The organism is Streptomyces sp. NPDC049970, from assembly GCF_040660235.1.
Classification (GTDB): domain Bacteria; phylum Actinomycetota; class Actinomycetes; order Streptomycetales; family Streptomycetaceae; genus Streptomyces.
The window spans coordinates 287,367-345,037 of record NZ_JBFALP010000001.1; the positions used below are offsets into that span (position 1 = coordinate 287,367).

48 protein-coding genes, 2 pseudogenes and 1 CRISPR repeat array (2 of these 51 cut by a window edge) are annotated in these 57,671 nt (G+C 70.4%); of the genes and pseudogenes, 29 read left to right on the forward strand and 21 right to left on the reverse strand.

Annotated elements, in window-relative coordinates; all coding sequences use genetic code 11:
• The 11 genes from ggt to hydA all read left to right on the forward strand — a co-directional run.
• Window positions 1–931, forward strand: partial view of a gamma-glutamyltransferase gene (ggt, locus tag AB0I83_RS01210; protein ID WP_363303133.1) — the 3' portion only. The gene continues 875 nt to the left of window position 1, outside the view; only the last 931 of its 1,806 coding nucleotides appear in the window; its start codon lies beyond the left edge, outside the window; its stop codon occupies window positions 929–931.
• A gap of 153 nt (window positions 932–1,084) precedes the next feature.
• On the forward strand, window positions 1,085–1,783 hold the full coding sequence (locus AB0I83_RS01215; RefSeq protein ID WP_363303134.1) for a glycoside hydrolase family 75 protein: 699 nt from the start codon (window positions 1,085–1,087) through the stop codon (window positions 1,781–1,783).
• A gap of 57 nt (window positions 1,784–1,840) precedes the next feature.
• Complete coding sequence (locus AB0I83_RS01220) at window positions 1,841–2,221, forward strand: PPOX class F420-dependent oxidoreductase (RefSeq protein ID WP_363303135.1); 381 nt, start codon at window positions 1,841–1,843, stop codon at window positions 2,219–2,221.
• Window positions 2,222–2,354: 133 nt separating this feature from the next.
• Entirely contained in the window at window positions 2,355–3,731 is a 1,377-nt protein-coding gene (locus tag AB0I83_RS01225) for a hypothetical protein (RefSeq protein ID WP_363303136.1), read from the forward strand.
• Between the two features lie 510 nt (window positions 3,732–4,241).
• Complete coding sequence (locus tag AB0I83_RS01230) at window positions 4,242–4,424, forward strand: hypothetical protein (RefSeq protein WP_363303137.1); 183 nt, start codon at window positions 4,242–4,244, stop codon at window positions 4,422–4,424.
• Window positions 4,421–5,149: a hypothetical protein gene (locus AB0I83_RS01235; protein WP_363303138.1), complete on the forward strand. Its 729-nt coding sequence runs from the start codon at window positions 4,421–4,423 to the stop codon at window positions 5,147–5,149. The genes AB0I83_RS01230 and AB0I83_RS01235 overlap by 4 nt, the downstream gene beginning before the upstream one ends.
• Complete coding sequence (locus tag AB0I83_RS01240) at window positions 5,146–6,066, forward strand: hypothetical protein (protein ID WP_356531744.1); 921 nt, start codon at window positions 5,146–5,148, stop codon at window positions 6,064–6,066. Before AB0I83_RS01235 ends, AB0I83_RS01240 begins: the two co-directional genes overlap by 4 nt.
• Window positions 6,063–7,097: a serine hydrolase domain-containing protein gene (locus tag AB0I83_RS01245; RefSeq protein ID WP_363303139.1), complete on the forward strand. Its 1,035-nt coding sequence runs from the start codon at window positions 6,063–6,065 to the stop codon at window positions 7,095–7,097. The genes AB0I83_RS01240 and AB0I83_RS01245 overlap by 4 nt, the downstream gene beginning before the upstream one ends.
• A 132-nt stretch (window positions 7,098–7,229) precedes the next feature.
• Window positions 7,230–8,072, forward strand: a complete 843-nt coding sequence (locus tag AB0I83_RS01250; protein WP_356531746.1) for a nitrilase-related carbon-nitrogen hydrolase — start codon at window positions 7,230–7,232, stop codon at window positions 8,070–8,072.
• Window positions 8,069–9,352: an aspartate aminotransferase family protein gene (locus AB0I83_RS01255; protein ID WP_356531748.1), complete on the forward strand. Its 1,284-nt coding sequence runs from the start codon at window positions 8,069–8,071 to the stop codon at window positions 9,350–9,352. The genes AB0I83_RS01250 and AB0I83_RS01255 overlap by 4 nt, the downstream gene beginning before the upstream one ends.
• Window positions 9,353–9,472: 120 nt before the next feature.
• Complete coding sequence (gene hydA, locus AB0I83_RS01260) at window positions 9,473–10,870, forward strand: dihydropyrimidinase (RefSeq protein ID WP_356531749.1); 1,398 nt, start codon at window positions 9,473–9,475, stop codon at window positions 10,868–10,870.
• Window positions 10,871–10,965: 95 nt separating this feature from the next.
• On the opposite strand, the gene AB0I83_RS01265 is transcribed toward hydA, so the two are convergent.
• Complete coding sequence (locus AB0I83_RS01265) at window positions 10,966–11,796, reverse strand: alpha/beta hydrolase (RefSeq protein WP_356531750.1); 831 nt, start codon at window positions 11,794–11,796, stop codon at window positions 10,966–10,968.
• Between the two features lie 248 nt (window positions 11,797–12,044).
• On the opposite strand from AB0I83_RS01265, the gene AB0I83_RS01270 reads away from it, so the two are divergent.
• The gene (locus tag AB0I83_RS01270; protein ID WP_356531751.1) at window positions 12,045–13,046 is read left to right on the forward strand and encodes a TIGR03842 family LLM class F420-dependent oxidoreductase; all 1,002 of its coding nucleotides are present in this window, start codon (window positions 12,045–12,047) and stop codon (window positions 13,044–13,046) included.
• A gap of 89 nt (window positions 13,047–13,135) precedes the next feature.
• Entirely contained in the window at window positions 13,136–14,689 is a 1,554-nt protein-coding gene (locus tag AB0I83_RS01275) for an NCS1 family nucleobase:cation symporter-1 (RefSeq protein ID WP_363303140.1), read from the forward strand.
• On the opposite strand, the gene AB0I83_RS01280 is transcribed toward AB0I83_RS01275, so the two are convergent.
• Window positions 14,652–15,422 carry a hypothetical protein gene (locus AB0I83_RS01280; protein ID WP_363303141.1) on the reverse strand — a complete coding sequence of 257 codons (771 nt, stop codon included), beginning with the start codon at window positions 15,420–15,422 and terminating at the stop codon, window positions 14,652–14,654. The genes AB0I83_RS01275 and AB0I83_RS01280 overlap by 38 nt on opposite strands.
• Before the next feature lie 246 nt (window positions 15,423–15,668).
• Here AB0I83_RS01280 and AB0I83_RS01285 point away from each other — a divergent pair, with 246 nt between their 5' ends.
• The 3 genes from AB0I83_RS01285 to AB0I83_RS01295 all read left to right on the forward strand — a co-directional run bounded on the left by AB0I83_RS01285 (window position 15,669) and on the right by AB0I83_RS01295 (window position 20,102).
• The gene (locus tag AB0I83_RS01285) at window positions 15,669–16,022 is read left to right on the forward strand and encodes a hypothetical protein (RefSeq protein WP_356531755.1); all 354 of its coding nucleotides are present in this window, start codon (window positions 15,669–15,671) and stop codon (window positions 16,020–16,022) included.
• Window positions 16,023–16,199: 177 nt separating this feature from the next.
• Complete coding sequence (locus AB0I83_RS01290) at window positions 16,200–17,699, forward strand: amidase (protein ID WP_356531756.1); 1,500 nt, start codon at window positions 16,200–16,202, stop codon at window positions 17,697–17,699.
• Window positions 17,700–17,879: 180 nt separating this feature from the next.
• On the forward strand, window positions 17,880–20,102 hold the full coding sequence (locus tag AB0I83_RS01295) for an NADP-dependent isocitrate dehydrogenase (protein WP_363303142.1): 2,223 nt from the start codon (window positions 17,880–17,882) through the stop codon (window positions 20,100–20,102).
• Window positions 20,103–20,267: 165 nt separating this feature from the next.
• Here the strand turns inward: AB0I83_RS01295 and AB0I83_RS01300 are convergent, their stop codons facing one another.
• Window positions 20,268–21,452 (reverse strand): spore photoproduct lyase family protein, encoded by a 1,185-nt coding sequence (locus tag AB0I83_RS01300; protein ID WP_363303143.1) that lies wholly within the window; start codon window positions 21,450–21,452, stop codon window positions 20,268–20,270.
• 150 nt (window positions 21,453–21,602) lie between these two features.
• The gene (locus tag AB0I83_RS01305; RefSeq protein ID WP_356531761.1) at window positions 21,603–22,148 is read right to left on the reverse strand and encodes a tellurite resistance TerB family protein; all 546 of its coding nucleotides are present in this window, start codon (window positions 22,146–22,148) and stop codon (window positions 21,603–21,605) included.
• Between the two features lie 161 nt (window positions 22,149–22,309).
• Here AB0I83_RS01305 and AB0I83_RS01310 point away from each other — a divergent pair, with 161 nt between their 5' ends.
• A complete protein-coding gene (locus AB0I83_RS01310) occupies window positions 22,310–23,953 on the forward strand; it encodes a helix-turn-helix domain-containing protein (RefSeq protein WP_363303144.1) in 1,644 nt (547 codons plus the stop codon).
• 39 nt (window positions 23,954–23,992) lie between these two features.
• Here the strand turns inward: AB0I83_RS01310 and AB0I83_RS01315 are convergent, their stop codons facing one another.
• Window positions 23,993–24,988 carry a LysR family transcriptional regulator gene (locus AB0I83_RS01315; protein WP_363303434.1) on the reverse strand — a complete coding sequence of 332 codons (996 nt, stop codon included), beginning with the start codon at window positions 24,986–24,988 and terminating at the stop codon, window positions 23,993–23,995.
• A 93-nt stretch (window positions 24,989–25,081) separates the two neighbouring features.
• Here AB0I83_RS01315 and AB0I83_RS01320 point away from each other — a divergent pair, with 93 nt between their 5' ends.
• The 3 genes from AB0I83_RS01320 to AB0I83_RS01330 all read left to right on the forward strand — a co-directional run bounded on the left by AB0I83_RS01320 (window position 25,082) and on the right by AB0I83_RS01330 (window position 29,231).
• A complete protein-coding gene (locus AB0I83_RS01320; protein ID WP_363303145.1) occupies window positions 25,082–25,927 on the forward strand; it encodes an alpha/beta hydrolase in 846 nt (281 codons plus the stop codon).
• Window positions 25,924–27,321 (forward strand): MFS transporter, encoded by a 1,398-nt coding sequence (locus tag AB0I83_RS01325; RefSeq protein WP_363303146.1) that lies wholly within the window; start codon window positions 25,924–25,926, stop codon window positions 27,319–27,321. Before AB0I83_RS01320 ends, AB0I83_RS01325 begins: the two co-directional genes overlap by 4 nt.
• Window positions 27,322–27,842: 521 nt before the next feature.
• Window positions 27,843–29,231 carry a diaminopimelate decarboxylase gene (locus tag AB0I83_RS01330; RefSeq protein ID WP_363303147.1) on the forward strand — a complete coding sequence of 463 codons (1,389 nt, stop codon included), beginning with the start codon at window positions 27,843–27,845 and terminating at the stop codon, window positions 29,229–29,231.
• Window positions 29,232–30,462: 1,231 nt separating this feature from the next.
• Here the strand turns inward: AB0I83_RS01330 and AB0I83_RS01335 are convergent.
• Window positions 30,463–30,771 carry a hypothetical protein gene (locus AB0I83_RS01335; RefSeq protein WP_356531766.1) on the reverse strand — a complete coding sequence of 103 codons (309 nt, stop codon included), beginning with the start codon at window positions 30,769–30,771 and terminating at the stop codon, window positions 30,463–30,465.
• Window positions 30,772–31,343: 572 nt separating this feature from the next.
• On the opposite strand from AB0I83_RS01335, the gene AB0I83_RS01340 reads away from it, so the two are divergent.
• Together AB0I83_RS01340 and AB0I83_RS01345 are read left to right on the forward strand one after the other, a co-directional pair.
• Window positions 31,344–31,826, forward strand: coding sequence for an SMI1/KNR4 family protein (locus AB0I83_RS01340; RefSeq protein WP_356531767.1), 483 nt, complete (start codon window positions 31,344–31,346; stop codon window positions 31,824–31,826).
• A 121-nt stretch (window positions 31,827–31,947) separates the two neighbouring features.
• Window positions 31,948–32,118, forward strand: a pseudogene (locus tag AB0I83_RS01345) (IS30 family transposase); the annotation flags it as partial.
• Window positions 32,119–32,188: 70 nt separating this feature from the next.
• Here AB0I83_RS01345 and AB0I83_RS01350 read toward each other — a convergent pair.
• The 5 genes from AB0I83_RS01350 to AB0I83_RS01370 form a co-directional block, all read right to left on the reverse strand.
• On the reverse strand, window positions 32,189–36,670 hold the full coding sequence (locus AB0I83_RS01350; protein WP_363303148.1) for a hypothetical protein: 4,482 nt from the start codon (window positions 36,668–36,670) through the stop codon (window positions 32,189–32,191).
• A 44-nt stretch (window positions 36,671–36,714) separates the two neighbouring features.
• Window positions 36,715–37,695 (reverse strand): hypothetical protein, encoded by a 981-nt coding sequence (locus AB0I83_RS01355; protein WP_363303149.1) that lies wholly within the window; start codon window positions 37,693–37,695, stop codon window positions 36,715–36,717.
• Between the two features lie 150 nt (window positions 37,696–37,845).
• Window positions 37,846–38,340 carry a hypothetical protein gene (locus tag AB0I83_RS01360; RefSeq protein ID WP_363303150.1) on the reverse strand — a complete coding sequence of 165 codons (495 nt, stop codon included), beginning with the start codon at window positions 38,338–38,340 and terminating at the stop codon, window positions 37,846–37,848.
• A complete protein-coding gene (locus tag AB0I83_RS01365) occupies window positions 38,337–39,350 on the reverse strand; it encodes a hypothetical protein (RefSeq protein WP_363303151.1) in 1,014 nt (337 codons plus the stop codon). Before AB0I83_RS01365 ends, AB0I83_RS01360 begins: the two co-directional genes overlap by 4 nt.
• 12 nt (window positions 39,351–39,362) lie before the next feature.
• Window positions 39,363–39,878 carry a hypothetical protein gene (locus AB0I83_RS01370; RefSeq protein WP_356531774.1) on the reverse strand — a complete coding sequence of 172 codons (516 nt, stop codon included), beginning with the start codon at window positions 39,876–39,878 and terminating at the stop codon, window positions 39,363–39,365.
• A gap of 509 nt (window positions 39,879–40,387) precedes the next feature.
• Between AB0I83_RS01370 and AB0I83_RS01375 the strand changes: the two are divergent.
• From AB0I83_RS01375 to AB0I83_RS01385, 3 genes and pseudogenes are all read left to right on the forward strand, one after another.
• Window positions 40,388–40,576, forward strand: a pseudogene (locus AB0I83_RS01375) (IS5/IS1182 family transposase); the annotation flags it as partial.
• 303 nt (window positions 40,577–40,879) lie between these two features.
• A CRISPR array of direct repeats spans window positions 40,880–41,091; the repeat unit is 29 nt; unit sequence GTCCTCCCCGCCGACGCGGGGGTGTTCCG.
• A gap of 90 nt (window positions 41,092–41,181) precedes the next feature.
• Entirely contained in the window at window positions 41,182–41,658 is a 477-nt protein-coding gene (locus AB0I83_RS01380; RefSeq protein WP_363303152.1) for a hypothetical protein, read from the forward strand.
• Between the two features lie 43 nt (window positions 41,659–41,701).
• Window positions 41,702–42,469, forward strand: coding sequence for a transposase (locus AB0I83_RS01385; RefSeq protein ID WP_363303153.1), 768 nt, complete (start codon window positions 41,702–41,704; stop codon window positions 42,467–42,469).
• A gap of 14 nt (window positions 42,470–42,483) precedes the next feature.
• Here AB0I83_RS01385 and AB0I83_RS01390 read toward each other — a convergent pair whose 3' ends face one another.
• Window positions 42,484–43,143, reverse strand: coding sequence for a hypothetical protein (locus tag AB0I83_RS01390; protein ID WP_363303154.1), 660 nt, complete (start codon window positions 43,141–43,143; stop codon window positions 42,484–42,486).
• A gap of 79 nt (window positions 43,144–43,222) precedes the next feature.
• Between AB0I83_RS01390 and AB0I83_RS01395 the strand changes: the two genes are divergently transcribed.
• Genes AB0I83_RS01395 through AB0I83_RS01405 form a run of 3 tightly spaced genes read left to right on the forward strand, consistent with a single transcriptional unit; the run spans window position 43,223 to window position 47,265 of the window.
• Window positions 43,223–44,497, forward strand: a complete 1,275-nt coding sequence (locus tag AB0I83_RS01395; protein ID WP_363303155.1) for a site-specific integrase — start codon at window positions 43,223–43,225, stop codon at window positions 44,495–44,497.
• A 47-nt stretch (window positions 44,498–44,544) separates the two neighbouring features.
• Entirely contained in the window at window positions 44,545–46,350 is a 1,806-nt protein-coding gene (locus AB0I83_RS01400; RefSeq protein ID WP_363303156.1) for a gamma-glutamyltransferase, read from the forward strand.
• A gap of 45 nt (window positions 46,351–46,395) precedes the next feature.
• On the forward strand, window positions 46,396–47,265 hold the full coding sequence (locus AB0I83_RS01405; RefSeq protein WP_356531793.1) for an inositol monophosphatase family protein: 870 nt from the start codon (window positions 46,396–46,398) through the stop codon (window positions 47,263–47,265).
• Here AB0I83_RS01405 and AB0I83_RS01410 read toward each other — a convergent pair.
• A complete protein-coding gene (locus AB0I83_RS01410) occupies window positions 47,245–48,138 on the reverse strand; it encodes a nucleotidyltransferase domain-containing protein (protein WP_363303157.1) in 894 nt (297 codons plus the stop codon). The genes AB0I83_RS01405 and AB0I83_RS01410 overlap by 21 nt on opposite strands.
• Before the next feature lie 86 nt (window positions 48,139–48,224).
• Between AB0I83_RS01410 and AB0I83_RS01415 the strand changes: the two genes are divergently transcribed.
• Window positions 48,225–49,640 carry an NAD(P)/FAD-dependent oxidoreductase gene (locus AB0I83_RS01415; protein WP_363303158.1) on the forward strand — a complete coding sequence of 472 codons (1,416 nt, stop codon included), beginning with the start codon at window positions 48,225–48,227 and terminating at the stop codon, window positions 49,638–49,640.
• 33 nt (window positions 49,641–49,673) lie between these two features.
• Here the strand turns inward: AB0I83_RS01415 and ssuE are convergent, their stop codons facing one another.
• From ssuE to AB0I83_RS01455, 8 genes are all read right to left on the reverse strand, one after another.
• On the reverse strand, window positions 49,674–50,231 hold the full coding sequence (gene ssuE / locus AB0I83_RS01420) for an NADPH-dependent FMN reductase (RefSeq protein WP_363303159.1): 558 nt from the start codon (window positions 50,229–50,231) through the stop codon (window positions 49,674–49,676).
• A 68-nt stretch (window positions 50,232–50,299) separates the two neighbouring features.
• Window positions 50,300–51,070, reverse strand: coding sequence for an alpha/beta hydrolase (locus AB0I83_RS01425; RefSeq protein WP_363303160.1), 771 nt, complete (start codon window positions 51,068–51,070; stop codon window positions 50,300–50,302).
• Between the two features lie 61 nt (window positions 51,071–51,131).
• Window positions 51,132–52,472 (reverse strand): NtaA/DmoA family FMN-dependent monooxygenase, encoded by a 1,341-nt coding sequence (locus tag AB0I83_RS01430; protein WP_363303161.1) that lies wholly within the window; start codon window positions 52,470–52,472, stop codon window positions 51,132–51,134.
• A 53-nt stretch (window positions 52,473–52,525) separates the two neighbouring features.
• Window positions 52,526–53,398: an ABC transporter ATP-binding protein gene (locus tag AB0I83_RS01435; RefSeq protein ID WP_363303162.1), complete on the reverse strand. Its 873-nt coding sequence runs from the start codon at window positions 53,396–53,398 to the stop codon at window positions 52,526–52,528.
• Complete coding sequence (locus AB0I83_RS01440; RefSeq protein ID WP_356531804.1) at window positions 53,395–54,279, reverse strand: ABC transporter ATP-binding protein; 885 nt, start codon at window positions 54,277–54,279, stop codon at window positions 53,395–53,397. Before AB0I83_RS01440 ends, AB0I83_RS01435 begins: the two co-directional genes overlap by 4 nt.
• Entirely contained in the window at window positions 54,276–55,157 is an 882-nt protein-coding gene (locus AB0I83_RS01445; RefSeq protein ID WP_363303163.1) for an ABC transporter permease, read from the reverse strand. Before AB0I83_RS01445 ends, AB0I83_RS01440 begins: the two co-directional genes overlap by 4 nt.
• Window positions 55,158–55,159: 2 nt before the next feature.
• Complete coding sequence (locus AB0I83_RS01450; RefSeq protein WP_356531807.1) at window positions 55,160–56,188, reverse strand: ABC transporter permease; 1,029 nt, start codon at window positions 56,186–56,188, stop codon at window positions 55,160–55,162.
• Window positions 56,189–56,220: 32 nt separating this feature from the next.
• Window positions 56,221–57,671, reverse strand: partial view of an ABC transporter substrate-binding protein gene (locus AB0I83_RS01455; RefSeq protein ID WP_363303164.1) — the 3' portion only. It continues 121 nt past the right edge of the window; 1,451 of the gene's 1,572 nt are visible here — the last part of the coding sequence; its start codon lies off the right edge, out of view; it ends in the stop codon at window positions 56,221–56,223.

The window sequence follows — 57,671 nt, forward strand, 5'->3', positions numbered from 1 at the left end:
GCTCGACGTGTACGGCATCGCGCCCTCGTCGTCCGGTGGGACGAGCGTGGGCGAGGCGCTCAACATCCTCGAGTCCACCGACCTTTCGAAGGCGAGCGAGACGCAGTACCTCCACCGGCTCATCGAGGCGAGTCGGATCGCCTTCGCCGACCGGGGGCGCTGGGTCGGCGACCCGGCGTTCGAGGACGTGCCCACCCGCGGCCTGCTCAGTCAGCGCTTCGCCGATTCACGCGAGTGCCTCATCAAGGACGACGCGGTCCTCACCAGCCCGCTCGCCCCGGGCGATCCGCGCGACCCCGCACGCTGCGCGACCGGAGGAAAGGCCGCCCCGACGACGTACGAGGGTGAGAACACGACGCACCTCACGACCGCCGACAAGTGGGGCAACGTCGTCGCGTACACCCTGACGATCGAGTCGACGGGCGGCAGTGGGATCACCGTGCCGGGTAGGGGCTTCCTGCTCAACAACGAACTGACCGACTTCTCCTTCGCCCCGGCCGACCCGGCGGTCCACGACCCGAATCTGCCGGGCCCGGCCAAGCGTCCGCGCTCGTCGATCTCGCCGACGATCGTGCTGGAGCACGGGAAGCCGGTACTCGCCCTCGGCTCGCCCGGCGGCGCCACGATCATCACGACCGTCCTGCAGTCGCTGACCGGGCACCTGGACCGCGGGCTCCCGCTCGTCGACGCGATCGCCGCGCCGCGCGCCAGCCAGCGCAACTCGGCGACGACCGAGATCGAGCCCGGCCTGTGGGACAGCCCGGTCCGCGCGAAGCTGGAGGCGCTCGGGCACGTCTTCAAGGCGAACCCTGAGATCGGCGCCGCCACCGGTATCCAGCGACTGCCCGGAGGCCGCTGGCTGGCGGCTGCCGAAAAGGTGCGACGGGGCGGCGGCTCGGCCATGGTGGTGCATCCGAGCGGCCGTTCCTGACGGCTCGCAGCGCCTCGTCCTCGGGGCCGGTACGGCGCGGACCCGCGCCGTACCGGCCCCGAGGACGTGCGGCGGGGCCCGTCCTCGCGGTGCCGCTTCGGCAGGGAGGCCCCGCCAGGGTCCTCCGCGTCCAGCGAAAGGAAACCTCCCACGGTGCGTACGCCAATGCTCGCCCTCGTCGCAGCCTCGGGCGCGGCCGTCCTGGCCGCCTCCGCGCTTCCCGCCTCCGCTCGTTCCGAGCCGACCACCGGGAACGGGAGCGAGGGAACGGTCGGTGCGGCCGAGCTGCTGTCCCGGGTGAAGACCTGCGACCGGATCTCCCACGGGCTGTACCGGAAGGACCAGGGGAGCCCGGCGAAGATCCCGGTGTGCGGGACGGAGCGGGCCGTGTTCTGGAAGGCCGACATGGACATCGACTGCGACGGCCGCACCACGGCCGTCTGCAACAGCAGGACCGATCCCTCCTTCCAGCCCAGGACGGCGTTCCAGACGTCGGCCGGCAAACCCCTCGACTCCAGTCGGCTGCCCTACATCGTGGTGCCCGGCCCCGGCCCGCTCTGGAAGTACGCCGACCACGGGATCAAGGGCGGCGGAGTGGCCGCCGTCATCCACGGCGACAAGGTCCGGTACGCCGTCGTCGGGGACACCGGGCCCACCGGGATCATCGGGGAGGCCTCGTACGCCACGGCCGAGGGACTCGGGATCGATCCCGACCCGAAGAGCGGCGGTACGGCTTCCGGAGTCACGTACATCCTGTTCCGCGATTCCGTCGTGTCGCCCGTCGAGGACCATGCCGCGGCCGTCGAGAAGGGCGAGGCGCTCGCCCGCGAGTTCGTGACCGCCGGCGGCTGACGGCCGGACAGGGGGGAGCTGCCGCCCACGCGGCGCGGGCCGAGTAGGGTCGCGCCCGTGACTCTCCAGGACTTCGCACGCAGTGAGTACGTCAGCCTGACCACGTACCGGAAGAACGGCACCCCCGTCGCCACGCCCGTGTGGGCCGCGGCCGACGGCGGCGTGCTGTACGTCTGGACCCGGTCCGACTCCTGGAAGGTGAAGCGGCTCCGCAACGACAGCCGGGTCCTCGTCACGGTCTGCGACGTACGCGGCCGGATCTCCGAGGGTGCGCCGAGCGCGGAGGGGACGGCCCGGCTGCTCGACGGCGACGGGACAGCCGCGGTGCGCAAGGTGCTCGCCCGCAAGTACACCTGGAAGTTCTGGATCGTGGACTGGCCGGCCATGGTCGTACGCCTCGGCAAGCGCCCGCACACGGGCATCGCCGTCACCCTCTGACGGGGGCGCGCCGGGCGGTGTCGCGCTCCGGACGCACCACGCCGGAAAAGCCCGCGTAGTCCTCCCGTAACACGCCTGCGGTCGAATGCCAGCGGACTGGAGTGCTCCAGTCCTGCGGTCGGCGAGGGCGACGGTGACAGTGCATCAACTTGCGTTGGAAGTAAGGGCGTTCGCACAGTACCTACGAGACCTGGTGGCGCTGCTCGATCCGGGGCGCGGCTGGTACGGGGTCTTCGTCACACGCGATCCCGAAGGGATGCGCGCCTGTTTCGACGGCGTCGAGGTGCCGCCCTGGGACGTGGTCGAGTCGTTGCTCCAGGATCTCGCCGCGGTGCGCGGAACCGCGTTCGCCGAGCGGGAGTCCGTCCACGCCGCCGCCCTGTGCGCCGCGTCGGCCGCCGCGCACGACAGGCGCCCCGGCGGACGGCAGGCCCTCGGTGAGCGGCTCGGCTTGATGCTCCGGGAACAGGCTTACGCCGCGCAGCGGTTGCGGGAGGCCGGTGCCATGGACGGGCCCGGTGCGCTGGACGGCGATACGGACGCGGTCGCCTGGGCGCGGGACGACCACGCACGCGCCTCGGCCCGCTGCACGGAACTGCGGAACCGGCTGACCGCGGTGGACCGGGCCGCTCCGGACCGTCCGTTCGGTGAACACCGTGCGCAGGAGTGGATCACGGGGCCCGCGGCCGGTGGTGGGCCCCTGGTTCCCGGCCCGCGCCGACCCTCCGGCCCTCCGGCGGACGACGCGGGCCCCGGTCCGGTGGCGAAGCCCGAGCCCAGGCGGAAGAAGCCGCGCGGAGCGCGTTTCGCCGGCCTGGAGATCGAGGACGCTGCGGAGGCGGACCCGCTCCCACCGGTCGGGTCCGGGCTGCCGGCGGCCTCTCCCGCCGCCGCCCTCCCGCGGGGCGCGCGCTTCAGCGGTGCTCCGGCCGCAGAGGGTGCGGGGCGGCCCGGCCCCAGGTCCACGGAGCCCGATCCCGCCGAGCGGCGCGCCGCCGAGGACGCCGTCGCGCTGCTCGTACGGCTGCGCGCGGAGGGCCGCAGCGGCGAGGCGCACGTCGTGCTCTGCGAGGCCGCAGGCCGGCCCGCCACGCACCTGCCCGTGCTCGCCGATGCCCTGTACGGTGCCGGCCTGGCCGCCGACTGGGCGACCCTGCTCTGGGAGGTGTCCTCCCTGCCGCCCGCCGAACTGGCAGCCGCAGCAGGTGCGTTGGCTGCCGCAGGCCGGGCCGAGGACTGTCGGCAGCTGCTGCGGCAGGGCGTGTCACGGCCGGCGGGCGAGATCGCCGACGCGGTGGTGGCCCTCGGGCGGGCGGGTCTTGAGCCCGAGGCGCGGGCACTGCTGGGCGCGTTCGTCCGGGCGCGGACACCGCAGGACGCGGCCCGGGTCGCGGAGGGCGGCCCGCGCCACCTGGTCCCCCAACTGCTCGCCGCCGCGAGGGAGGTGTCCGCCGCGCGGGAGTGGGACCTGGTGCACGCGCTGCGCGTCGCGGGGATCGCCGTACCGTAGTGCCGGTTTCGTCGGCGTCGCCTGTGGTCCCGGACGCGGCCCGGGCGACCGGCCGCACCGCGTACCCGCACCGGAGGGCGAGCGCGCATCGGTCGAGACGCTCCCCCCGGCACAGCGGCCCAGGCGGCGCGGCGGCCCGTGCGGCGCGGGGACCCTCGGCCGGGCGTCCCGTCACGCACCGGACGCGGTCGCCGCCGTACTCGGCCGACTGCCCGCCGTACCTCCTGGGCGCGTCCGCGACCTCGACACCACTTCCCGCCTCTGCCGACGCGCGTCCCCGCCCCTGGCGACGTACGGTGCTGCTCCCGACGACGCGCGGCCCCGTTTCGTGACACGAGTGGGTGCGGGCGCGGCTCCCGGAGCGGGTGGCCGCAGCCGTCCGACCGCTGTGGCCCATGCACGTCCCCAGTGCGCACAGCCTTGCCGAGAGAAATCTCATTCCACCCTTTAGGGTCGGTCAAGGCATAACCACATAAGTGGTACATGTCACCCCAGTGATGTGGAGGCACCATGCTTACCCAGGAGATGACCCTCACAGCGACCCCTGACCAGACCACCACGCTGAGCGCACTCATGGTGGAGCCCGAGGCGGTCGTCAGCGACGCCCCGCTCTACACCCCGGAGGCCGCGGGCTTCCTGCTCGCGCTCCTGCTCCTGTCCCCCAAGGAGCCGAAGGAGTCCCGGGGCAAGTGAGTTCCCACTCCGCATTCGCCGAGGCGGCCGACGCCCTGGCAAGCAGCGTCCTCGGTGCCCTCGGCGGCACCGGGGACGCTGTGCAGCCGGCGCGGTACGTCGACGACGCCCCCGACACCCTCGCGGCGCTCGCCGCCGTCCGGGTCCTGGGCGCCGACATCTTCAGCCCCCACCTCCTCGCGGGCCGGCCGTTCGAGGCCCAGGACACGGCCGTCGTGGTCAAGGCCTTCGAGGCCTTCCCCGCCTCCGACGCCACGGAGGAGGCGACGGTCGCCCGGCGCGACCACGCGACCGCGACCCTGCTCGCCCGCCTCTCCGGTGACGACACCCTGCGCGCTCTCGCCCCCGAGCCGGCGGACGGCGAGGCCCTCGCCGGAGCCGCCGACTGGAGCGGCTGGTCCGTCCGGATGGCCCAACTCGCCCCACTGGCCACGCTCGGCCTCGACGGCCCGGTGCACCAGGCCGCCCGCGGCGGAGCCCTTCCGCTGAGCCGGGGAGTCAGCCGCTCGATCCTGCGCAGGGACTTCCCCACCGCGGTACGCCTGGTGCGCTGGCTGGCCTGGCTGCGGCACGAAGGCGTCGACCTGCCCCTGGACCCGGACATCGCCGCCGAGCACGTCCAACTGGTGGGCGGGGCAGGCCCGCGCGCCGCCCTGGACCTGGCGATCGCCCGTCACCTCCTCGAACCGCGGCCCGGCACTGCCCGTAAGGCGGCACGCACATGACGACGATCCCCGAGCCGGTCACCACGGCGGCCCGCAGCATGGCGGACCGGGCCCTGTCGTGGCTGCACGCCAACCGTGACCTCGGCGGCCTCCCGCCCGGCACCACCGAGACCATGGCCGACCCCGACAGCGTCTACAAGCCGCTGGGGGAGACCACCCTCGCGGCCTCCCTCATCCTGCGCGACGGGGTCGCCGGACCCGGGCACCTGGCCGCCGCCCAGAGCCTGATGGACTTCACCTGGGAGCAGTTCAGGCACGGCGACATGATCTACGAACGCCAGCTGCGCCATACCCTGATGACGGACCCGCTCGAGATGTACGCCCCCTTCGTACGCTCGGGGTACCGCCACGCCGAGCTCGACCGGCTCCTCGCGCACCGGTCGCGCATGCGGTCGGTGCACAGCGTCGAAGTGCTGCCGAACCGGCGGCTCGCCGTCGCCAACGCCGCCCGCGTGGTCGGCCTGGACCACGCCGAGGACATGAACGCGCTGGCCGCGGCCACCTGGCTCGGGGCGCGGCCGGAACCGTGGGCCGTCAACTGGATCACGGCCTACGCCGTCACGCACACGGTCTTCCACCTCACCGACTGGGGCGGGAACCCCGGCGGGCTGCCGCCCGAACTCGCCGACTACGTACGGACCTGGCTCCCCGTGTGGATCGACGTGTGGCGGGAGGTGGGGCAGTGGGACCTGGTCACGGAGCTGCTCGTCGTCGGCGCCTCGATCGAGGACCCGTACTGCCGGCCGGAGGACTGGGAAGCCGTCGCGGCGCACCAGCACGAGGACGGACTCGTGCCGCGTGACAGCGATCCCGTGGACGACGACCCGAAGCAGCGGTTCACGGACCATCAGCACACGGTCGTCGTCGCCGCCGTCGCCGGGTCCGTCGCGCTCGCCCGGGCGGCTGGGCCGGGGTGACCGCCACATCGTTGACCGGCCGGCTCCGGCCGCTCCTGGCCGCCGCCGGAGGTCCGACGGCGGCCGTCGCCGCGGTGCGGGGTGCCGAGCGCGTGGTGCTCTGCCGCGGTCCGGCCGGCGAGGACAGCAGGTTCGAGACGGGCTCCCTGACGAAGACGTTCACCGCCCTGCTGCTCGCCGAGCTGGCCGCACGGGGCGAGGTCCGGTACGGCGACCGCGCGGACCGCTACCTGCCGTTCAGGCTCCCCGGGCCCCCGCTCACCCTTCTCCACCTGGCGACCCACACCTCCGGCCTGCCGAGGCTGCCCCCGGGACTGCTGGCCCGGGCGGCCCGGAGCGGCTGGCTCAGCAACCCCTACGCCGGCTTCTACGAGGACGACCTGCTCGCCTCGCTGCGCCGCACACGGCTGCGTCACCGCCCCGGCACCCGGGTGCTGTACTCCAACTTCGGCGGTGGCCTGCTGGGCCATGTCCTCGCCAGGGCGGCGGGCGGCACCGGGGGCGACTACGCCGCCCTGCTGGCCGACCGCGTCACCGGTCCGCTCGGGCTGTCCCGGACCGACTGCGATTCCAACACCCCCCAGGTCACCGGGTACTGGCACGGCCGCCCCCGGCCCGCACTGCGGATGCCGGGGCTGGTCGCGGCGGGCGCCGTACGCTCCAGCGCCCGCGACCTGACGCGTCTGCTCGGTGCCCTGCTCGACCCCGGCTCCGTGCCGGACCCCGCGCTGCGCACCGCGCTGGTGGAGGTCCAGCGGCCCAGGCTGAGCGTGCCGAGGACCGGTTCGCGGCTCTGCCTCATCTGGAACCTCCGCCCGCGCCCGGACGGGGCCCTGCTCCACCACTCCGGGGGCACCCGCGGATTCACCGCGTTCGCGGGGTTCCTCCCGGCCTCCGGTACGGCTCTCGTGGCCCTGACGAACACCGCGCCCACCCCGCTCGCGCCCTTCGTCCAGGCCGCGTACGGGACGTTGCGCACAATGGACGCCCGGCCCGTGGACGGAGATGGACCGCTCGGGTGTGAAACATGATCGACTCCGTCGGTTCACGGCGATGGTCTTGCCCCGATGTGTGACGGGGCTTACGTTCTCCTCCTATGCATCGTGTCTACGGGCGTAGAAAACACGTAGAGGCTCTCTGACGCCGCGTCGAAGGAGCAGCTCATGTCCCACGTCGTACGCGCCGCACTCGTCCAGGCGACCTGGACCGGCGACACCGAATCCATGATCGCCAAGCATGAGGAACACGCTCGCGAGGCAGCCCGGCAGGGCGCGAAGATCATCGGGTTCCAGGAGGTTTTCAACGCCCCCTACTTCTGCCAGGTGCAGGAACCCGAGCACTACCGCTGGGCCGAACCCGTGCCGGACGGGCCGACGGTCCGCCGTATGCGGGACCTGGCCCGCGAGACCGGCATGGTGATCGTGGTACCGGTCTTCGAGCTCGAACAGTCCGGCTTCTACTACAACACCGCCGCGGTGATCGACGCCGACGGCTCGTACCTCGGCAAGTACCGCAAGCACCACATCCCCCAGGTCAAGGGCTTCTGGGAGAAGTACTACTTCAAGCCCGGCAACGCCGGCTGGCCGGTCTTCGACACCGCTGTCGGCAAGGTCGGCGTATACATCTGCTACGACCGGCACTTCCCGGAGGGTTGGCGTCAACTGGGACTCAACGGAGCCCAGTTGGTGTACAACCCGTCGGCGACCTCGCGGGGGCTCTCCGGGCACCTGTGGCAGCTGGAGCAACCCGCCTCCGCCGTGGCCAACGAGTACTTCATCGCCGCGATCAACCGCGTCGGCCAGGAGGAGTACGGCGACAACGACTTCTACGGAACCAGCTACTTCGTCGACCCGCGAGGACAGTTCGTGGGAGAGGTCGCGAGCGACAAGGAGGAGGAACTCCTCGTCCGCGACCTCGACTTCGGGCTGATCGAGGAGGTCCGGCAGCAGTGGGCCTTCTACCGGGACCGCAGGCCCGACGCGTACGACGGGCTGGTGGAGCCGTGACCGGACTGCACGAGCGGCACCTGGCCGTCAGCCCCGAGTGGATGGCGCTCTACTACCGGCAGCCGCTGGAACTCACCCACGGGGAGGGCCGCCACGTCTGGGACGCGGACGGCAACCGCTATCTCGACTTCTTCGGCGGCATCCTCACGACCATGACCGCGCACGCCCTGCCCGAGGTGACCAAGGCCGTCTCCGAGCAGGCCGGCCGGCTGATCCACTCCTCGACCCTCTACCTGAACCGCCCGATGGTCGAACTCGCCGAGCGGGTCGCCACGCTATCCGGCATCCCGGACGCCCGGGTCTTCTTCACCACCTCGGGCACCGAGGCCAACGACGCCGCCCTGCTGCTCGCCACCGCACACCGGGGGTCGAACCAGATCCTGGCGATGCGCAACAGCTACCACGGCAGGTCCTTCTCGGCCGTGTCCATCACCGGCAACAGGGCCTGGTCGCCCACCACTCTGTCACCACTGCAGACGCTGTACGTCCACGGCGGCGTCCGCAGCCGCGGACCGTACGCGGAGCTCAGCGACGAGCGGTTCATCAAGGCGTGCGTGGCCGACCTGGAGGACCTGCTCGGCCACACCAGGCGGCCCGCCGCGCTCATCGCCGAGCCGATCCAGGGGGTCGGCGGCTTCACCGCACCGCCGGACGGGCTGTACGCCGCGTTCCGTGAGGTCCTCGACCGGCACGGCATCCTGTGGATCTCCGACGAGGTGCAGACCGGCTGGGGCCGGACAGGCGACCACTTCTGGGGCTGGCAGGCGCACGCCGAGAACGGGCCGCCCGACATCCTCACCTTCGCCAAGGGCATCGGCAACGGCATGTCCATCGGCGGGGTCGTCGCCCGTGCCGACGTCATGAACTGCCTGGACGCCAACTCCATCTCGACGTTCGGCGGCTCCCCGGTCACCATGGCCGCGGGGCTCGCCAACCTCTCGTACCTGCTGGAGCACGACCTCCAGGGCAACGCCCGACGGGTCGGCGGGCTGCTCATCGAGCGGCTGCGTGCGGTCGGCGCGGGCTCGGAGGCCGTCAAGGAGGTACGCGGCAGGGGCCTGATGATCGGCATCGAGCTGGTGAGACCCGGCACCGACGAAGCCGACCCGGACGCCGCCGCGGCCGTGCTGGAAGCCGCCCGCGCCGGCGGGCTGCTCATCGGCAAGGGCGGCGGTCACAACACCAGCGTCCTCAGGATCGCGCCCCCGCTGTCGCTCACCGTCGCCGAGGCGGAAGAGGGCGCGGCGATCATGGCCGAGGCCCTGCGGGCTGCGGTCTGACAACACGCCCCGCGGCGGCGCCCGTCCCTTCCGCGGGGCACTCCACGTACACACGCGTCCTACGCCGAAAGCACCCGGTCCACGTGCGTAGGCCCGTTCCGCCACCGCGAGGAGGGGTACATGAGCCGCACCGTCATCCACGGCGGCCTCGTCGTCACCGCGTCCGACGAGATCCACGCCGACGTCCTGATCGAGGGCGGGCGCATCGCCGCCCTCGCAGCCCACGGCACCGACGCCGCTGCGGGCTGGAGCGCCGACCGCAGGATCGACGCCACCGGGAAGTACGTGATCCCTGGCGGCGTCGACGCGCACACGCACATGGAGATGCCGTTCGGCGGGACCTACGCCGCCGACACCTTCGAGACCGGCACCCGTGCCGCCGCCTGGGGCGGGACCACGACGATCGTCGACTTCGCGATCCAGACCATGGGCCGCTCGCTCCAGGAGGGGCTCGACGCCTGGCACGCCAAGGCCGACGGCAACTGCGCCGTCGACTACGCCTTCCACATGATCATGTCGGACGTCAACGAGTCCTCGCTCAAGGAGATGGACCGCCTGGTGGCGGAGGGCGTCACCTCGTTCAAGCTCTTCATGGCCTACCCGGGCGTCTTCTACAGCGACGACGGCCAGATCCTCCGCGCCATGCAGCGGGCCTCCGGCAACGGCGGCCTGATCATGATGCACGCGGAGAACGGCATCGCCATCGACGTCCTGGTCGAACAGGCGCTCGCCGAGGGCCGTACCGACCCCCGCTACCACGGCGACGTGCGCAAGGTGGCCCTGGAGGCCGAGGCCACACACCGCGCCGTACAGCTCGCCAGGGTCGCGGGATCACCGCTGTACGTCGTGCACGTCTCCGCCGACGAGGCCCTCGCGGAGATCGCCGCGGCCCGTCACAAAGGCCTTCCGGTGTTCGGCGAGACCTGCCCGCAGTACCTCTTCCTCTCGACGGACAACCTGGCGGAGCCCGACTTCCAGGGCGCCAAGTACGTCTGCTCGACCCCGCTGCGTCCCCGGGAGCACCAGGAGGCGCTCTGGCGCGGCCTGCGGAACAACGAGCTCCAGGTCGTCTCCACCGACCACTGCCCCTTCTGCTTCTCGGGCCAGAAGGAGATGGGCCGGGGGGACTTCTCGAAGATCCCCAACGGCATGCCGGGCGTGGAGAACCGGCTGGACCTGCTCCACCAGGCCGTCGTGGACGGCCACATCTCCCGCAGGCGCTGGATCGAGATCGCCTGTGCCTCCCCGGCCAGGATGTTCGGGCTCTACCCGAAGAAGGGCACCATCGCACCGGGGGCCGACGCCGACGTCGTCGTCTACGACCCGGTCGCCGAGCAGACCATCTCCGCCGAGACCCACCACATGAACGTCGACTACTCGGCCTACGAGGGCAAGCGGGTGACCGGGCGGGTCGAGACGGTGCTGTCGCGCGGGGTCCCGGTGATCGAGGACCGCGCCTACGTGGGGCACGCGGGCCACGGCACGTACCTGCCGAGGGGGACATGCCAGTACCTGTGACGCCCCTCCGGCCGGTCGCACCCGCGCGTGCCCCCTTCGCGGGGAGGCCGGACACAAGTGGTGCGGCCGGCCGGGGGCCGCACCCGTCGGGGGTCCTACTCCTTCACGAACGCCAGGAGGTCCGGGTTGATGACGTCCGGATGCGTCGAGAGCATCCCGTGGGGGTAACCCTCGTAGCTCTTCAGCCTGCCGTTCGGCAGGAGCTCCGCCGACAGGGGCCCGGCGTCCTCGTAGGGGACGATCTGGTCGTCGGTGCCGTGTGCGACCAGGACCGGCACCTCGATCTTCTTGAGGTCCTCGGTGAAGTCGGTCTCGGAGAAGGCCTTGATGCACTCGTAGTGGGCGTTGGCCGCACCCTGCATGCCCTGCCGCCACCAGTTGTCGATCAGCCCCTGCGATACCTCGGCGCCGGGGCGGTTGAACCCGTAGAACGGACCCGACGGCACCTCGATGTAGAACTGGGCGCGATTCGCGGCGAGGGAGGCGCGGAAGCCGTCGAACACCTCGATCGGCAGGCCGCCCGGATTGGACGCGGACCTCACCATCACCGGTGGCACCGAGCTGACGAGTACGGCCTTCGCGACCCGTCCCGGCTCGGCCCTGGCGACGTACCTGGCGACCTCGCCGCCGCCGGTGGAGTGCCCGATGTGCACGGCGTCCCGCAGGTCGAGCGCCTCGACCACCGCCGTCACGTCGGCGGCGTAGGTGTCCATGTCGTGTCCGGTGGCGCTCTGGCCGGAGCGCCCGTGGCCCCGCCTGTCGTGGGCGATGACGCGGTAGCCGTGGGCGAGGAAGAACAGCATCTGGCTGTCCCAGTCGTCCCCGCTGAGCGGCCAGCCGTGGTGGAACATGACCGGCTGGGCGTCGCGGGGGCCCCAGTCCTTGTAGTAGATGCTCGTGCCGTCGATCGAGTTGACCGTGCCCATCGTCGATCCTTCCGCTTGAACCGCTGGTGCGAGAGACGTGCGGGAGTGCGTCGGCCGCGCGAGGAGCGGGAGTGGCCACCGCCGGATGTGCCGCGACCGCGACCGAACGAGATAAACGATACCTTCAACCGGCAAAAGCCTCATTTCGCCCAGGTTGCGCCTCGCGTCCAAGCCCCGACCTCGCGCGTCCACGTCCGAACCGCCGGACACCTCGCGCATGGAGTCCCCTTCCCGAAGGAGCATCTGCCATGGATTTCGGACTCGTCCTCCAGACCGACCCGCCGGCCTCGGCCGTCGTCGGACTCATGCGCCGCGCCGAACGGAACGGGTTCCGCTACGGCTGGACCTTCGACTCCGCCGTGCTGTGGCAGGAGCCCTTCGTCATCTACAGCCGGATTCTGGAACACACCGAGCGGATGGTCGTGGGGCCGATGGTGACAAACCCGGGCACCCGGACCTGGGAGGTCACCGCCTCCACCTTCGCCACCCTCAACGACATGTACGGCAACCGCACCGTCTGCGGCATCGGACGAGGCGACTCCGCGATGCGGGTGGCCGGCCGCAAGCCCAACACCCTGGCCCGGCTGGGAGAGGCCATCGAGGTCATCCGCGACCTCGCCGAGGGGCGCGAGGCCACCGTCGACGGACAGCCCGTGCAGATCCCCTGGGTGAAGAACGGCAGCCTGCCCGTCTGGATGGCGGCGTACGGGCCCAAGGCTCTCGCACTGGCCGGGCAGAAGGCGGACGGCTTCATCCTCCAGCTGGCCGATCCCTACCTCACCGAGTGGATGATCAAGGCCGTACGGGAGGCCGCCGCCGACGCCGGACGGGACCCGGACGCCGTCACCATCTGCGTGGCCGCGCCCGCGTACGTCGGCGAGGACCTGGAGCACGCGCGCGAGCAGTGCCGCTGGTTCGGCGGCATGGTCGGCAACCACGTGGCCGACCTCGTCTCCCGGTACGGCGAGCACTCGGACCTGGTGCCCGAGGCCCTCACGGAGTACATCGCCGGCCGCTCCGGCTACGACTACAGCCATCACGGCCGCACCGGGAACCCGGACACCGCCTTCGTCCCCGACGAGATCGTGGACCGGTTCTGCCTGCTCGGCCCGCCCGAGGCGCACATCGAGAAGCTCCGGGTCCTGCGCGACCTGGGGGTCGACCAGTTCGCCGTCTACAACATGCACGACGCGCGCGAAGCGACCATCGACGCCTACGGCTCCACGGTCATCCCCGCACTGTCCGCCTGACGCCCCTCCACCTCACCGCAGTCGCCGTCCAGCCGCCACACGCCCGCGCCCCGCACGGCACCTCCTCCCGAGCGAAGGGTCACGCCACCATGACCGCGACCGTCCCACCCGTCCCACCACCCCCGTCCGGCGAGCGGATAGCCGACCCGGCGGGCCGGGTCGAGCTCGCCCCCGGAGCCGTCCCCAACGACTCGCGCTTCGTCAACGACGATCTGCTGCCCGTGCCCCTGGAGCGGCGCCGCTGGACGACGTACAACTTCGCGGCCCTGTGGATCGGGATGGCCCACAACATCCCGTCCTGGCTCCTGGCCTCCGGGCTCGTCGCGCTCGGGATGGACTGGAAGCAGGCCGTGCTCACGATCGCGCTGGCCAACCTGATCGTGCTGGCGCCGATGCTGCTCACCGGTCACGCCGGGCCCAAGTACGGCATTCCGTTCCCCGTCCTGGCGCGGGCGTCCTTCGGGCTGCGTGGTGCCAACCTGCCGGCGCTGATCCGGGCGGGTGTCGCCTGCGCCTGGTTCGGCATCCAGACGTGGATCGGCGGCGTCGGTATCTTCACGCTGCTGGGCAAGATCTTCGGCGGCTGGGCGCGGGCCGGTGAGGTCGGCGGGCAGCCCTGGACGCTCTGGCTCTGCTTCGTCCTCTTCTGGGCGCTCGAACTGGCCATCATCTACCGGGGCATGGACACCCTGCGCCGCTTCGAGAACTGGGCCGCGCCCTTCGTGATCGTCGGCGCGCTGGTCCTGCTGGTCTGGATCGCGGTCAAGGCGGGCGGCTTCGGCCCCCTCCTGGACCAGCCGTCCGCCCTCGGCTGGGGTGCGGACTTCTGGCCGGTCTTCTTCCCGTCGCTGATGGGCATGATCGCGTTCTGGTCGACGCTCTCCCTGAACATCCCCGACTTCACCCGCTTCGGCGCGGGGCAACGCGCCCAGATCCGGGGGCAGTCGCTCGGGCTGCCGACGACCATGACGTTCTTCGCCCTGCTCTCCGTCTTCGTCACCTCCGGTTCGCAGGCCGTGTACGGGGAGGCGATCTGGGACCCGGTGCAGCTGGTGGCCAGGACGGACAACGTCTTCGGACTGCTCTTCGGCCTGATCACCGTGCTGGTCGCGACGATCTCCGTGAACCTCGCGGCGAACGTCGTCTCACCGGCGTACGACCTCGCCAACCTCGCGCCGAAGGTCGTCAACTTCCGTACCGGCGCGCTGATCACCGGTGTGGTCGGCGTCCTGATCATGCCGTGGAAGCTGACCGAGACGCCCGAGCTGTACATCTTCACCTGGCTGGGACTGGTCGGAGGCCTGCTCGGTACGGTCGCCGGCATCCTCATCGCCGACTACTGGATCATCCGGCGTACGGTCCTCGACCTGCCGGACCTCTACCGGCCCGGCGGCCGCTACTGGTACACCGGCGGCTGGAACTGGCGTGCCGTCGTCGCGTTCGCGGCCGGTGGCGTGCTGGCGGTGGGCGGTTCCCATTCGGCCCCCGGCAAGGGCCCGTTCCCGGCCGACGGGCTGGTCCCGTTCCTGCGGCCGCTCGCGGACTACGGCTGGGCTGTCGGCCTGGCCTCCTCGCTGGTGCTCTACACACTGCTGAGCGGGAGCGTCAGGAGGGAGCAGGGGTCCGGCCGAGCAGGGCGCTGACGTCCACCGTCTCGTCCGGGGACGGAGTGGCCGTGGGTACCGGTTCGTCGAAGCCGGAGAGGTCCACGGCCGCGTCCGTCCCGTGGCCCCGCACGGTGATCCGCACCGGGTGGTGCTCGCCGCCGGTGTCCACGTACGCGGTGGTCCGCGGCCCGTGGCCGGACGTGGTGACCGGGACGGTCCGTACGCCGTCGACCTTCGTCACGTCGCCCTTGGTGAAGGTCCTGCCGCCGTGGTGGGAGCCGCCGGTGTTGTCCGACACCAGCTCACGGAGGGTGTCCAGGTCGCACGCCTCCACCACGGGGCGCAGCCTGGAGTCCGATGCCGAGCCCTTCATGTAGCGCCCGTCGAGGATGTGCTCGAAGGTCTGCCCGCCTACCGGCACCTGGTTCTCCCAGAAGTCCGCGTCCGGCTTCAGCCACACGTCGTCGCCCCGCTTGACGATCTCGACCGAACCCTTGCCCTTGCCCAGGTCGACGCCGCCCGCGCAGTTGCCGCTCCGGTCCAGGCTGAGATCGACCGTCATCGGGGCCCGGTGCCGGCCGAGGTCGCCCCGTGCGCGCATATGCAGGGAACCGGCGTCGAGCAGGGCGTCCCGGGAGCGGTCGGCGATCTGGCGGGCCGGGAGCGATTCGAAGCCGTCGTCCGCTTGTGCCGCCGGGCCACCGGTGGCGACGAGTGCGACGGCCGCGACGCAGGCGGCGGCTCCTGCGGCGATGCGCTGACGTGTCACGGCGCCTCCTCGGATGCATCCCGTGCCGGGGCCCTCCGGAGCGCCCGGTCCAAGGCCCCCTGACCGCGCACCCCTTATGGCGAGCGTACGCCCGCGACCTGTTGCGTGCGCGATGAGCCGGGTGTACGGAGGGTGAGGTTCGGCGCTGTTTTCGGTTACGGAACGTGGGGGAGGGGTGGCCTGAAGATCACCGGAACCCGACGGAACTCACCGTAGGTGCCGGAACTCACCGGAAACAGGGGAGAGATGAACAAGCTTCTCAAGGGGAACGCCGTCCTCGCGCTGGCGCGCGCCGCCGCCGTCACCGGACTGACCGTCGCGTTCGTCGCACCGGTCGCCGCCGTCGCCGCCGCGCCTTCCGCAACTCCGCCCGGACTGTCCTGCGACACCGGCAAGCACGCGATCGACGACTACACCGGATACGCGCTCTGCAGGAACAACGGCTCGGCCACGCAGACCTTCTGGGTCCACCTGGTCTGCGGATGGTCGCCCGACGTGGACGGGGAGCACGTCACGCTGGGCCCCGGCCAGTCCGGGCAGTCGACGGCCCACTGCGCCGGCCTCGGGACGGGCATCGGCGAGATCCACGTACGGCCGTAGGACGCGCCGGAAGCCGCACGCGTCCGTCTGCCGCAACGCACGGGCGGGCGGGCCGTGTGCCGGGTGCGGCGTGCTTGAGCGGGCCACCGTGCCTCGTTACTCTCCAGTAGATCCGTTCGGGCGGACACGGGGCGGCCCCGGGTCCGGCGCCCGGCGGGACGCGAGGAGGCGGAAGCGATGTCCTCAGCAGACCCCACTGAGCGGACCGGACCGACGAGGCCCGGAGAGTCCTCCACCGCTGAGCCCGGGCTCGCGGACAGCGCACGTGGGCTGGCCGACGGCCGGACGACCTCGTCCGCCCTGGTGGCAGCGGCCTTCGCGCGCATCGGGGCGAGCCGCCACACCCTCAACGCCTTCCGCCAGCTGCGGACGGACGCCGCACTCGCCGAGGCGGCCGAGGCCGACCGGCGGCTCGACGCGGGGGAGCGGCTTCCCCTGCTGGGTGTGCCCGTCGCGGTGAAGGACGACACGGACGTCGCCGGCATGCCCACCTACTTCGGCTGTGACGGGGCGCTGCCGCCGGCCGCCGCCGACAGCGAGGCCGTCCGAAGGCTGCGCGCCGCCGGGGCAGTCATCGTCGGCAAGACCAACTCCTGCGAGCTGGGCCAGTGGGCCTTCACCGAGGGGCCGGCCTTCGGCAGCACCCGCAACCCCTGGAACACCGCGCACACCCCCGGCGGTTCCTCCGGCGGTTCCGCGGCGGCCGTCGCCGCCGGGCTCGTACCCGCAGCGCTGGGCTCCGACGGCGCGGGCTCCATCCGCATCCCCGCGGCCTGGACCCACCTGGTCGGCATCAAGCCGCAACGCGGCCGGATCTCCGTCCACCCGAACAGCGACGCCTTCCAGGGCCTCACGGTCAACGGCCCGCTCGCCCGCACCGTCGCGGACGCCGCCCTCCTCCTGGACGCGGCGGCCGGGTCCCACCCCGGCGATCCGCACCGCCCGCCCGCCGTCGACGCGTCCGCGGCGGCCCGGCGGGACCCTGGCCGGCTGCGTATCGGTCTCGCCCTGCGGCCACCGCTCACCCTCACCCGCAACGCACCCCACCCCGAGGTCCTGCGCGCCGTCACCGCCCTCGCCGAGGTGCTCGCCCGGCTCGGCCACCACGTCGAGGAGGCCCGCCCCCGCTACGGCCTGATCGGCCTCTCCTTCGTGCCCCGTGCCACCGCCGGCATCGCCGAGCTCGCCGCGCTGCACCCCGAGCCCGGCCTCCTCGACCCCCGCACCCGCAGCGCCCTGCGCACCGGGACCCGCCTCGGTGGCCGGATCGTACGGGCCGCCCGCGCACGGGAGGTGCGCCAGCACGCGCGGATCGGCGCCTTCTTCGACACGGCGCGCGGCGGACACGGATACGACGTGCTGCTCACCCCGACCACGGCCGCCCCGCCCCCACGGGTCGGCGAGTTCGACCGGCTGAGCGCCTGGCGCACCGACCTCGCGATGACCTCCGCGTGTCCCTACGCCTGGCCCTGGAACGTCCTCGGCTGGCCAGCGGTCAACGTCCCCGCGGGATTCACCCACGACGGCCTGCCCATCGGCGCCCAGCTCCTCGGCCCGTCACGTGGAGAATCCGGGCTCATCTCGCTCGCCGCCCAGCTGGAGGCGGACCGGCGCTGGTACGAGCACCGGCCGCCGGCCCCCGGCACGCCGCCGTTCAGCCCCGCCGAGGGGCGGTGACCGGCTCGGGGTCCAGGCCGCCCCACTCGGCGGTCAGGGTTCCGACGAGAGCGTCCTTCCCGCCCCGCCGGGCGGGAAGGACCGGTTCCGCCCCCACGGGTGCGGGCCACTGTGGAGAGGGGGGCGGCCAGGAGATATCTTGATGTCAAGCAATGTTGCAGACGTGGAGCGGAGCACCCGGTGACTGACTCGACCATCATCTATACGCACACCGACGAGGCCCCTGCCCTGGCGACGTACTCGTTCCTGCCGGTCATCGAGGCCTACGCCTCGACCGCGGGGGTCACGGTGGAGCGCCGCGACATCTCGCTGGCGGGGCGGATCATCGCCGGCTTCCCGGAGCGCCTCAAGGCCGATCAGCGTATCGATGACGCGCTCGCCGAGCTCGGTGAGCTGGCCAGGACTCCCGGCGCGAACATCATCAAGCTGCCCAACATCTCGGCCTCGATCCCGCAGCTCAAGGCCGCGATCGCAGAGCTCCAGGAGCAGGGCTACGCGCTTCCCGACTACCCGGACGACCCCCGCACCGACGAGGACAAGGACGTCCGCGCCCGGTACGACAAGGTCAAGGGCAGCGCGGTGAACCCCGTCCTGCGTGAGGGCAACTCCGACCGCCGAGCCCCCGCGTCGGTCAAGAACTACGCCAAGGCGCACCCGCACCGCATGGGTGCCTGGAGCGCCGACTCGAAGACGAACGTCGCCACCATGGGCGTCGACGACTTCCGCTCGACGGAGAAGTCCGTCGTCATCGGCGAGGCCGGTTCGCTGCGCATCGAGCTCACGGGCGACGACGGCACCACCACCGTGCTGCGCGAGTCCGTCCCCGTCCTGGCGGGCGAGGTCGTGGACGCGGCCGTCATGCGCGTCGCCGCGCTGCGCGAGTTCTTCACCGCCCAGGTCGCGCGTGCCAAGGCCGAGGACGTCCTGTTCTCCGTGCACCTGAAGGCCACGATGATGAAGGTCTCCGACCCGATCATCTTCGGCCACGTAGTCCGCGCCTTCTTCCCGAACACCTTCGCCAAGTACGGCGACGTGCTGGCCTCGGCCGGTCTGACCCCGAACGACGGCCTCGGCGGCATCCTCAAGGGCCTCGACTCCCTGCCGGGCACGGGCGCCGAGATCAAGGCGTCCTTCGAGGCCGAGCTCGCCGAGGGCCCCGCCCTGGCGATGGTCGACTCCGACAAGGGCATCACCAACCTGCACGTGCCGAGCGACGTCATCGTCGACGCGTCCATGCCGGCCATGATCCGTACCTCCGGCCACATGTGGGGCCCGGACGGCAACGAGGCCGACACCATCGCGGTCCTGCCCGACAGCAGCTACGCGGGTGTCTACCAGGTCGTACTCGACGACTGCCGCGCCAACGGCGCCTTCGACCCGTCGACCATGGGCTCGGTGCCGAACGTCGGCCTGATGGCGCAGAAGGCCGAGGAGTACGGCAGCCACGACAAGACCTTCGAGGTCCCCGCCACCGGCACCGTGCGGGTCGTCGACGGCAAGGGCGAGGTCCTGCTGGAGCAGGCCGTCGGCGCCGGTGACATCTTCCGCATGTGCCAGACCAAGGACCTGCCGATCCAGGACTGGGTCAAGCTCGCCGTCACCCGCGCCCGCGCGACCGGCAACCCGGCCGTGTTCTGGCTCGACGAGGGCCGCGCACACGACGCCAACCTCATCGCGAAGGTCAACACCTACCTGGCCGAGCACGACACCGACGGCCTGGACATCTCCGTCCGGACGCCGGAGGAGGCCACCGCGTTCTCCCTGGAGCGCATCCGGCGGGGCGAGGACACCATCTCGGTCACCGGCAACGTGCTGCGTGACTACCTCACCGACCTGTTCCCCATCCTGGAGCTCGGCACCAGCGCGAAGATGCTGTCCGTCGTCCCGCTCATGAACGGCGGCGGGCTGTTCGAGACCGGCGCCGGCGGCTCCGCGCCCAAGCACGTCCAGCAGCTGGTCAAGGAGGACTACCTGCGCTGGGACAGCCTGGGTGAGTTCCTCGCGCTCGCGGTCAGCTTCGAGCACCTGGCCACGACCACGGACAACGCGCGTGCCCGGGTCCTCGGCGACACCCTCGACCGCGCGACGGGCACCTTCCTCAACGAGGACAAGTCCCCGAGCCGCAAGCTCGGCGGCATCGACAACCGCGGCAGCCACTTCTACCTGGCGCTTTACTGGGCCCAGGAGCTGGCCCAGCAGACCGACGACGCCGCGCTCGCCGAGGCGTTCGGCCCGCTGGCCAAGACGCTGTCGGAGCAGGAGCGGACCATCGTCGACGAGCTGATCGCCGTCCAGGGCAAGCCGGTCGACATCGGCGGCTACTACCAGCCCGACCCGGCGAAGGCGGAGGCCGTCATGCGTCCGTCGGCCACCTTCAACAAGGCCATCGCGACCCTGGGCTGATCCCGGCCGCCGTGTCCACCGACGCGGCACCGCGACCACGGCCGCCCCGGCAGGTATCCGCCTGCCGGGGCGGCTGTGGTCGTGCGTTCCCCGGAGGCTGTCCCCAACCGAGCGACAGGCCTCCGGCGACAGCCGCGACCGAGACCGCAGCCGCGACCGGCGTCCTCAGAACGCGTAGCGGATCGGCAGCCAGGGTGTGTGCGCGTGCACCAGGCGGCGTACGGTCTCGACCGCCTCCGCCTTGACGGTGTTGCGGTACCGGACGTTCCAACTGCCGTTCTCCGAGCGCTTGGCCTGTTGGAGGCCCGGGCGCCAGATCGCGTCCTCGGCACGCGGATGCCAGGCCATGTTGACCTCGTGGAGGTCCCGGTTGTGCGTCAGCATGATGACCTCCGCCGCCGCCTGCTCCTTGACCGAAGCCGGCAGGACGTCGTCCAACTGCTGGAGCAGCTCCGCCCACGCCTGTTCCCACCCGGGCCTGATGACGACGGGGGAGAGGTTGAAATGCACTTCGTACCCCGCCTCGACGAAGTCGGCCGCGGCCTCGATGCGCCGGGCGACCGGGCTGGTCCTGATGTCCAGGAGGCGTGAGTCGTCCTGGGGCATCAGGGAGAACCGCAGGCGGGTGCGCCCTCGCGGGTCGAGCCCCAGGAGGTCGGGGTTCACGAACTTGGTCGCGAACGACGCCTTCGCGGTGGGCCAGCGGGTGAACGCGTGTACCAGATCAGCGGTGTTGTCGCTGATCAGGGCGTCGACCGCGCAGTCGTTGTTCTCCCCGATGTCGTACACCCAGGCGACCGGGTCGCACTGGTTCGGCTCCCTCTTGGGCCCCTGCGCGGTCACATGGCGCCTCAGCCGGGCGATCAGCGCGTCGATGTTCGTGAAGACGGTGATCGGGTTGGCATAGCCCTTGCGCCGTGGGACGTAGCAGTAGGCGCACGCCATGGCGCATCCGTTCGCGGCGCCCGGGGCGATCCAGTCCGCCGAGCGCCCGTTGACCCGCACGGTCAGGGTCTTCTTCTCGCCGAGGACCAGGACCGTGCTCTTGATCCGTACCCAGCGATCCGCGTTCCCCTTGTTTCCGTGGAGCTCCGGGATGCGCCAGTGCGAGTCGGTGGGGACGACCTCCGCCTCCGGGTACCGCGCGAGGATCTCCCTGCCCCGTGGCGAGGCGGCAGCGGCCTCCTCGGCGTGGATCTCACGGACCGTGAGCATCCTGCGGGCCTCGTCCGAGTCGCGGAAGAGCGGTCCGGACGGCCGGCGGATCTCGGGTCCGCCCCGAATGTCGTCGAGGTCGAACAGCCCTTCCTGGCGCCGGTCAGGCTCGCCGGACGAGGGGGCGGTACGCATGGCTGCTCCAGGCTCGGTGGTGTCAGGGCCAACCGTACGAGAGCACGCGGCACCGCGCCGCGTGCTCCGCCGCGGTCCGGCCGATCACCTTCCGGCCTCCCCGCCGCCGCCCCTCACCGGTCTCCCTCCGGCAGCCCGGCTCGCGCGGTGTCAGAGCTGGAACTCCGCGGGCGACAGTCCCAGCGCCGCGCACGCCTCCTGGAGGACCATGTGCTCGGCCTGCGAGAAGTCGCCGTCCGCCCCGGCGACGACGATGCCGGTCTGGACGACCGCCCTGGCCTCGGTCGGCTTCTTGGCCGCCTTCGCGATCTCCTGCATCGCCTCGGCCTTGCCCTGGTGGAAGTCCCGGGTCAGCTGGTCCACGTGCTTGTTGAAGCGCTGGCGCAACTGTTCCGCCGGGAAGTTCTGCAGGACGTCGTTGCCGAGGATCAGCGACTCGACGTTCTGCCGCTCCACCGGGTCCACATGTCCGTCCGCGGCCGCGACCAGGGCGCACATGGCCATGCTCGCGTCCCGGTAGGCGCCGCTCTTCAGCTCCGTCTTGAGCGAGGTCAGCTGGTTCTTCAGCGTGCCGACCAGCTGGGCACGCGAGCCGCCGCCGGACCGCGATCCCCCGCGCCCTCCGGCCTGGCCGCGCCCCTGCTGGGACTGCTGCAGAGTCCTGGCCTGATCCTTGAGCCGGTCCCACACTGCCATCTGACGTCACCTCGGTCATCGTCTGAACTGCCGGTCGCGAAGCTTCGCGTGTACCGGCCCAACGACCCGAGCAGGGTAAAGGTTCCGCAAAGTCCACCGGATCGTGGGGGCCGTCCGAGCCGCCGGCCGCCCCCGCTCCCACCCGCTCGTATCCTCGGCTCATGACGCCAGGCACCCCCGGGAGCGGCCCGGACCACGTCACGCTCCGGCAGATCCTCGCCTACGACGAGGACGGCGTCCTGCGCCTGCTGCTCGCCCCCGCGGGGCGGGACGCGGCGGTCCTCGGCGTGATCGTCGGCGACGAGGGCGCTGCCCGCCCGCACGAGGGACGGATCGTGCTGGCCGCCGGACTGCCGCCGGACCCGCCGTCCGCGGCCGCCGCCGTACGGGAAGCGGCTCGGCGCGGCGCGGCGGCGGTGGTGCTCCGGGAGTCGGAGGGCACCCCCGTGCCCGCGGAAGCCCTGACGGCGGCGGCGGAGTGCGGCATCGCGCTCCTCGCCCGTGCCGAATGGGCGGACTGGGGAGACACCGCCGCCCTGCTGCGGTCCGCGACCGCATTCGCCGCAGCAGGCCGGGGCGGCCTCGTCACCGACTCCGCCGCCGGGGGACTCGCCGAGCTCGCCTCCGCCACCGCCCGGCAGTGCCACGGCTCGATCACCGTCGAGGACACCCGGTTCAGGGTGCTCGCGCACTCCGCGACCGGTCCGGAGGCGGACGGGCTGCGCCGGTCCACGATCCTGGGCGGGCGGGTCCCCGAACGGCGGGTCGCCGAACTCCGACGCAGCGGACTGCTGCGCGCGCTGTGGACCTCGCAGGACGTCATCCACCGGGCCGCCGACGGTGACACCCCCGAGCGTCTCGTCGTGGCCGTCCGCAGCGGCGGTGAGATGCTGGGATCGCTCTGGGCCGCCGCCGACGGGCGGCGGCTCTCGCCCGACGCGCCCCAGGTGCTGCGCCGGGCCGCCGCGCTCGCCGTGCCCCATCTGCTGCGGCACCGGATGCGGGAGAGCGGCACCGTACGGCGGGAGGCGCTCGCGCTGCGCGGCCTGTTCCACGGAGACGGCGACCGGCGCGCGCACCTGTGGTCGCTGGGTCTGCCCCCCGACGCCGCGTACGCCGTCGTCGTCGCCGTACACACCCCGGCGCACGGTCCGGGATCCGACCGTGCCCTGGACGTCCTGGAGGTCCTGGCCACCCGGGCCGCGGTGTTCCGGTCCACCGCCCGGGTCCTGCGCGAGGAGGACCGGATCGCCGTGCTGCTGCCCGTCGGGGGGACCGACGACCCGCGCGGGGCCCTCGACCTCGCCAGGGATCTCGACGGACTCGCGGCCGGGATGCCCGGTGCCGGGCCCGTCCGGACCGGCGCCGGACAGACGGTGCGCTCGGGGCTCGACGCGTCACTGTCCTACGACACGGCCCTGCTGGTCGTCCGTGCCCTGCGGGACCGTGAGGCCCGCGGCAGGGACACGCCCGCCGTACGGCACGCGGGACCCGACGGCGTGGGGTCGACCATCGACGCCCTGCGCATGCTCGACGCGGTGCGGCCCGTGTGGGAGTCGGGCGCCGGGCCCGTGCACGAGCTGATCCGCGCGGACCTCGCCGCAGGCGGCGACCTGGTGCGCTCCCTCGCGGCCTACCTGGAGACATCGGGGGACGTGCCGCTGGCCGCCAGGCGTCTGACGCTGCATCCGAACACGCTCAGATACCGGCTGCGGCGGGCCCGGGAGCGCTTCGGGATCGACCTCGACGACCCCGACACCCGTCTCGTCCTCACTCTGGCGGTCCGCCTGGCCGGGGTGTTCTGAGGGTGTAGGTTCCGCGAATCCGTGAGCATTTCCCCGTGATCATGAGCAGCGGTAACGTTCAGTAGCGGTCGGTGGGGTCGAGTCTCGGTCGCCTTCTTCTTTTGGTCCGAGTGGGCCGAGCCGGTGGTCGAGCGCGGCGCCGACCTCGGGGCAGTTCTTGCGGATGACGTCGAGGAAGGCGTTCAGTGCCGGGGAACGGTTCCGGGCACGGAAGGACAGGACCAGATCGGGCAGAGGCGTGCGCGGGGTCACCTCGCAGAACCACGTGCCCCGTCGTGGGGCCGTCAGCATGCGAGAGGGTCCAAGACCGACGCCCACCCCGCAGGCGGCGAGGCCGATGATGGTGTGGATGTCCCTCGCGATGGTCGCGCCGGCGAGCGCAGGGGAGTCCTTGCCCAGGAGGGTCCGCAGCCCGGTGACGACGGCGGGCTCGTCCTCCCCCGGTGCAACGATCAGCGGCTGTTGCCGCAGCTGGTCCACGTCCACCGACGACTGCCCCGCGTACGGGTGCGTGCTGCTCACGACCGCGACCAGGTGGTCGTGTCCGATCGGGACCGATACCAGCTGCTCGGCTCCGATGCCCCCTGGCGGGCCGAGGCCGATCGCCACGTCCAGTTCGCCGGCGATGAGCGCGGCCGTGCTGCGCCTGGTCGCCATCTCGTGCAGTTCCAGCCGCACGTCGGGCCGTTCGCGGCCGAACCGGCCGAGGACGTCCGGCAGGGGTTCGAGCAGCGCCGAAGCGATGAACCCCAGGCGCAGTCGGCCGGTCTCGCCGCGTGCTGCCCTGGCCGCGTCGACCGAGGCCGCCGCGATCTCGTCGAGCGCCCTGCGCGCCCGGGAGAGGAAGGCCGCGCCCGCAGCCGTCGGAAACACCCCCCGGCGGGTGCGATCGAACAAGCGGGCGCCCACTTCCCGTTCGAGGTCGGCGATCTGCTTGGACAGCGGAGGCTGCGCGATACCCAGCGCACCGGCCGCCCGGCCGAAGTGTGCGTGCTCCGCGAGGGTCAGTGCATACCGCAGGTGCCGCGCCTCCACGTAAAGCCTCCCAGCCATATCTCACATGTATCGTCGGGCAGCCTGTCAGATCTTTCACTCGATAGTCGGGGCCGGGTCGCGTGGAATGCGGTCATGACCGATTCTTCCTCCACAGACACCGTCTTCGTCTTCGTGCACGGCGCCTGGCACGGCTCCGGACAGTGGGCGGCAACCCAGCGCGCACTCGCCGCACTCGGTGCCGCGAGCATGGCCATCGACCTGCCGGGGCACGGCTTCGACGCGCCACTGCCCACCGGATACCTCCAGCCGGGCCAGCCGGGCCTGCTGACCGAGAAGTCGGCGCTCGCCACCGTGACGATGGACGACAGCGCCGAGGCCGTGCTTGACACGCTGCGCCAGGCCCGCCACCACCGTCGCGTCGTGCTCGTCGCGCACAGCGCGGGCGGCGGCCCCGCGTCACTGGCCGCCGAGCGCGCACCCGAACTCGTCAACGAGATCGTCTACCTTTCGGCCTTCGTGCCCGCCGGACGGCCCCGGTTCTTCGACTATCTCGGTTCACCCGAGAACGCCACGGCACGGGGCCAGAGTCTCAATCTCGGTGACCCCGGAGAACTGGGCGCTGTGCGGATCAACCCGCTCTCGCAGGATCCCGCCTACATCGAGGAACTGCGGCAGACTCACTACCACGACACTGCTCCGGACCGCTTCGACCGCTGGCGCTCGGCACTGAGCCCCGATCTGCCGCTGGCGATCCCCACCACCCCGGTCACCGTGACTCCACAACGCTGGGGGCGCGTCCCGCGGACCTTCCTGCGCTGCGCCGACGATCGGGCGCTACCGACGGCCGTGCAGGATCTCATGATCACGGAAGCCGACCGGGCCATGCCTGGCAACCCGTTCACCGTGCGCACCCTCCCGGGCAGCCACAGCCCGTTCGCCGCCCGGCCCCGTGAGCTCGCCGCGGTTCTGCTGCCGTGAGCGGCGGACGCCTCGTGCTGCCGGTGGTGCTCAGCGCCACTTCTGTGCAACTGCTCAACGTCACTGTCGCCCAGGTGGCCGCGCCGGCGATACAGGCCGGCCTGGGCGCTGGTCCCGGCGCCGTGCAACTGGTCCTCGCCGGATACACCCTGACGTACGCGTGCCTGCTCATCCCCGCCGCACGGCTGGGCGACCGGTACGGCTACCGCCGGCTGTTCGCGGCCGGCACGGTGGTCTTCATAGCGGGCTCGGTGGCCGGCGCGTTTGCCCCCGACGCCGCGGCCTTGGTCGCCGCCCGGCTGGTGCAGGGCGCGGGCAGTGGTCTGGTCGCCCCGCAGGTACTGTCGCTCATCCAGGCCACCACCCCCACGGCGCGCCGGCCGCGCGCCCTGGGCCTGTACGGCGCGACCATGGCCGTCGCGTCACTGGCCGGGCCGCTGATCGGCGGACTCGTCCTCAGTGCCGATCTCTTCGGCCTCGGCTGGCGGCCGGTGATGCTCCTCACCGTGCCGGTGGCGCTCGCCTCGCTGGCAGGAGCGACCGCGCTGCCCCGCACCCGCGGAGCGGACGGACTCCGCGTCGACAAGCTGGGTGCGCTGCTGGTCACCATAGGAGCCGGCGCGCTGGTCCTGCCCCTGGCGCTGGGGCGGGAAGCAGGCTGGCCCTGGTGGACGTGGGCCGGCTTCGCCGTGGCTGTGGCCGCCCTCGGCCACTTCGTCCGGAGCCTCCCGCACCGGCCTGATCCGCTGATCCATCCTGCGGTGCTGCGTGACCGGTCGGCGCGGAGAGGCACGTTGCTGGTGTTCGTGTTCAACACGGGCGTGCCCTCCTTCACCTACCTGCTCTTCCTCCACCTCCAGTCCGCTGTCGGGTACTCGCCCCTGGCGGCCGCACTGGCGTCGGCACCGTTCGCCGCCGGCGCCGTCGTCGGCAGCAGAACCGCGCCCGCTCTCACTCGGCGGCACGGGCCGACGGTGCTCACCGTCGCGTCCCTGATCCTCGCCGGGATGTGCCTGGCGTTGGCCCCCCTCGTCGGCTCGGCGGCGGGACGCCAGACGGCACTGCCCGTGCTGGCCGTCGGCGGAGCCGCGTTCGGCGCCTTCACCGCGTCGGTGTTCACCCTGATCCTGGCCCAGGTGCACGGCCCCGCAGCCGGTTCGGTCTCCGGCCTGCTGCCCACAGCACAGCAGCTCGGCGGATCCATCGGAGTGACCGCGGCCGGACTCGCCTACTACGCCCCCGCCGCCGATGCGGACACCGCGTTCCGGCACGCCATGCTCTACCAGGTCGCCGCCTTCACGATCACCGCGCTGATCAGCCTCCGGCTCCACCACCGGCCTGGCACCGAGCCCGTTCGCGGCCACAGCAGTCACAGCGGAAGGGCACGCAGGTGAAGCGTCGGCCTCCAGCGGCCTTCGCCTCACCCCGTCGGCCGTGCCCCCTCCGAATCGCCGAGGGAACACAGACGACGATCGCCGGTTTCTGAAACCGGCGATCGTCGCGACACTTGAAGCTCCCCCGACCCAACTGCCGCTCGGCCAACGCGCTTTCCACAGGACGGCACAGCACTCAGGAGAGCGCATCCGAAAGCAGCGCCACCCGCCCTCAGTGGCCTTCAGCACGCCGTACTCAGAGCGACGGACAGGTGAGACCCTCTCGTGCGTTCTGCTCATGATCGGCTGTCGAAGGCGGTGCTCACGGGGCGCGGAAAGCTGGATCGCAGCAGAAGCCACTGCTCACGGAACCGCGTCCCCTACAGAGGGGGTTTCCGGCGGTGTTCGTCCGTCAGGCCAACGAGCCGTTGACGCTTTGTGCCGGACGACGAAGACGGGCAGGGGGCGCGGGGGCCAGTCTTTTCCCGTTCCGCCACCTCGCCTGCCGACGCGTGGCACGGCCCCACCGAAAGGACCCCACCGTGACATCTGCCCGCGGCACCTCGCCCGGACCGGCCGGCCCCCCGGTCCCTCCGGTCCTCTCCCCGGACCAGCGCGTCACCGCCGTGATGCGCCGTGCCGTCGCCACCGGACTCCTCGGGGACGACCGGCCGGTCGCCGGGTTCCTCGACACGGACGGCATCCGGGCCTCCGTCGCGAGCCTCGACGCGGCGTTCGCCCATGTCCCCGACGTCCTGCACACGTTCGCCGTCAAGGCGACCTCCCTGGTCCCCGTGCTCCGGCTGCTCGCCCGGCTCGGCATGGGCTGCGAGGTGGCAGGTCCGGGAGAGCTGCGGATCGCGCTCGACGCCGGGGTGGCCCCGCAGCGGATCGTGTTCGACTCGCCCGCCAAGACGCGCCCGGAGCTCGGCGAGGCACTCGCCCTGGGGGTGGCTGTCAACGCCGACAGCCTCGACGAGCTGCGCCGCATCGACGAGCTGCGCCCCGCGGACAGCGCGTCGGTCCTGGGGCTGCGGGTCAACCCCCAGGTCGGCGGCGGTTCCATCGGGGCGATGAGCACCGCCACCGCCACGTCGAAGTTCGGCGTGGCGCTCCGCGACCCGGGCGCACGGGATCGCGTCGTACGGGCGTTCGCCGAACGGCCCTGGCTGACCCGGCTCCACGCCCACGTCGGCTCCCAGGGGTGCCCGCTGGAGCTGATCGCGGAGGGCGTCGCACAGACGTACCTGCTGGCCGAGGAGATCAACCGGACGCTGGGCACCCGGCAGGTCACGAGCCTCGACATCGGCGGCGGCCTCCCCGTCAACTTCGACGACGAGGAGACGCGGCCGGCCTTCTCCGACTACACCGGGGCGCTCCTGGCGGCCGTACCCGGTCTCTTCGACGGCCGCTACGCGCTGGTCACCGAGTTCGGCCGCTCGCTGCTCGCCAAGAACGGGTTCATCGGCGCGCGCGTGGAGTACACCAAGGAGGCGGGCGGCAGGCGTATCGCCGTCACCCACGCGGGAGCGCAGACCGCCACGCGCACCGTACTGATGCCCGACGCGTGGCCGCTGCGGGTCGGCGCCTACGACGCCGACGGCAACCCGCGGACGGGGACACCGGTGCGCCAGGACATCGCCGGACCGTGCTGCTTCGCCGGTGACGTCGTCGCCCACGACCGGGAGTTGCCGGAGCTGGTGGAGGGCGATCACGTCGTCCTCCACGACACCGGCGCCTACTACTTCTCGACGCACTGGGCCTACAACAGCCTGCCCCGCCCCGCCGTGTACGGCTTCACGGCCGAGCGGGCCGACAGCGTACGGCTGGTCACCGTCCGGGACGCCCAGACGCTCGACGAGATCGCGGCGGAGAGCGGACTCGCCCACGCCGACGCCTTGGTGTGCCCGGCGGATCCGGAAGGGGACTGAACTTCGCCCGTCGGGCCGGTCGCCCCGCCGGCCGGTCAGGTGTGGGACGCGGGCGTCGGGACGGAGCGACCGGTTCGCGCCAGTCGTATACGGCCGCGGGCGGAACGGCGGGCCGGTGCGGAGGTCCCGCGGCAGCTTTCGTCCCCGCAGGTGAGGGGCTGTCCGGCGGTCTGGGTGCTGTCGGGGGCCGCCGTTGTCCGATCGTCAGGTAAAACCTGTCCGCCTTAGTGGAGCAGGTCTTGCCCTGCGGACTGTATGCGAAATGCGGTCTGCGATATTTCTTGATCACCCCTGGCTGGGGGCAGGCCCCCGCGCGCCCAAAAGCGTTTGCCCTGGCGGCGGTTGCGTCGGTGCCCCTGACCTCCCTGCTTCGCCACCGCGACCTCCCCGGATCCGCGCGCGACGGCACCGTCCCGGACGCGGCCGCCTGATCTCCCCGGGCCGGGGGCGCCCCGAGTCCGCATGATCCGGACGCCCCCGGTCCGCATGATCCGGACGCCCCCGGTCCGTACGATCCGGAACGCCCCACCGAACCCCGAAACGCCGCAGCAAGGAGCCGCACCCGTGTTCACCACCCGTCCCACCCTCCAGGGCACCTTCGGCATGAAGTTGTCCACCGGATGGCGCTGACCTGCATCGATGCGACCATGCCCGCCTCTGACCTGGGCGGATACGTCTTTCAGCTCTTTCGAGATCGTGCTGCGATACGCGGTCGATTCTCCCCACGCGCTCCCCAGGGCCGTCGACACTCCCCAGACTCTCCCCAGGAGGTGCCGTTGTGGCGGGGCATGGTGGCACGGGACGTCATGCCACTCGAAGCGCTGCCAAGGGTACGTCGAGCGACTGCCTGCGAGGGCGGGCTCGAGCCTGCGTCGAGCGGATGAGCTCCAGGCGTGAGCCTGGCTGGGCTTGAGCAGGAGGCAAGTTACAACCCTCCGTCGGAAGCCGACATCTTTCCGATGACCCACCATGTCGAGTGTGTCGCGATCCTTGAGCCTGCCGCAAAGGGTGCCTGACCTGCGGTTTCGCCGAGTGTGCGTTATGTGCGCTGTGGGCGTTACGGGCGATATTTTGACGCATTTTCGACGCAGGTTGGGCCCTTCTGACGCACGTTCTGATGAGGTGCCAGATGCCCGTTTCTGCAGGTGACGGTGTGTCGAGTACGGCTTGAGGGGGCTCCCTCTTTGCCGCCTCTTGGTGAAACGGCGCTCGATATCGCCTGATTTAAGGCTCAGTAGGAACGGGGTCCGTAAGGGCTCCAGTGGCCGAGGAAAGGCTTGAGGTCGTCGCCGCTGGGCTTGGGTGGGGTGGGCAGCTTCGGCGCTGCGGCGGACTCGGTGAGGTGCTGGAGCCGGGCGTCCGTAAAGGCGAGCCACGCCTCGATCTCTGTTCTTTCCTGTCCGGGTGGCAGCGATGTGGCGTGGTCGCGTACTGCTGTGACGTATTCGGTCAGGCGCTTGGCCTGGTGCCAGGCGTCTGCTTGTTCTTCGAGGTGCTTGACGCGATAGGCGTAGGCGTATGCGGTGCGCGCTTCCTCCATGGAGGTTTCCCAGCGCCTCTGCTGGGCTTACCTGGTCTGCAAGGCGTTTGTGTTCTGCGGCTTTGCCGCGGAGGATGAAGCGCAGGCGGTTTGAGGGGGTGTAGTCGAAGCGGGCGATGCGCATCCACGAGTGCTTCTTGGCGTCGCGAAGCTCTTGGCGGACATCGGTGATCTTGGTCGAGAATCCGCCTACCAGGGAGCTTCTTCGTTGTGCAACGCGCGGCCAACGCCGCCAGCTTGGAGAGGGCTCAGTGGCTTCTGAGCGCACTACGCCAGTGCGCCCCTGCGCCACCGACCTGTCTGCACCAACGTCCCCGATGACATGGGCCCCATCTGCATTCCTGGCTATGCCAGCATAGGCATCAGAGGGTGCGGCGTGGGCGTGAACTGGCCGTAGCGCTGGAATTGCTCGTGACGCAGGAGCAGGATCTTCCCTACTGCGCGAATGTCCCAGCGTGAACAGTGGATTTTTGATGGAGGTCTGCGTGCCGAGTGACATAGGTGAGTCGTGGCAGCGTGTTGTGTCCTGGTTGCGTAAGTATGCCCCGGTCAGTCACCGTGCTCTGGGGGATGTGGCGAGCGAGGAGGAGATCGCCACTGTCGAGGAGAAGACAGGTGTTCGGTTCCCGGAGGACCTGCGCGCCTATCTGAAGGTCAACAACGGGACCGTCACCCGGCTCGATGGGTCGAACGGTCTGACGGGCTCCTGCCCGGAAGGTGAGTTCCTCGTCGGCGGATGGGCGCTGCTGCCTCTGTCGAGCATCGAGCGGCTGCATCACCAGATGATGCCTGGTCCGAGCGAGGGCGAGGGCTATTGGAGGAAGGAGTGGATTCCATTCGCCGCCGAGTCTTATGCGTGTGGTGAGATGTATGGCTTCTTCGTCGACGTGGAGACAGGTTCGGTGGGGCAGTGGAGTGACGGCGACGTAGAGACCATGGATCTCTTCCCGGATCTTTCGGCATTCTTCGCGTCGGTTCTCGAGGATCTGGAGCGAATCCTTGGCCCGGAGGAAACCAGTCAGCGGATTCAAGATGGCTGCGTCACCCTCCAATGAGGTACAACGGGAAGGCTCCCACAGATGTTCTAGGGTTCTGAGGTCCTTGCGACACCCGCGAGCTGTGGGTGTTGAGGGGACCGTGGCCGTCGAACGTGATGATCTTGCGGGATCGAGGGAGTGCAACCCCGTCTCGCCTTGGCAACGCGCCTCGAACCAGAACACGAACGGACTCCTGCGCCAGTAGTCCCGAAGACCTCGAGCACGTCGCCCGGGAACTCAACGGCCGCCCACGCGGACGCTCGGCTGGGATACCCCAGCCGAGCGTCTACGTGATCTACTCACCACCTGAGGCCAAGCGGTGTTGCGAGGACCCCTTGAACCGAAGGTTCCCGTGGGGGCCTTCCCTGTGTGGGGTTCTTTCAGGGGGTAAACCCGTCGAGGTCGACCCAGTAGTCGTCGTCTTCCATCAGCCGCTGTTCACGGATGAATCCGCCGAAGGGCTGCATGGATTGGGTGTTCTGCCACCTCGACATGCTGGACCGGCCGCAGGGCTCGTTCCAGACCGGGTCCGGGTAGTCGGGCCGCAGGTGAAGGCTCATGGTGCCGTCGGAGTTGCGCTTGAGGTAAGTCTGCACGCAATCGCTGCCATTGGTACTGACTGGATTCGGGCCAGTCATGTTGCCGCCGCTCTGGAAAGAGTTGGCGAAGGAGAACTCGTCGCAGGTGATGGAGTCCGTCTTCGCGGTTCCCGAATCGGCGGTCCACAGGTCGCTGAAGAGCCCAGTGCCCTGGTTGGGGTCTCCCGGAACGTCGTATTCGATGAAGTTCGTGGAGCTTTTCGTGCAGAGCTTCTCCCGGTTGACGGTCTTCTGGAGGCGGGTGCTGCCGGGTACCTTCTTGTTGCCGAGGTAGGTGAGCGGCTTGCCGCTGTTGCCGCTGCTGTGCTGACCCCACTTGATGTTGGTCTTGCGCCACATCAAGTCGATGTGTGCCGCGGCCCCGGGGAACTTCTTGGAGTTCATGACATACGTCGGCTTGTAGCCGGAGAACACACAGCCGGTACCCGCGTTGGAGACTTGGGAGTCGCAGCGGACGTCCAGCTTGGTGCTCTCGAATTCGGACGGGTTCACGACCGTAGTGGTGTTGATCTTGCCGCCGAGAGACAGGTACGGGGTGATCGTGTTCTTGGTGCCGCTGGGCATCCACTTGAACCGCGTAGTGACGGTCCGTGTAAGCGTGTCGCCCTTGGCGAAGGTCTTCGACCCGTTCCAGTCGACGCTGGTGACGTTGCAGTAACCGCGGCACTTGGCCTCGTAGTCGAAGGTGGCGGTCTTCGCCGTACCGTCCATCATCTTGAGCCGGATCGTGGTGACCTGCGAGAACTCGGCACTCTTCGGGTCGAGGTAGTAGGTGATGTAGAGGTCGAAAGCCGCGTTTCCGATCGGGACGGTGTTCGAGTACTCCGTCATCCCGTAGTCGCTGTGGATACAGCCGGTGGTGCGCTTGCGGCTGAGGGAGTGGTTGACCGTCGAGCAGGACGCGGTGCTCGTGGCGGCCACCGCCATCGGCGCCGCCGTGGCGGTCGTTGCCGAGGAGCTGCCGGCAGCGGAGAGGAGGGCGTCGGTGATGTCCTCGTCCGGCTCGACCGGCGCCGGCTCCGGAGCGGTCGGGTCGGCCGTCATGCTGCCGGTGAGCGCCATGCCGGTGAAGGTGCCTGGCACGAACGCGATGGCGTCGAAGGCGATGTCGGCGTCTCCGGAGCCGCCGTTGAAGTTGTCGAGACGCACTTCGGGGATCTGGTCGCCGAAGGTGTAGGCGCCGAGGCTCACCCACTTGTTGGACTGGTTCGACTTCTGGGAGACAGCTGCGGTCCGTTCCCCCGTCGGGGTCTGGACCCGGTAGACGGCGTTGGAGGTCTGCGCCCCGTGGTCGGGGATGTGCGCGTAGACCTCCGCCTGGCGCGTCGTGTTGGCCAGCGGAGCGTTCAGCTTCCAGGTGCCGGTGATCTTCAGACGGTTCGCGTTGGCCGGGTAGGACTCCGGCGAGCGGGTGTGCGTGAACCAGAAGTGGTTGCCGTAGCCCGCGCCGATCTGGTGCGTGTCGATCTTGCCCGGATACGTGGTGACAGTGGTCGGGTTGTCCGTTCCGTCATCGGTGAGATCCATCTGGGTGTCCCATGGTGCGTAGTCGAGGCTGAACGTGCCGCTCGACTTCACCGCCCCGCAGCCTCGGCTGGTGTCGACCCCGGCGGGGATGGTGCCGTCGGGCAAGTCGTCGACCACCAAGGTGTTAGCGGGCAGAGACCCGATGGAGCAGTTCGGCGGGTAGGAGCCGGCGTCGGACTGCTCGCCGTAGGACGTGGGGAAGCGGTGCACGCCGTTTCCGCACTCGGCGAGGCGTTCACAGTCCTTCCACTGTTCCTTGGTGATCTCCTCGTGCCACCAGCAGTGCAGCCAGTGCGGGTTGGTGTCGCTGTCGCCCGCGTCGAGCGTGCAGGCGCCCATGCCCTGGTCGTTGGAGTCGTTGTCGCCGATCTTGGACGGGTCGCAGTAGTTCGACCCGCTGCAGAACAGGTCAACCGGCGGCTTGGCGTTGGTCCGGTCCTCATTGGTGGTCCACCAGGCGGGGCGGTAGCCGGCCTGGAAGTCACCGGGTGCGAACATCGCAGAGATCGGACGGGCCGCCCAGCCGATCACCTTCTCCTCGTACGGCCAGTCCTGCGGGTGCGCGGCGTGGCTGTAGTCGTCCCCCGCCGGGTTGGACGCGCTCTGCAGGAACGGATCGCGGTTGGCCTTCCACAGCGGGTTGGCCGGGTTGTTCGTCCAGCCGACGCCCGAGTGCCCTTGGGAGTCAGCCGTGTCGTAGAAGCCGGAGTTGTAGGCCCACAGGGCGAAGAACCAGTTCTCGATCCATTTGGGGTGGCCGCCGTTGATCTTCATCCCTGCGTTGTAGGTCTGGTTCCACTTCTCGGACAGGATCCGCACACCGGCGGCGATGTTCGCCGTGTAGTCGAGGGCGACGGCTTCCTGCGCGAGCGTGGACAGCGCGGTCTCGCCCGGCTTGGTCTTGCCTGCGAGACGCATGCCGTCGGTGGCCTGGGTGATGCCGTAACCGCAGTCGGCGTCCGCCCAGTTGATCCGCCAGGGGTCGAGCTGCTCGCCCGAGGCGGCGTAGTCGACACCGTAGTAGTTGCCGATCAGGGAGTTGGCGGTCACACCGGGCACGGCGTAGCGGGTGGCCTGCCACATATTGGACTCCTGCGCGGTGATGCCGAGCATCACCTGCGCGGGAATGTGCCACTTGTCGGTGACGTCGGGATCCTCGTTGTCGAGGGTGCCGTTGGGGTCACCAGCGAGCACGGTCGGCGGGAACAGGCCCTGGGGCTGGTAGCCGCCGGTGCCGGTGTTCTTCCAGTCCGGCGACCGGTAGAAGTTCAGCTCGCCGACGACTGCCTGGTCCACGGCCCATTCGACCTGGCGCGGAGTGGGCTGGAACGCCTGCTTCTTCACGTCGTTGCGGGCCACCGCGCAGTAGCGTTCGCCGGTGCCCTCGCTCGGGTTGTCGGCCTGCGCGGTGAGGGCTTGGGTGCGGACACTCTGCGTGGACAGGCCGTCAGTGCTCTTCTTGCCCATGTCCGGGCCAGAGTCGACCGGGCCGCCGGTGGGTAGAGCGGGGGACACGGCGTGCCCCTGTGCCCCGTCGCCCACGCGGTGCGCGCCGGGGCGCAGGTCGAGGGTTACGGACTTGCCCGAGTCCAGCATGCGCAGGGCCGTACGGGCGGGGCGCGGCTTGGCGGCGTCCTCCGGGTTGACCAGGGTGGTCTTCCCGTCGGACCAGGTGGTGGTCAGGGCCGCCTGGGCGTGGCTGGAGATCGCCGCGCCCATGGGGAGCTTGCCGGGGTTGTGCACCCGCTCGGGCAGGGCCTTGGACGTGGCGTCACCGGTGACGAACACCTCGCCGCGTGCCGAGCGGGTCAGGTCCCAGGCGTGCAGCCCGCCGGAGGCGACGCTGGCGGGCTCGGTCTTCTTGCCCTGTCTCACCTTCGTACGGTCCAGGTGCTTGGCCCAGGCAACCGGTTTGTCGGACGCCTTCTTGTCCAACTCGCGGTCGATGAAGGTGATACCGCCGCCGGCGTCGGCGGTGATCTGGAACGGCACCGTGGTGGTGGATGCCAGGGTCTTCTCGGCCGTGCCGTTGATCCGTACCAGCTTGTTGCCGTGGGCGGCGACGACGCCCGCGTCGGTGGGGATCGCCGAGGTGATCTGGCCGGCGAGCGTGACCGCCTTCGACTCCTTGCCGGTGGCCGCGTCGACCGTGATCAGCCGGGTCTGCTGCTTGTCGTCACCGTCATGGGTGAGCTGGGTGAACACGGCCTGATCGCCCTGGCCGCAGCCGGGCGAGAAGTAGGCGAGCGACGACTGGAACGGCAGCTTGGTGACCTTGCCCGAGGTCAGGTCGACCACCGCGGTGAAGGCACCGCGCACCATCAACTCGGGCTTGTTGGTGAACATCCGCGGCGCGTACGAGACGGCCGCGTACGTGCCGGACTCGGTGACGCAGTGGTTGCCGATCCAGGTGTCTGAGGCGAAACCGTCCTCGAAGAGACTTGCCACCGTATGGAGTTGGTAGCCGTCCTTCTCCTTGCCCGCAAGGAGGTGGAAGCCGGTGCCGTCACCGGTCGTGGTGACCGCCGTATCCGCGGACTTCTCGTAGCCCTTGCCGAGCAGACCGGCGCGGTCCTTCGCGGGGATCGCGGAGGGCTCCGGGGAGAGCTTCTTCTGCTGTTGGGTGGCGTCGCTCCACCCTTGCGCCGCACCCTTGGGCGGCTTTGGTTCCCCGGCCTGCGCGGGCAGGCTCATCGGTATCGCCAGCGCGATGGTCACCGCAAGGGTGATCGGCACGCGCAGACGGGTACGTATGTGTCTCAACTGTTTTACCTCTCTGCTTACTTGACAGCCTTCGCGGCCGCAAGGACCATGCCCATGCGCTTCTTGACGGCGGCAAGCTGGTCCTTGTTCTCCTCGATCAGCCGCTTCTGGACGGCCGACTCCTCCTTGAACCAGACCTCGATCAGACGGGTCTGCTCCTTGCAGTCGATGTCGTCCAGCGCGAGCTCGATCGCGTTCTTGGTGGTGCCGTCGCCGTCGGCGTAGCCCTGCTCCATCGCCCGGTACGGATCGGCGGCCTTGCGGCCCTTGTCCTTCATGCAGGCCGACCAGCTCTTGAGAGCCTTCTCGACAGGCCCTAGCGGCCGGGACTCGGAGAGGCTTGCCGAGGCGAGCCCGGAGACAAAGCCCGCATCCTCCTCGTTCACCTTGAGCCGCCGCTTCGACCAGCCGGCGCAGCCGCCCTCGTGCAGCTTCTTTCCGTTGTGCTCGGCGCGCGCGGGCTCCGGGATCCTGCCGAACTGGCCGTCGCTGTCCTTGGCACCCTTGGGCGGGGCGGACTCGGGCTTCTTTCGCCCGGTCAGGACCTCCACCTCGATGCCGGAAAGCCCCTCCTCGACGGATTCGAGGCTCCGGGTCAGCTCCTTCGGCAGCCCGTACCCGTACTTCTGTGCCTGTGCGCGGTCGCTGAGGCCGTAACGCCGCTCGATCGAGACGGCGTTGCTGTGGGGCGGCGGGTTCGCGCCGGGACGCGGCAGATCGACGGTCAGCCCGTACTCGGACATGCACCGCGTCTGCAGGGTGCGCAGCGCGGTGTCGACGGCGACCTGATCCGCGTAGGAGGGCAGGTAGGACTCAAGCGGCAGCTCCAGGCCCTTGACCAGACCGGTAGTGGGCACCTCCGCAGGCCAGTCGGCCCGGGTGATCGGGGCCTTGCCCTTCGCCGAGTCGGAGGCCGATCCCAACGAGGAGCAGGCACCGAGCGAGAGTGTCGCGAGCATGACAGTGGTGGCGACAGTCGTTCGCCTGAGTTCGTGCATGGGTTTTCCTTCCCTATGTGACGCGAGGTGGCCCACGTGCGTGGCGCGTGTCTGCCGCGCTCCTCAGTAATGCTGCACGAGATCGATGGGCACCTCCGGATCGTCCGGCGGAGCCTTCGCATGGGACGCCGCCGTGCAGCGTTCTCTCTTCTACTTCTTGTCGACGAGGCGATCGAACTCGTCGACGTAGATCTTCGGAACCTTCGGAGGGGGACCCATATCTTTCGAACCGATCACCGCGCCCTCCCGCCCGGTTTCTCCCGGAGGGACATCCTGAAGCCAGAAGCGGTTGTACGCGGTCCAATCCTCACCGTCGGCGATGCTGATCTGCACCGAGTACGTCGCATCGCGCTCGGAGGTATTGGCTACCGCGATCTCGGTTCGTACCCCGTTGCTTTCCGGCGTGGCACGCACAACCAGATCTCCGTACTCCAGGACACGTGTACGGCCCTCGGAGTGCACCGAAGCCACAGGCGATGGATGCACCTTCGGACTGCTCTCCTCCGCGCTCGGAGTCACCGGCCGCTGCGACTCGGAGGCCCTGTCAGAGGCATCGTCCGTACACCCGACGGCCAGCACACACACCGCCATCAGGTACAGCGCCCGGGCCATGAGCGGCCCGGGCGCAACGCCATCAGTCTTCACTGGGAGGCCGCTATCTGCTTACGCGCGGCAGCGATCTCGATGCCGCGCTGCTTCTTGATCCCGGCCAGCTGGCTCTTGTTTTCGGCGATCTGCTTGTCCTGGATCGCAGAGTCCACACCGGACCAGATCTTCACCAGATCCGTCTGCTCCTTGCAGTCGATGTCGTCGACCGCCAGAGCGATGGACTCCTGCGTCGGCTTCCCATCGTTGGTGACACCCTGGTCCATCGCCTTATACGGATCTGCAAGTCCCGCGTGTCCCTTGCCGTCCATGCACGAAGACCACGCAGCGAGGACCTTGATGACTTCGCCATCCTTCATCGACTGCATCAAGCTGTCGCCGGAGAGCTGTGCCACGATGATCGGATCGGCTTCCTTCGCACCGAGTTGGTCCTTGGACCAGCCGATACAGCCGCCCGTCTTCAACTTCTTCCCGTTGTGCTCGGCTCGAGCCGGCTTGGTTCCCTGGCCGGGGCTAGCGAACGGCTCTCCAGCCTTAACTCCCTTGGGGTCCTGGGGCGGTTCGGGCTTGGTGTGGCCGGTCAGGACCTCGACCTCGACACCGGACAGATCGCGCAGGGGCTGCTCGGTGTGCTCCTGCAGTGCCGGGGAGAGCTGGTAGCCGTACTTTTCGGCATCGTCCCGGTCGGTGATGCCGTAACGGCGTTCGATGTTGGCGTCGTTGTCGCTGGGAGGCGGGTTGGCGCCCGCTCGTGGCAGCGTCAGGTCGATGCCGTAGTCCTTCATACAGGACTGCTGGAGATCGTTGGAAGCCTGCTCGACGGCCACCTGGTCCTCGTAGGAGGCCATGTACGCCTCCAGCGGAAGGGCCAGATTCTTGGTCAGGCCACTGGTGGGGGTCTTCTCGGGCCAGTTCTCCTTGTTCACGATCGTTTTGCCGTCCGCCACGTTCTGCGTGGTGTCCGGGGTCGCGTCGGAGGAGCAGGCACTGACCAGGAACATTGAAGCGGTCAGGGCTACTGCGGTGGCTATCCGCTTGGTGTGCTTCACGGAGGTCCCTTCTTACGCGAAGTGGGAGGAGGCGTTGTTGTTGTGCAGGGCGGAGATCAGGTCGGTGAGGTTGCAGTCTCCGTAGGGCCCGTTCTTCGCGAAGTACTGTGATGCGCCGCCGTAGCCGGAGTTGTAGTACACGCGGTAGTTGTCATCTCGGGCGCAGTTCTGCACGGACCCCGCGTTGTTCTTCATGTACGCGCCGTTGCCGTTGCCACCGTTGCCGAAGACGTACCGATAGGTCGTCAGTGACGATCCCTGGTACTGGCTCGTACCCGAGTGGTCGGACACGTTGCTGTAGAAAGTCGTGAACGCCGACTTGATGTAGCCGTCCTGGACGGCAAATTGCTTCGTGTTGTAGAAGAGCCACAGATCACCGTACGAGCAAGTGATCCACGGCACGTCACAGTTGTCGGTGACCTTGAACTCCGCCGCATGAGCCGGACCGGCGGTCGCCATCACAGCCGCGACGGCCGCCAAGGACGTACCGAAGGCGGCTGCCCTCTTCTTGAAGCGGATGCTCTTCATCAAATCTCCATCCAAAGATCATTTGTGCGAGAAGGATCTTCACACCCTGGCGGGTGTCCTGGCCAGGGATGTTGCGTGATCGAGATAACCTCCCCGGTCAGGTCGCGTCGGCGGTCCGACCCGGCACGGGATCGTCGCCGGGCACGGGAACAAGTTCGTCCGCGCGAACGGGCGGAAGGAGACCGTCCTCGCCACGACGAGACATGGGCCGTTCAAGATCGCCGCCGACAGGCGACAGTGTGACCTTCACCGACCGGGACGCCGGCACCAAGGACGCCAAGGCGAGGTCCTGGGCGAAGCATGTCGAGAGGGGAGGTTCGGCCGGGTCACCAGCACTCGGATTCCAGATCGCGTGCCTGTGCGGGGCGAGAGGCCCTGCCGCAGCCGGCAGGGCCTCTCGCTTCCGGTCGTGGGCTTGCTAGGCCGCCGCGTGTCCGAGGATGCGCAGCGAATACGTGTCGTACGTCCGGTGCAGGACCATCACTACGGGGCTGGCCCCGCAGTTGTACGTGCTCGCGCCGGTGGAGTTCAACTCGGCTGCAACGTCGTGTGATTGTGTCGCTCACCGGTTCGGGAATGCGGCCGACCATCCGGAGCGTGTTCGGCGCTATTCCTCGGACATGACGGACGCGGAGTGGTCTGTGGTCCAGCCGCTGTTGCCGGTGCCGGGCTGGATGCGGGGCCGGGGCGGGCAGCCGGAGGCGTACTGCTCTGGAGCAACCGAATCCGGAACACCCCTCGCAGGATGTGAGAAGTCCCCGCATGGGAATGATCGGGTCCGGAACACCACCGCATCACCGGGCCAGGCAAGGCGCGGAACACCCCGCACGGCGGGGGGACCCGTGCGGCGAGGTATCTCATGTCGGTCGGGCGACCGGAACAGCCCCGCGTCGGCGGGGAGGACCAGACCGACGCTGACGGGGGCTGTCCGCGAGGCCGGAACACCCCCGCGTCGGCGGGGAGGACCTCCTGCGTGAGCTCCGCGGCCTCTACGACGACGGAACACCCCCGCGGACGCGGGGGTGTTCCGTTCTCCGTCACCCCGGCCGCGAACAGCCGGCCGTCCTCCCCGCCGACGCGGGGGTGTTCCGTACCGGCCGAACCTCAACGTCACCGAAACCGAGTCCTCCCCGCCGACGCGGGGGTGTTCCGGACAACACGTACGAGTTCAAGCACGTCGACGAGTCCTCCCCGCCGACGCGGGGGTGTTCCGCGGGAATCACCGCTCGCAGCTAGGCCGTGTCTGATAAATGGCTGTAGCCCTGCGATACACGGGGTTACCTCGGGTGAGAAGCTCAGCTGCATGATCAGTAATGGTGATGGCACACGTCGCGAGCTGTTTCTCCGGAGTGACCTGGGTGCTGCAGACGTGGTGCACGCGCATCGTGAGGCACTTCTTGTCCTGCGGGACAGCATCGAGACCGCTCACGTTGATGCCTACAGCGATGAAGCCTGGCCACAGGAGGTCGTACCTGCCTACGAGCGGGCCTTGTTGATGGCAGAGGGCGCTTTGACCGATGGTCTCCGTTCAGCGAAGAGCGATCCGGGGATGGGGATCCATGTTGATGTCCACGACGATGCACAGTTCGATGTACTGCAGGCTTTGGCCCCGTACACAATCCATGCCGAGGCATCGCGGCAGGGACAGCCGCTCTTCAGCGCCGACGACACGGGAACAGCCCTGTGGATTGCCGTCACATCACAGCAAGAGACTCGGCTTATGTCACGGCTCGGTGCACTGGGGGTCGCTGGGACGGCTTTCGCGGACCGGCCCAGGTAAGGGCTGTCCCGCAACTGCTGGTCACAGGTGAGATGATCTTGGTGTGGCTGGTGTGATCACGGCATCAGAGCCGTCTTGGATACGTCCGTTCACTGGACTGAGCCCGCGCTGCTTCGGCAAGTTGGTGACCGCGGTGAAGCGCGAGAGTGCAGCCGAACCACGGACGGGGCGTCCGTGGGGACTGTCACTTGAGGACCGTATTCTGTTGGTCGCGGCCTACTGGCGCACCAACTTGACCATGCGCCAACTGGCCCCGTTGTTCGGGATTTCGAAGTCGGCTGCTGACCGGATCATCGACCGCATCGGCCCTCTGCTGGCCTTGCCGCACCGACGCCGGTTCGCGAGGGGCACTGTGCTGATCGTGGACGGGACGCTGGTGCCCACCCGCGATCACGCGGTGGCCGAGCAGTCGAAGAACTATCGGTACTCCACCAATCACCAGGTCGTCATCGATGCCGACACTCGCCTGGTCGTTGTGGTCGGACGGCCGCTGCCGGGCAACCGGAACGACTGCAAGGCGTGGGAGGAATCGGGGGCAAAGACAGCGGTCGGCCGGACGACCGTGATAGCTGATGGCGGCTATCCAGGAACCGGATTGATCATGCCGCACCGCCGCACGCAGGGCGAGGAACTACCCGCCTGGAAGCGGGAGCACAACCGCTCACACAAGCAGGTCCGTGCACGAGTGGAGCACGTCTTTGCCCGGATGAAGACCTGGAAGATTATCCGCGACTGCCGACTCAAGGGCGACGGCGTCCACCACGCCATGCGCGGCGTCGCCCACCTGCACAATCTCAACCTTGCTGGATAGGACCGTGGCCGTACTCAGGCAGGTCGCTCACCAGCGTCCGCCAGCGGAAGGCGCGGCATGTGCCGCGGCCACTGCGCGCCCACCTGTTCCACCACAGCGGCCCGGAACGCTTCCAGAAGGACGCATCCGGGATACGTCCCAAACGCTCCATACTTCCAGCGGTAGTAGCACGACCAGTAGCTCACCACGCGCCGCTCCGTGCGCGCGAAGAAGGCCGGATTCCGAGCGATGAACTCGCCATAGAGGCGGCGCTGGGCCGAGCCCGGGACCGTGAGCCCGGGAAGCCCCCGGCCGATCGCCTCAAGGATCTCCAGCACGTATTCGCCGGCCAACTGCACCACGAACGGGACCACCCACGGCTCGCCCGACGCCACCATCTGCTCGAGGTGCCGCTGGCGGACCCAGCCATCGTGGTGTCGGGAGTACAGGCAGTGCAAAATCACCTGCTGGGTTTCGGCCAGGGGACGCCCCAAGTCGGCGCCGGGCTCCTCGTTGTAGATGCGCGACGGGATGGCGACGGTCTCGCCCTGCACCTCGACCTCGAAGGGCGTCATCGGCGCGAGCCTGGCCTCCGGCATGACCGCTAGGACACTCTGCACGTCACCGACAAGACGCGTTGGAAACGCGGCCACCAGGGCATGGGCGACGTTCGAAGGATCCCGAGGCAGCTGCACAACAGGAGGATAGGCGGCGAACCTCTCGGTCTCTCAACCGCCCGCCTCAACGTTGCGGGACAGCCCTTAGGAGAATCGTTTGGCCGGCTACGTCGAAGATCGTTGGATCAAGAAGAAGAAGGATCCGATAACCGGGCAGAGGGGAAGAACTGCCCGTTATGGCAAGGGGCGGCGGTACCGGGCCGCCGGAATCCCCGGAGTTCGGGACAGGTCGTTCGTGACGTTGGAGGACGCCAAGGCGTGGCTGCGGCGCTCCAGTACGGATCAGGAACGGGGCGATTTCGCCGACCCGCGTGACGGGTCCATCACCCTCGCTGACTACATCCAGCAGTACTGGATGCCCGGAGTTCGTGGTGCTGCCAAGACCCGCAAGAGCATAGATGAGCGGATAAGGCTGCACGTCATTCCGTATCTGGGTGAACTTCCGCTAAGCAAGGTCTCGGCAGCCGAGCTGCGCCTGTATGTCGTAAAGCTGGAGGCAACGTGCTCGCCGCAGTACGCCCGCAGCATCCTTTCAGCCCTCTCGACTGTCCTCGAGACCGCAGTTGACGACAGGCGCATTTCCCGGAACCCCATGCGTGCCAAATCGGTTCGATGGCCGAAGCTTTCTGCCGAACGTCGCGAGCCATGGCCGATATCTACATCGCGCAAGGTGCGTGATGAGATCAGCAGGCGCCATCGCATCGCGGTGGTGCTAGGTCTCGGCTGTGGGCTGCGGCAAGGCGAGGTCTTCGGGCTTGGCCCGGAGGATATCGACTACCGGCGCGGGCTCATACACGTCAAGCGGCAGGTGCAGATAATAAACGGACACAAGTACTTCGCGCTCCCCAAGGGTGGAAAAACGCGTGTAGTGGACATGCCCCCATCTGTTGCCAGTGAATTGGTCGAGCGTCTGAAGGCTTACCCACCAGTAAACGTTGAGCTCCCCTGGGGTGGCCCGGAGCCGGAACGGGAGAGGAAGGGGCACGACCTCGTTCTCACTACGATGTACGGAAACGCTGTGGCGGCGAACACGTGGAACACCGAGATCTGGAAGTCGGCACTGGCCAAGGCTGGTGTAATTCCGCCCATTGCCAAGGGAGCGAAGCCTTGGCAATGGCAGGCGGCCCCCCGGGACGGCTTCCATGTTCTGCGGCACACATACGCGTCCGTTGTCCTGGAAGCGGGGGAGTCGGTAGTGACATTGGCCAGGTGGCTCGGGCACGCGTCACCCACCATCACCCTCGACCACTACGCGCACTTCATGCCGGAGGCGGGCCGCAGGGGGCGACAGGCGATCGATAGCCTGCTTGACGATCAGGTGAGCGACCTTGCAGGGCGAAACTCCCCAGATTCTCCCCAGGCCCGATCGTGAGCCGTGATCGGTCCGCTTAGTACGTACAACTAGCAAGGTGATCCGCGATGTTCACGACCCGACCCACCCTCCAGGGCACCTTCGGCATGGTGTCCTCCACCCACTGGCTCGCCTCGCAGTCCGCGATGGCCGTCCTGGAGGACGGCGGCAACGCCTACGACGCGGCCGTCGCCGCCGGATTCGTCCTGCACGTCGTCGAACCGCACCTCAACGGACCGGCCGGCGAGGTGCCGATCATCCTCGCCCCGAAGGACGGCGACGTGCGGGTCCTGTGCGGGCAGGGACCCGCCCCAGCCGGCGCCTGTGCCGCGCACTACCGCTCGCTCGGCCTCGACCTGGTGCCGGGCACCGGCCCGCTCGCCGCCGCGGTCCCGGGCGCCTTCGACGCCTGGATGCTCCTGCTGCGGGACCACGGGACGAGGACCGTCGCGGAGGTGCTGCGCTACGCGATCGGCTACGCCGAGGACGGCCACGCCCCTGTCGAGCGCGTCGGACAGACCGTCGAGACCGTCCGCGAGCTCTTCGAGACCGAGTGGCAGAGCTCCGCGGAGGTCTACCTCCCCGGCGGCAGGCCGCCCGTGCCGGGTGAGCTGTTCCGCAACCCCGCGCTCGCCGCGACCTGGCGCCGTCTCATAGCCGAGGCCCAGGAGACGGGCGGCGACGACCGCGTCGCGCAGATCGAGGCCGCCCGCGCCGTGTGGCGCACCGGCTTCGTCGCCGAGGCACTGGTCCGCCAGGCCGCGGTCCCCACCATGGACACCAGCGGGACCCGTCACCCGGGCACGCTCACCGCCGCCGACCTGGCCGACTGGTCCGCGACGTACGAGGCGCCCGCGACGTACGACTGGAACGGCTGGACGCTGGCCAAGGCTGCGGGCTGGAGCCAGGGCCCCGTGTTCCTCCAGCAGCTCGCCCTGCTGCCCGCCGAGCTCCCGGCGTACGGCTCCGCCGACTACGTCCACCTGCTCATCGAGGGCTCCAAGCTCGCGATGGCCGACCGTGAGGCCTGGTACGGCGACGCCGCCGAGGTACCACTGGACGCCCTGCTCTCCGGGCCGTACAACGACGCTCGCCGCGCCCTCGTCACCGACACGGCCTCCCTGGAGCTGCGCCCCGGCAGCCCCGGGGGCCGCACCCCGCTGCTCAGCTCGCACGCCCGCGCCGTCGCCTCCGGCGGGGCCGGGTTCGACCCCATGGGCACACCGGTCGCGGGGGCCGGCGAGCCGACCGTGGCCAAGGACGGCGCGACCCGTGGTGACACCTGCCACCTCGACATCGTCGACCGCTGGGGGAACATGGTCGCCGCGACTCCCAGCGGCGGCTGGCTCCAGTCCAACCCGGTCGTGCCCGAGCTGGGCTTCCCCCTCGGCACCCGCCTGCAGATGGCCTGGCTCGACGAGGGCCTGCCGAACTCGCTGACCCCGGGCCGCCGCCCCCGCACCACGCTCACTCCGTCCCTCGCCCTGCGCGACGGGGTCCCCGTCATGGCGTTCGGAACCCCCGGCGGCGACCAGCAGGACCAGTGGCAGCTGCACTTCTTCCTCGCCGTGGCGCTCCGCGGCCGGGTGCGCGGCGGCCTCGACCTCCAGGGCGCCATCGACGCCCCGAACTGGCACAACGACAGCTTCCCCGGCTCCTTCTTCCCCCGGGGGATGTGCCCGGGCAGCGTCACGGTCGAGGAGCGCATGGACCCGGAGACCGTCGCGGAGCTGCGCCGCCGCGGCCACGACGTGACGGTCGGCGACCCGTGGTCCGAGGGCCGGATGTGCGCCGTCGCGAGGGACCCGGAGACCGGCGTCCTGTCCGCCGCCGCCAATCCGCGCGGGATGCAGGGGTACGCCGTCGGCCGCTGACCTCCTGCCCGGAGCGGCCCCGGCGGACCGTGCTTAGCTGGACTCATGATCGATGACTTCCTGTACGGGACCGCCGGGGACGCCGGGCAGCCGACCGAGGTGGAGGCGGTGGTGCGGGCAGCCGCCGCCGCCGAGATCCTGCCGCGCTACCAGCAGCTGGCCGCGCACGAGATCGTCGAGAAGAGCGGCCCGCACGACCTGGTCACCGCCGCCGACCGGCTGGCCGAGGAGCATCTGACCGCGGCCCTGACCCGGCTGCTGCCCGGTTCGGTCGTCGTCGGCGAGGAGGCGGTGCACGCCGACCCCTCGGTCTACGACGCGCTCGGCGGTGACGCCCCCGTGTGGATCGTCGACCCGGTGGACGGCACCCGCCAGTTCGTCCGCGGCGAGCCCGGATTCTGCACCCTCGTCGCCCTCGCGCTGCGCGGGGAGGTGTACGCGTCGTGGACGTACGCCCCCGTCCTGGACGAGATGGCGGTAGCCGTACGCGGCCGTGGAGCCACCCTCAACGGCCGCACGCTGCAAGCCGGTTCGCCCGCGCCCGGCGCGGTGCTCAAGGTGGCCATGTCCCACCCGGACTACACCTCCGACGCACAGAAGCGCGCCCTGCTCGGTCTGCGTACCGACGGCATCGAAGCCCGCGCCTGCGGATCGGCGGGCCTCGAGTACCTCGCCGTCGCCTGCGGCGCGCAGGACGCCGTCGCCTTCAACTGGGAGTTCGCCTGGGACCACGCCGCCGGCCTGCTGCTGGTCACCGAGTCGGGCGGCGCCCAGTCCACACTCTCCGGTGTCCCGTACCGCATCACCGGCGGCAACGACCTGCCGTTCACGGCGGCCAGGGACGCGGCGACGGCGGAGCGGATCCTCGACGCGCTGCGGGCCGGCGGGCAGGGATCAGCCCCCGCCGAGGGCTGAGAGCCAGGCCACGGCCGGCGGGCCCCCCTGGGCCGGGGAGGCACCGGCACCGGGGGAGTCCGGGCCGAGCACCGCGCGTACGTCCCGTACGACGCCGGCCGCCACCTCCACCGCGGTCGCGTCCGAGCCACGCAGGGCCGTGGAGACCAGGTCCGCGAAGTCCGCCGGGGTGCCGGGCAGGGCGGCGGCGGCGGCGAGCGCGCCCTTCTCGTTGAGGCACCAGGTGCGGTGGTGGGCGTGCAGGGCCTGGGCGAGGACTCCGAAGGCCCGTGACAGGCACAGGGCGACGTGGAGCGTGTCGCCGGACGGGGCCGACTTGCGCGCGGAGACCACGCAGAACTCCGCCTCCCACACCGCGTCGGTGAGAGCGCGGCGCAAGGGCTCGGGATAGTCGCGCGCCGCCTCCTGAAGGGCTGTCAGCTCGCCGCACGGGTCCTGGAGAACCCGGCCGAGGGCGACCTCGCCCACGTAGCAGGGGGACCAGAAGCCGAGCGGGTGGCCCGGCTGGATCCCCACCTCGAACCGGCCCTCCCGACAGTCCGACCACACGGCCTCGACCCGGTCCAGATCCCGCAGGATCCAGTCGACGGCCACACCTTCCACCGTCAGCCAGGCACCGCCGTTCACCCACGGGCCCCAGCCTCCCGGCCCCGCCACCTCCACCGGTGAGCCCTGTGCCTCGGACGCCAGGGCGGTGAGGGCGCCGAGGTCGAGGGCGCCCCTGTAGTACACGCCCAGGTCCCAGTCCGAGTCGGGGCGGTGGGTGCCGCGAGCCCGGCTGCCGCCCAGGGCGACGGCCCTGACACCGGGCAGCCGGGCGAGTCCGGCGGCCATCGAGGCGACGGCGGGCGTGGGCGCACAGGCGTTGTCCATCGGGCCGGAGGCTACCCGGGGGCCCGCTGTCGGCGCGCCCGAATATCCTTGGTGGTCCGGCCACCGGCTGACAAAGGAGTCCGAAGGTGCCATCGATGCTGGATGCCGTAGTGGTCGGGGCGGGCCCCAACGGGCTGACCGCCGCGGTCGAGCTGGCCCGCCGCGGTTTCGCGGTCGAGGTGTTCGAGGCGGGGGACACCGTCGGCGGTGGTGCCCGCACCGAGGAGCTGACCCTGCCCGGCTTTCGCCACGATCCGTGTTCCGCCGTACACCCCCTCGGGATCGGCTCCCCGGCCTTCCGGTCGATGCCGCTGGCCCGTCACGGCCTCGAGTGGCTCCACGCACCGCTGTCGCTCGCCCACCCCTTCCCCGACGGCTCCGCCGCGGTGCTCACCGGTTCGGTCGGACAGAGCGCCATGTCGCTGGGCCCGGCCGACGCCGGGGCCTACCGGAGGCTCGTCGCTCCCTACATAGGCCACTGGGACACCCTCGCCGCCGACATGCTGCGCACCCCGTGGGACGGGCTGCCCCGTGATCCGTACCGCTGGGCGCGGTTCGGGCTCGACGCGATCCAGCCCGCCGCGCTGCTCTCCCGCCGCTTCCGCGGCGAGAAGGCGCGTGGCCTCGTGGCCGGACTCGCCGCGCACGCCATCGCGCCGGCGAGCGGCTTCGCCACCGGCGGCATCGCCCTGATGTTCGCGCTCGCCGCACACGAGAACGGCTGGCCGATGCCCCGTGGCGGCTCGCAGGCCGTTTCCGACGCCCTGGCCTCCTACCTGCGCGAGCAGGGCGGTGCCATCCGCACGGGCACCGAGGTCAAGCGCCTCGACGAACTCCCGCCCGCCCGCGCCTACGTCTTCGACACCTCCCCGACCGCGCTCGCCCGGATCGCCGGGCTCGGCGGCGCGTACGACCACTACCGGTACGGCGCCTCCTGCTTCAAGATCGACTACGCGCTGTCGGGCCCGGTGCCCTGGACCGCGAAGGAGGCCAGGCAGGCCGGCACGGTCCACGTCGGCCCCACGGCCGCCGAGATCGACGCCTCCCTGCGCGCCGCGGTGGCGGGCCGCGACCCGGGTGTGCCGTTCCTCATCACCGCCCAGCCCAGCCTCGTCGACCCGGGCCGCGCCCCCGAGGGCCGCCACGTCTTCTGGGTGTACGGGCACGTCCCGGCCGGCTGGGAGGGCGACGCCACCGACGTGATCGAGCGTCAACTGGAGCGCTTCGCACCCGGGTTCCGTGACCTCGTGCTGGCCCGCGCCGTCGCGGGCCCGCCCCAACTCGCCGTGCGCAACGCCAACTACGTCGGCGGCGACATCGCCACCGGCGCGTTCGCCGGGCTCCAGACGGTCATCCGGCCCAGGCTCGCCCGGGTGCCCTACGCCACCGCCCACCCCGCGGTCTTCCTCTGCTCGTCCGCGACACCGCCCGGCCCTGGGGTGCACGGCATGTCGGGCCACCACGCGGCCAAGGCGGTGTGGCGGCGCCTGAGAGCCGCCTGAGGGACCGCGCCCGGCGGTGGCCGCCCCGCTCTCTCAGCCCGTGGGCGAGAGCACGGCCGGACGGCCGCCGAGGACGGCCGAGAAGCCGTCCGTGACCTGCGCCAGCGCCTCGGCGGCGGCCGGCGCGACGGTCAGCGTGCCGTCCTCGCCGGTGGTGATGTCCTTGTCGAGGGTGAACCAGCCCGGCACGATGTGCGAGGCGCCCATGGAGCTGAGCACCGGGCGCAGCGCGTAGTCGATCGCCAGCACGTGGGCCGTGCTGCCCCCGGTGGCCAGCGGCAGCACGGTCTTGCCCGCCAGTGCGAACTGCGGGAGCAGGTCGAGCAGGGACTTCAGCAGCCCCGAGTAGGCGGCCTTGTAGACGGGGGTGCCTATCACCACCCCGTCCGCCTCAGCGAACAGCGCCGTGGCACCGACGACGGCCGGATGCCGGAAGTCGGCGCCGAGCAGGGCCTCGGCGGGCAGGGTGCGCACGTCCAGCGGTGTCACGTCGTGCCCCTGGTCCCTGAGCCTGTCGTCCAGGTGGCGCAGGAGCCGTGCGGTACGCGAGGTGGCGGAGGGACTTCCGGAGACGGACAGGATGGCTGCCATGAGGGCGGGCCCTTTCTCTTCGGGTCAGGGGTGGCTGCGGTCGGACGTGCCGGCCGGGACGACGGCACTCACCAGGCGCTCGAATCGACGGTGACCACCGGCACCAGCTCGTTGCGCACGGTCTCCAGGAAGGTGACGATCTCCGCGGCGACCGACCGGTGCTGGAGGTCGTTCAGCACGTCGTGGTGCGCCCCGCGCACCACGGACAGGCGGGCCCGGGGGAGCGACGCCGCCGCACGGGCCAGTGCGTCGCGGTCCGCGAGCGGGTCGGCGTCCCCGACGAGGAGCAGCGCGGGCACGCCGGTCCCGCTGCCGTACGCCGCCGCGAGCAGGGCGTCCGGCGCCGGCTCGTCGAGCGCGCCGCGAAGGATTCCGCTGTCCTCGGTGAGCGCTCCGCGATGCGCCGGGCAGGACGTACGCACGTCGAGCTCGTCCTCCCAGGAGCCGGCGTGGGTGGCACCGTGACCGGGGATCCCGGCGAGCACGACGGCGTCCGGCCGTCCGCCGGAGGGCCCCTCGTCCAGTGCGACGAGCCCCGCGACGGCGGCGGCCGCCGTGTCCGCCGCCACCACGACGAGGGGGCGGGCGAGGCCGTCCTCCCCCGTGGCCGAGTCCTCGGCGGCGGCGCCGAGTTGTCCGCCGAACCGGAGCAGCGAGCCGGTCAGGTCGTCGGCGTCGACACCGGGCGCGTCGACGACACGTACGCGGTAGGCGTCGGCTGCCAGGCGCCTGCCGAGCCGGGCGTAGGTCGCGCGGGTCTCGCCGCGCCCGGGGACCACGAGGACGGTGCCTCGCGTGCGGAGGCCCTCGGGGCCGAAGTAGTCGGTGTACTCGGTCATGACAGCTCCTACGGTGTGCGTGTACCGGTCCGTGCGCGTGCGTGGGGCCGAGCGGCCCGGGTCAGTCGCCCACGAGCTCGCGCTCGGTGGTGTGGCGGTTCACGGGGATCGGCAGCCCGAGGTTGCCGCGCAGGGTGTCTGCCTCGTACTCGGTGCGGAACAGGCCGCGCTTCTGCAGGAGCGGCACCACCCCGTCGACGAAGCGGCCGAGGTCGTCGTTGTTGCGGAAGGCCAGGTTGATGCCGTCCAGGGTGCCGGCGTCGAACCACTGCTCGATGGTGTCGGCGACGGTCTCGGGGGCCCCCACGAACGGCGACCGCCGGAACACGTTGGCGGACTCGACAACCTGACGAAGTGTCAGGTTTTCGGCCTTCGCCCGTTCGATGATCTTCGCGGCACCGGTACGGCCGCCCTTCTCGGCGAGATGGGCGACATCCGGGAACGGCGCGTCCAGGTCGTGGACGCTGAAGTCGTACGCGCCGAAGGACCGGCCCAGGAGCGCGAGACTGCTTCGGAAGTCGTTGTCCTCCTCGAAGATCTCCCGCTCCCTGCGACGGGCCTCCTCGTCGGTCCCAGCGACCACGGGACCGCCGTGGATGAACACCTTGATGTGGTCGGGGTCGCGTCCGTAGGCAGCCGTGCGCTTCTTGATGTCGGCGTAGTACTCCCGCGCCTGCTCAAGCGTGCCGCCCGGCGCGTAGATTCCCTCGGCGACGCGGGCGGCCAGGTCGCGGCCTTCGGGGGAGACGCCCGCCTGGAAGATGACCGGCTGTCCCTGCGGCGAGCGCGAGAGGTTGAGCGGGCCGGCGACCTTGAAGTGCTCGCCCTCGTGGTCCAGGGCGTGCAGCCTCGACGGGTCGAGGAAGACGTCCCGTTCCACGTCCGCCGGGAAGGCGTCGTCCTCGTAGGAGTCCCACAGCCCGCGCGCCACCCGGACGAACTCCAGGGCGCGGCCGTAACGGGTGGCGTAGTCGAGGTGTTCGTCGAGCCCGTAGTTCCTCGACGTCCCGGTGTCGAAGCTGGTGACCACGTTCCAGCCGGCGCGTCCCGCGCTGATGTGGTCGAGGGAGGCGAACCGGCGGGCGAGGTTGAACGGTGAGTTGTACGTCGAGCTCGCCGTGCCGACCAGACCGACGTGCCGTGTGTGCGTGGCGACCGCGGACAGCAGGGTCAGCGGCTCCAGCCGGTTCAGGTAGTGCGACGGGTACGTGGAGTTGATGAACTGGCTGTCCACGACGAACAGCGCGTCGAAGAGGGCGTGTTCGGCGGCCTGGGCCTGCTGGATGTAGTAGCCGATGTCGATGCTGGCGTTCTTCGCCACCCCCGGGTCCTTCCACAGGCCGTGCTGGCCGGGGCCGCCGACGCCGTAGGGGTGCAGTGCGAGATGGATCCTGCGGGACATGGGTGTTCCTCTCGGTGGTACGGGATGCGGTTCGGGTGGCGGGACGTCCGCGGTCAGGCGCTCAGCCGTGCACGCAGGGCCTCGCGTTCGGCGCGGTCGGCCGCGCGCGTGTGGAGCGTGGGCGCGGAGCTGACGAGCAGTCGGGTGTACACGTGCCGCGGGTGGTTGATGACGTCACCGGCGGCCCCCACCTCGACGAGCCCGCCCCTGTAGAGCACGGCGATGCGGTCGGCGGTCCCGGCGATGGACCCGAGGTCGTGCGAGATGAAGACGAGTGCGGTCCCGGCGTCGCGCAGTTCCCCGAGGATCCTCAGGACCTGGACGCGGTTGGCGGAGTCCAGGGCGCTGACCGGTTCGTCGAGGATGACCAGGGCCGGGTCGGTGACCAGGGCGCGTGCCACCGCGACCCGTTGGCGCTGCCCGCCCGAGAGCTCTCCGGGCAGCCGGGGGAGCAGTTCCCCGGCCAGGTGGACCCGGTCGAGGAACGACCGCGCCCGACGCTCCGCCTCCTTGCGGGGGACGCCCTGGATGAGCAGCGGCTCGGTCAGGGAGTCCTCGACGGTCAGGTCGGGATCGAGGCTGCGCAGCGGGTCCTGGAAGACGTACTGGACGACGCCCCGGCGGCGCAGCTCCCGCCACCGGCGGTTGCCGTACCCGGTCACCTCCTCGCCGCCGATCCTGATCGAACCCGCCGAGGCGCTCACCAGACCGAGCACGGCGCGGGCCAGGGTGGACTTCCCGGAGCCGGTCTCACCGATCACCCCGACGGTCTCCCCGGGCGCGACCCCCAGCGAGACATCCCGCAGGGCGTACCGTGCCCGGCGGCCCCTGCCGTAGCGGACGTCGAGACCGTCGACCTCCAGGACGGGCGCCGTGGCCACGCCCGCCGGCCCGGCCGTCCCCGGCCCCGGCGACGTGGTGGTCATGACGCCTCCTTCACGGTGAGGAACTTGTCCAGGCCGTACTGCTCGTGCTCGGCCATCAGCAGCCGGGTGTACGCGTGCTGGGGGTCGTGCAGGACCGAACGGGTCGGGCCCTGCTCCACCACTTCGCCCTGTCGCATGACCAGGACCTCGTCGCACAACTGGGCCACGACGGCCAGGTCGTGGGAGACGACGACCAGTGCCAGACCGGTGCGCTCGCGCAGTTCGGCCAGCAGGTCCAGGATCTCGGCCTGGACGGTCACGTCGAGGGCGGTCGTGGCCTCGTCGGCGATGAGCGCCCGCGGCTCGACCGCTACGGCCGCCGCGATCAGGACCCGCTGGAGCATGCCCCCCGACAGTTCGTAGGTGTACTGGCCGTAGACCAGTTCCGGGTCCCGCAGCCGGACCGCCCTGAGCAGGTCGAGGGCGCGGTGCCGTGCCTCGCGCCGCCCGACGCCCTGCTTGACCCGGATGACCTCGGCGATCTGGGCGCCCACCCGGATCGACGGATTGAGGTAGGACGCCGGGTCCTGGAAGACCGCGCCGATCGTGGTGCCGCGCAGAGCCGTCCACTGACGGGTCGTCAGAGTGGCGATGTCGGTGCCGTCGATCTCGACGGAGCCGGCGGAGACCTCGAAGTGCGGCGGCAGGATGCCGAGCACCGCGCGGCAGGTCAGGGTCTTGCCGCTGCCGGACTCGCCGACGATGCCGACCGCACGCCCGGGGGTGAGCTCGAAGCCGACTCCGCGGACGATCTCCCGGTCGGTGACGCGGTCGCTGATGTGTACGTCACGTACCGCGATCACCGGTGGAGCGGCCGGTCCCGCGCCGGCATCGGTCCGGGGCCTCCCCGCCTGTACGGGGTTCCGGGACAGCGTCCTCATCGGGTACCTCCCACGGATGCGGCGGCGGATGTGCCGGTACGTGCCTTGCGGTTGTTGACCAGCGCGCGGCCCGCCTCGCCGGACACGTCGCGGATGGCGTCGGCGAGCAGGTTGCAGGCCCAGACGGTGACCATGATCAGCAGCGCCGGAGCCACCGGCGCCCACGGCTGGTGGCCGAGGTAGCCCAGGTCGGAGGCGAGCAGCCCGCCCCACGTGGGAGCCGGGGGCTGTACGCCGATGCCGAGGAAGGTCAGGCTGGAGACGATCACGAAGCCGACACCGATGGTCTGGGCGAGCGCGACCGCGATCGGCGGGAGCACCTTGACCCACACGTGGCGGCGTACGACCCAGCCCACGGAGGCGCCGGAGACGATCGCGGCCTCCACGTACGGCGAGCGGGCCACGGCCAGGGTGGCCGCCCGGGCCACCCGGTAGAACAGGGGTGACACCAGCGCTCCCGTGACGAGCATGGCCTGGGTGATGCCGTTGCCGAGCAGGGCGATCACCGCGATGGCGAACAGCAGGAACGGCAGGGCGACGAGCGTGTCGGCCAGACGGAGCGTCAGCCATTCGAAGGCCCGCCCGGAGTACACGGACAGGATGCCGGGGACCGCGCCGACGACCAGTGCCATCAGCGCGACCTCCAGCGATCCGAGGACGCTGATCCGGGAGCCGTCGAGAAGCCGGCTGAACACGTCGCGGCCCAGGTAGTCGGTGCCGAGCCAGTGAGCGCCCGAGGCCGGCGCGAGGGTGTTCTCGCTGGTGGCCAGCGGATCCTGCGGCGCGAGCCAGGGGCCGCAGACGGCGAGCAGGGCGACCAGGACGAGGACGGCCAGCGCGATCCGGCCGGATGTGAGTGAGAGTACGCGGCGCACCATCGTCAGACCCCCCTGCGGGATGCCGGCATGACGCGTGCCAGCACCAGGTTGATGACCAGGTTGAATGACACGACCAGCACGATCGACACCACGAGCACGCCCTGTACCGCGGGCACGTCCCCGGCCTGGGCCGAGTCGTTGGCGAACCTGCCGAAGCCCTGGAGTCCGAAGATCCACTCCGTGACCACGGAGGCGCCGACCAGCGCCGGGAACTTCTGCCCGACCGTGGCCAACGCGGGCCCGAGGCCGTTGCGCAGGACGTGTCCGAAGAAGATCCGCCGAGGGCTCAGCCCACGCACCACCGCGCCCGTCACGTAGTTCTCGCCGTACGCGGCCACGAGGCCGGAACGCAGCTGGCGGGCGACGTCGGCGATGACGTCGAAGCTCAGCGCGAGCGCGGGGAGCGTGATGTGGGCGAGCCACGGGCCCACACCCTGCTCGGCCGGCACGTAGCCGGCCGAGGGGAACAGGCCCAGCCCGACGGCGAGCAGGGAGACCAGCACGATCCCGACGACGAAGGCCGGCATCACCGAGATCACCGTGACGAACCCCGTGATCGCCCGGTCGACCACGGTGGTGCGCCGCAGCGCCGCCACCGTGCCCAGGACGAAGCCGGCGACCACACCGATGACCAGCGCGAAGGTCGCCACGGACAGGCTCACGCCCAGGCCGAGGCCGATCAGCGTGGAGATGTCCGCCCCGTTGACCCAGCTGGTGCCGAGCTGCCCGTGCAGGACGTCGGTGAACCAGTCCCCGTACTGGGCGAGGAAGGGCTTGTCGAGCCCCCACTCGGCCTCTATGCGCGAGATGGCCTCGGGGGTGGCATCCTCGCCCAGCTGGATCCGCGCCGGGCTGAGGCCGCTCAGTGACCGGAGCGCGAACGTGACGAAGGTGGCCACCAGGAACACCGGTACGAAGATCGCGACCGACCGGCCGAGGGCGGCGGCGACACGTCCCGCCCCGCGCCGCGCCCTGGCCGTGGCGACCCTGCGACGACGTGCCGGAGCGAGCTGTGGCGTGGTCGTCGTCATGGGGATCCCCTCTCTCTGCGGTGGATGGGTTGTCAGGAGCCGGCGGAGATCTTCACGCCGGTCCAGTCGATGTGGGCGGGGTTCTTCGGCAGGCCCGAGACCGCCTTGCTCTTGGCGAAGAGGTTCGGCGACGAGAAGGTGAAGATCAGGGCGTTGCTCCGCAGACCCGCGCGGGTCGCCGACCGGAGGGCCTGGGCGTAACCGGGTGCGTCCAGGGGGGTCCGGCGCACCTTCGTCACGGCCTCCTCGAAGCCGTCCGGCTCGTAGGGGGTGCTGAGGTTCAGCGGGCCGTTCGGACCGAAGTGGGCCGTGAGGGTCTGGACCGCCGAGTCGCGGCCCGTGGTCGAGTACAGGGAGAAGGCCAGGTCCTTGGCGAAGAAGGGGGTGGCCCAGTTCTTGTCGATCTTGATGGTGACCTTGATCCCGACCGCCGCCAGCTGCGACTGGACGATCTCGGCCTGCGGGTCCTCGGAGGGGATGACCAGGTTCAGCTTGATGTCGCCCGGTGCGTGACCCGCCTCGGCGAGCAGCTTCTTCGACTTCGCCGGGTCGTAGGGGTAGGCCCCCTCGGACTCCTCGTCGTACGCCACGTAACCCTTCGGGAAGGGCTGGTCGGTCGTCTCGCCGTGGCCGAAGGTCAGCTTCTTGACGAACTCCTCGCGGTCGACGGCGTGCCGGAGCGCCTCGACGACCCTGTCGTCGTCGAACGGGGCCTTGTTGACGTTCAGGCTGATGTTGGAGGCGTTGAAGCCGGGCTGGGAGAAGACGTCCAGCCCCGCCTTGCCGGCGGCGTCCGCCTGGCTCGGGTCGAGGTCGGCGAAGTTGTAGACGCCGGTCTGCAGTCCGGAGACGACGGTCGAGGCGTCGGGGGCCGAGACCAGTTCGACGTGGTCGATGTGGATGTTCTCGGCATCCCAGTAGTCCGGGTTCTTCCGCAGGACCGCCTTGGTGCCGGGGACCAGCTGGTCGACGACGAACGGGCCCGCGCCGACCGGGTTCTGGTCCAGCTTCGCCGGGCTCGCGGCGGCTTTCGGACTTGCGATCTGCAGGACGCGCTGGCCGAGCAACTGCGGTATCTGGTAGTCGACCTGAGTGAGGTTCAGGGTCGCGTCCAGCCCGTCGGCCCGCACCGAGCCGATCGACGTCAGGTCCCCGAAGAGGGCCGAGTTCTTCTGCTTCTGGGCCCGCTCGATGGCCGCCTTGACCGCCGCGGCGTCGACCGGCTCACCGTCACTGAACTTCAGTCCGGGGCGCACGTGGAAGGTGATCCGGTCGCCCTCGGCGTTGTACTCCCAGCTCTCGGCCAGGTCGGGGACGGCCTTCCCCTCCTCGTCGGTGCGCGTCAACGATGCGTACACCAGGGCGAGTTCGCGGAACTGTGCGCCGCTTCCCGACACCACCGGGTCCCAGTGCGCGGGGAAGTAGGAGGAGGCCCACTTCAGCCGGGCGTCCCCGGACGCGGACGAGGCGCTGCCGCCGCACG

Excerpts from the sequence above, each read along its gene's own strand:
- AB0I83_RS01230 (WP_363303137.1), top strand. The coding sequence starts at position 4,242 with ATGCTTACCCAGGAGATGACCCTCACAGCGACCCCTGACCAGACCACC.
- AB0I83_RS01240 (WP_356531744.1), top strand. The coding sequence starts at position 5,146 with ATGACGACGATCCCCGAGCCGGTCACCACGGCGGCCCGCAGCATGGCG.
- AB0I83_RS01250 (WP_356531746.1), top strand. The coding sequence starts at position 7,230 with ATGTCCCACGTCGTACGCGCCGCACTCGTCCAGGCGACCTGGACCGGC.
- hydA (WP_356531749.1), top strand. The coding sequence starts at position 9,473 with ATGAGCCGCACCGTCATCCACGGCGGCCTCGTCGTCACCGCGTCCGAC.
- AB0I83_RS01265 (WP_356531750.1), bottom strand. The coding sequence starts at position 11,796 with ATGGGCACGGTCAACTCGATCGACGGCACGAGCATCTACTACAAGGAC.
- AB0I83_RS01270 (WP_356531751.1), top strand. The coding sequence starts at position 12,045 with ATGGATTTCGGACTCGTCCTCCAGACCGACCCGCCGGCCTCGGCCGTC.
- AB0I83_RS01275 (WP_363303140.1), top strand. The coding sequence starts at position 13,136 with ATGACCGCGACCGTCCCACCCGTCCCACCACCCCCGTCCGGCGAGCGG.
- AB0I83_RS01285 (WP_356531755.1), top strand. The coding sequence starts at position 15,669 with ATGAACAAGCTTCTCAAGGGGAACGCCGTCCTCGCGCTGGCGCGCGCC.
- AB0I83_RS01290 (WP_356531756.1), top strand. The coding sequence starts at position 16,200 with ATGTCCTCAGCAGACCCCACTGAGCGGACCGGACCGACGAGGCCCGGA.
- AB0I83_RS01300 (WP_363303143.1), bottom strand. The coding sequence starts at position 21,452 with ATGCGTACCGCCCCCTCGTCCGGCGAGCCTGACCGGCGCCAGGAAGGG.
- AB0I83_RS01305 (WP_356531761.1), bottom strand. The coding sequence starts at position 22,148 with ATGGCAGTGTGGGACCGGCTCAAGGATCAGGCCAGGACTCTGCAGCAG.
- AB0I83_RS01310 (WP_363303144.1), top strand. The coding sequence starts at position 22,310 with ATGACGCCAGGCACCCCCGGGAGCGGCCCGGACCACGTCACGCTCCGG.
- AB0I83_RS01320 (WP_363303145.1), top strand. The coding sequence starts at position 25,082 with ATGACCGATTCTTCCTCCACAGACACCGTCTTCGTCTTCGTGCACGGC.
- AB0I83_RS01335 (WP_356531766.1), bottom strand. The coding sequence starts at position 30,771 with ATGGAGGAAGCGCGCACCGCATACGCCTACGCCTATCGCGTCAAGCAC.
- AB0I83_RS01355 (WP_363303149.1), bottom strand. The coding sequence starts at position 37,695 with ATGCACGAACTCAGGCGAACGACTGTCGCCACCACTGTCATGCTCGCG.
- AB0I83_RS01370 (WP_356531774.1), bottom strand. The coding sequence starts at position 39,878 with ATGAAGAGCATCCGCTTCAAGAAGAGGGCAGCCGCCTTCGGTACGTCC.
- AB0I83_RS01380 (WP_363303152.1), top strand. The coding sequence starts at position 41,182 with ATGATCAGTAATGGTGATGGCACACGTCGCGAGCTGTTTCTCCGGAGT.
- AB0I83_RS01400 (WP_363303156.1), top strand. The coding sequence starts at position 44,545 with ATGTTCACGACCCGACCCACCCTCCAGGGCACCTTCGGCATGGTGTCC.
- AB0I83_RS01405 (WP_356531793.1), top strand. The coding sequence starts at position 46,396 with ATGATCGATGACTTCCTGTACGGGACCGCCGGGGACGCCGGGCAGCCG.
- AB0I83_RS01410 (WP_363303157.1), bottom strand. The coding sequence starts at position 48,138 with ATGGACAACGCCTGTGCGCCCACGCCCGCCGTCGCCTCGATGGCCGCC.
- ssuE (WP_363303159.1), bottom strand. The coding sequence starts at position 50,231 with ATGGCAGCCATCCTGTCCGTCTCCGGAAGTCCCTCCGCCACCTCGCGT.
- AB0I83_RS01425 (WP_363303160.1), bottom strand. The coding sequence starts at position 51,070 with ATGACCGAGTACACCGACTACTTCGGCCCCGAGGGCCTCCGCACGCGA.
- AB0I83_RS01430 (WP_363303161.1), bottom strand. The coding sequence starts at position 52,472 with ATGTCCCGCAGGATCCATCTCGCACTGCACCCCTACGGCGTCGGCGGC.
- AB0I83_RS01435 (WP_363303162.1), bottom strand. The coding sequence starts at position 53,398 with ATGACCACCACGTCGCCGGGGCCGGGGACGGCCGGGCCGGCGGGCGTG.
- AB0I83_RS01440 (WP_356531804.1), bottom strand. The coding sequence starts at position 54,279 with ATGAGGACGCTGTCCCGGAACCCCGTACAGGCGGGGAGGCCCCGGACC.
- AB0I83_RS01445 (WP_363303163.1), bottom strand. The coding sequence starts at position 55,157 with ATGGTGCGCCGCGTACTCTCACTCACATCCGGCCGGATCGCGCTGGCC.
- AB0I83_RS01450 (WP_356531807.1), bottom strand. The coding sequence starts at position 56,188 with ATGACGACGACCACGCCACAGCTCGCTCCGGCACGTCGTCGCAGGGTC.